This window comes from Deltaproteobacteria bacterium (genome assembly GCA_020848745.1).
Lineage (GTDB): Bacteria > Desulfobacterota > Binatia > UTPRO1 > UTPRO1 > UTPRO1.
This window is the reverse complement of sequence record JADLHM010000098.1, coordinates 173,015-230,685: the sequence shown is the minus strand read 5'-3', so window position 1 is coordinate 230,685 and position 57,671 is coordinate 173,015. Positions and strand designations below refer to the sequence as shown.

Here is a 57,671-nt window from a genome sequence, read left to right as displayed (position 1 = left end):
GGCGCAGCAGGGGCGCGGCGCCGAAGCGCGCGCGCACGCGGCGGAGGCGGTTCGCCTGCGACCCGACCTCACCGCGCTCGCGCGGCAGGCGGGTCTCTCCGAAGCGCGCTGAAGCCGCGGCGCCGGTTCAGACCGTCGGCACGCGGCGCAGCACCCACGCGCCCGCGAGCAGCATGGCGAGGAGCGCGCCGATCGCCGCCCTGTAGGCGAGCGCGCCGGTGTCCTCGAGCGCGTACACGACGACGCCCCAGACGAGCGGTCCGGTGATGGCGGCGAACCGGCCGACCATGCCGTACACGCCGTAGAGCTCGCCGAGCGCGTCGGGCGGCGAGAGCCGGAACATGAGGACGCGATCGGCGGCCCAGGTGGCGCCGAGCGCCGTGCCGGTGATCGGCCCGACGAGCCAGAGCGCGCCCTTGCCGGGCGCCCCGAGCGCGACCGAGAGCCCGACGGCCCAGCACGCGAGCGCCCCATGGAGCGCGCGTTTGGCCCCGACGCGGTCGATGAGCGGACCCGCGCCGAACGCACCGACGATCGCGAAGACCGTCGAGAGCGCGAGGAGGCGCGTCACCTCGGCGCTCGCGAAGCCGCCGACCTTGGTCACGTAGACGGCCATGAAGAGGATCACCGTGTTGACGGCATCGGTGTAGAGGAAGTGCGCGGCGAGGAACCGGCCGAGCGCGGGCATCCGCGGCACGCGCCGGAGCGTCGCCGCGACCCGCACGAACGTCTCGCCCGCGAGCCCGCGGCGCCAGAGGGGTCCTCCGGGTCCGTCCGGCACCATCAGGAGACACGGCAGCGCGAAGGCGAGGAAGATGGCGGCCGTCGTCGGGAACGCCGCCGCCTTCCCCCAGTGCTCCGCGACCGGCGACACGCTGTAGAGGCTGAAGATCGAACCGCCGTACCCGAGCGCGATGCCGAAGCCCGAGGCGCGACCGCGGTTCGTTTCGTCGGACACGTTGGCGAGGAGCGCATCGTAGAAGACGAGCGCCGCCTGGTAGAAGAAGGTCGCGATCGCGAAGAGGCCGAGCACGAGCCACGCCGGCTTTCCGAAGCCCATGAGCGCCGTCGCGCCGACGCAGAGGAGCGTCGTCGCAGCGAGAAACGGAATGCGGCGGCCCGAGCAGTCCGAGAGCGCGCCGAGCAGCGGCGCCGCGAGCGCCACCAGCACCATCGCGCCGCTGTAGGCGACGCTCACGTCGAGGTCGCGGCCGCCGAGATCCTCGACGATCAGGAGGGGCACGTAGCGCGAGACGACGTTCAGCGAGAAGGTCGTGTTCGCGAGATCGTAGAGCGCCCAGGCGAAGAGGGCGCCGAAGCGGTTCGGCCCCGCGCCCGCACCAGCCGCGCCATCGCGGGGCGCGGCGGTCATCCGACGCCGCCCGCCCGCGCCCCGGGCGCCGTCACCGGACGGCGCCCGCCAGCACCTCGAGCGCCACGGCGCGGAACTGCCCCCAGCGCCGCCACGTCCCGGCGAGATTCCGGAGCTCGCGCGCGGCGCGCTCGAGGCCGACGACGTCGCGCTCGTCCCAGCCGCTGATCTTCTCGTCGGGGTCGTTCACCTTGAGCGTGCCGCCGATCTCGCGGAGCAGGAACATGTACGAGCGGAAGGGCGCCTTCCCCGCGACGGCGCTGTGGTCGATCACCGCGACGAGCCGCTCGATCTCGACGTCGAGGTTGCTCTCCTCGTGGACCTCGCGCAGCAGCGCGTGCTCGACGTCCTCGCCCTCCTTGATGCCGCCGGTCGGCAGGCGGAACGTGCCGGGCGGGTAGAAGGCTTTCGTCTGGAGGAGGATGCCGCCGCTCGGCCGACGGATCGCCATCGCGACCTCGCTCCGCCGGCCGCCGCCGCCGCGCAGCGGCGCGAAGTCGCCGCTCGCGAGCACCGCCTCGACGTGCGGGAACTTGCCGTACCGCTTCCGGAGCCAGCCGAGGTCGTGCCGCGAGCTCATGCCGGGCGCGCCACCCGCGCGACCGCGTCGGCGACGAGGCCCGCGAGCGCGTCGGCGTCGCGGTCGCCCATGCCGGGAATCTTGCACCCGGCCGCCGCAGCGTGGCCGCCGCCGCCGAAGGTCTCCGCGACGCGCGAGAGATCCACCTGCGAGGCGGGCGAGCGGCGGAAGCTCACGCCCGCGCTCTTCGTGTCGTAGAGCGCGACCACGGCGTTCGGCGTCGCCTTCCCCCACTGGTCGCCGATCTCGCTCGGATAGCCGACGCACCAGGCGGCGATCACCGTGACGTCGCCGACGCGGCGCTCGCGGCGCGTCTTCCCGGCGAGCGCGTGCGTCGCCGCGACCTCGGCCGTCACCCGCGCCTCCGCCTCGCGCATGCGCGGGGTCGGGCTCACCTCGGCGTCGATCGCGAGGAGCTCCTCGTAGGCGGTCGCGTCATGCATCGCGCCGACGGTGAGCGCGAGCTCGCGCGATCCCGCGAGCGCGTGGATCCAGCGGTCGTTGTCGTCGGCGAGCGCCACGAGCTTCTCGAGGCCGAGGAACGCGGCCGCGTGCTCGCCGCGCCTGCTCGGGGTCCCGCCTTCCGCCGCGAGTCGGCCCTTCAAGTGCTCGTAGACCAGCCGCGAGGCCGCATACGTGTCCTCAACCACCATCGTCGCGAACGGCACGTCGATCGCGCCGCGCTTCAAGCGCTCGATCGCGGTGCGGTGATGGTCGATCCAGCGGATGCGGGTTCCCGCGGCGGCGAGCGTCCGGAGATGCGCGTCGGTCGCCGTCTGGTTCCAGCTGATGTCGGTGATCCAGAGCTCGTGCGTCCGGCCGGCGGGCGGCACGGGCACGCCCTGGATCGCCTCGTTGATCTCGGGGTTGTTGGCGAAGACCGGCACGATCTCGCTGCCGGCGTGGAAGCGCGCGACCGCGACGGCGGACGTCACGCCGTCGAGGCAGTGCGGTCCGTGGCTCACGACGTGGACGAGATCGGGCTGTGAAGTCGGCACGGGCGGGACGTCTAGCACCGGGCCCCAGCGAGGTACAGGTCGAGACGCTCGAACCGAACGTTCCCTTCCGTTCACGTGCCCGACGACATCTTCGCGGCGAAGCCGCCGAAGCGACTTTCGTTCAGAAACCGGCACACTCCGCCGATCCAGACCGTGCCCCTCACCGTCGCCGTCCGCGTCGCGCTCGTCTCAGTCCGACTTGCCCGTCAGCTGCGATCCGTCCGGCTTGATGATCGGCGCGCTGAACGACGCTTCCCAGCACGGGCCGCTCGGGCGGACCAGCTGTACCCGCACCGGCGGCGTGATGGCGAGGAGGTTCGGCATGGCGAGCAAGCCGCCCTTGCCCTTCACCGCGATCTTCGCCTTGCCGGGGGTGGCGCTCGATTTGAGCTGCATCTTCTCGATGCCGTTCGGCGTCCGCGCCTTGTTCTTGTAGGCGAAGGACGTCGGCTTCCCCGACCAGCAGGGCTTGCCGTCGCACGTGCCGCCGGGCGGGACCGCGGCGCTCGAGACGAGGCCACCGAAGTCGTAGATGCACATCTGGTAGCCGTTCGGGCCCGTCGGGTTGCCGAGCTCCGTCATGCTGGTCGCGGCGCCGCTGCCCCACGTCCACGACAATTGGTCTTTGGCGTCGTCGGCAGCGTTCTTGAGCTGCAGCTTCCCCTTCGCCGGCGCGGTCGACAGCTTGCAGCCGCCGACCGGGGCGGCTGCGCATCCCGGCGGCGACACGCTCAGCGTGAACGAGCCTGCCAAGCTGGCGAAGCCGTCGACGACCACGAAGTACGTCGTACCGGCCTCCACGTACGTCTCCACGGTGGACGCCTGCCCACACGGTGACGAGTCGTCGTTGCACGCGACCTGGGGACCCGTCTCGCAGAGCCCAGAGCGCACGTAGAGCACGGTGTCGTAGCCGCTGCCGCAGAGGCTCAGGCGCGCGAGCCCCGACACGGCCGGCGTCCATTGGAAGACTTGCTCAGGCGCCGCGCTGCCGCCGCAGGTTGCGTTCATCTGACTCGATCCGCTCGTCGTTCCCGGGAAGGTGCCGCCGGCCGCCGGAATGACGGTGGCCGCACTGCACGGCGTGCAACTGCCGGGCGGGACGTGCGTGCAGACCGCCGCGTCGTTGCAGACGTCGCTGGTGCACGGATCGCCGTCCGACGCGCAGGCCTGGCCGGCCTCGGCGACGCAATTCGCGGCGCAGCAGTCGCCGTTGACGTTGTTGCCGTCGTCACAATGCTCGCCCGGCGCGAGCACGCCGTCGCCGCACACGCCGGGAGCGGCCCCGAAGCACGCGGCACCCTCGGCGCCCGTGCGGAGCACCGGCGCCACCACGCTCCCGAAGCCCATCTCGACCGTCTGGACGAGGTGGCAGTAGCTCATCGTCTCGCCGACCGAGGGCGTAACCGGTCCGGCGTAGCAGCCGGGCTCGGTGTTGTAGCAGTGATCGAGCGGCGGCATGTAGCAGTGCGTATGCTGCGAGCCGAGGTTGTGGCCGGTCTCATGGGCGACGACGTTCACGTCCCATAGGTAGCCGACGGTCGGGAACGCCGCGTAGTAGCCGTCGAGGTTGCTGACGGCATAGCCGAAGCCCTCGTCGCAGAGCACGCTGCCGGGTCCGAGGTACGCGATGCCGCCGCCGCCGCCGAGGTTCGCGAGGAGGTGCGCCAGGTCGCGTGGGACGCCCACGCGGTTGGCCTGGTTCCAGGTGCGGTACGCGTTCAGCTGCGCGGAGGAGTCGACGCCGCCGAAGGGATCGGGTGCCGTCCAGATCACCAGCTGATCGATCAGCATCGCGACGTTCACGTCGCGCCGGTAGATTGCCGATACGGCGCCGACGACGCCGGCCGCGTATGCCGCCGCGGTCGTCGAGCTCGACCCGAACTCGTTCACGTAGAGGTCGTTCCCGACGTCGACGAGGATCTGCCCGGCGAGCGTCGGACCAGGCGGCAGAGCGGCGATCGGCGGGGCCGCCGCCGCACGGGCGCCGCCCGAGACGTCGAGCATTCCCGCCGGCGCGAGATGGTTCTTGCACACGTCACGCGCCGCTCCGGGAAGCGTCGTCGCCGGATCGACGAGCCGGTGCGCGCCGTCGACGGGGGCGATCATACTGACGACGCGTTGGCCGGCGCGCACGGTCGCCGCCACGCGCGCCCCGCCGGTGATGCTGAGCACCAGGGTTCGTGACGGGTCCGTGGCATCCGTGCCCTCGTACACGACGACGTCGGGACGGCCGATCGGCTGCTCGCGCACGCCGTCGAACTCGACGATGCGGGCGTCCGCGGTGAAGACCTCGACCGGCGCCACGTCGAAGGACGCGGTCACGCCACCGACGAGCGGGACGCCGGTCACCACGACCGCACGCGGCCGGCTCGCGAGGTCGCGGGCCACGGCTCCGTCGACACGCACCGCGCCGGGGTCACGAACCCTGGCACCGGCATCGACCGAGAAGAGCCGCTCGGCGCGTGCCGAGCCGGCCGTCAGTAGCAAGAGTACTATCGCCGCGACCCGAAAAGCCATTGCATGGTCCTCTCTCGAGAAGATCGAATGGCGTTAATTCAAGCGGAAGGACGGCGTCAACGATTTTGTGTAGCCGATTTTGTGTAGCCGCGCCGCGCACTCCCGTCTGTGCCGCTTCGAGACACGTCGGCACCCGACGCGGCTGAACAGCGCCCGGGGCAGTGATCGCCGTCCCGACCGCTTGGACGCGCCCGGACGCTGCGCTACGTCGAACGCTCCAGAGCAATGAAGGGGGCGCCATGAAGCTCAAGACCAAAGTGGCTCTCGTCACGGGTGCCGGCTCCGGGCTCGGCCGGGAGATCGCGCTCGCCTTCGCGCGCGAGGGCGCGGCCGTCGGCGTCAACGACATCCGGCCCGAGTACGCCGAGGCGGTCGTCCGCGAAATCGAGGCGCTCGGCGGCGAGGCGGCCGCCCTCCCCTGCGACGTCGCCGACAGCCGCGCCGTGCACAAGATGTTCGCCGCCCACATGGGGGCCTTCCAGAACCTCGACGTGCTCGTGAACAACGCCGGTACCGCCTTCATGGAAGAGCACGTGAAGCGCAACAGCGAGAAGATGCTCGAGCAGGTGCTGACGACCGGCAAGAGCGCCATGTCGCTCGAGGCGACGAAGACCATGGAGGACGGTCACTGGCGCCGCACCCTCGCGATCCACCTCGACGGCACGTTCTACTGCACCCGCGAGGCCCTCAAGATCATGGAGGTCAACCGCCGCGGCTGCATCATCAACATGGCGTCGATCGCGGGGCTGACGGGCATCGCGGGGGCGCCCGACTACTCCGCCGCCAAGGCGGGCATCCTCGGCTTCACGAAGTCGGTCGCGCGCGAGGTGATCGGCGCCGGCGTGCGCGTGAACGCGATCGCGCCCGGCTACGTCGAGACGCCGCTCCTCGACGTCATGACGCCGGCGATGCGGCAGATGGTCGTGGCCCAGACGCCGGCCGGTCGGCTCGGCACGCCCGCCGAGATCGCCGCGACCGCCGTGTTCCTCGCCTCCGATGACGCCAGCTACTTCGTCGGCCAGGCGCTCTCGCCGAACGGCGGCATCTTCATGTAGTCCGCTGCGGGCGCGGCGGGCCGGTGAAGAGCGGCGCCGGCGCCGGGAGCGCGAACGGTCACGCGCCCAGAGGGTCGATCGGCAGGATGGGCGCCGTCGCGCGCTCGACGAGCGCCGCCGCCGCGAGGCAGCGGTCGTCGCGATAGCGCGTCGCGATCAGCTGCACGGCCTGCGGCAGCCCCTCGGCAACGCCGACCGGTACGACCGCAGCGGGGAGGCCGAGGAGATTGCACGTCGTCACGAGCCGCATGCCGCGCATGATCGCCGCCATCGCATCCGCGGCGAGATCGGAGTCGGGCGCGAAGGGCAGCACGCAGGCCACCGGGCCGAGCACGACGTCGAAACGGTCGAGGAAGAGCGCCCACTCGCGCGCCACCCGCGTCCGACGCGCCAGGCCCTCCATGTAGCCCGCGAGGTCCACCTCGGGGAACCCGGCGATCAGGTGCTCGATCACCGTGAGCGCGTCGGGCGCGAGAAGCGTCCGCGCGAACGGCAGCACCATCGTCCGGGTCTCCGCCGAGAGGAGCGTTCCCCAGAGCTCGTGCGCCTCGCCGAGCGCGGGCGGCTCGACCGTCTCGACCGGGCACCCCGCGGCGGCGAGGATATCGGCCGCGCGGGCGACGCCGGCGGCGATCGCCGGGTCGCAGCCGAGCCCGCCGGGATCGGTCGTGCCGGCGACGCGCAGCGGCCCCGCAGCGGGGCGCGGCGCCGGCGCCGTCACCGACCAGGGATCGCGCGGATCGGCGCCGGCGAGCACCTCGAAGGCGAGCGCGACGTCGGCGACAGTGCGCGCCATCGGACCGTCGGTCATCATCAGACGGAACGCGAGCGGCACCTCGATCGGCACCGTCGTGTCGTAGTGCGGAACGCGCCCCAGCGTCGGACGGAGCGCGACCGTGCCGCAGCACTGCGACGGCCACCGCACCGAGCCGCCGATGTCGTTGCCGATCCCGAGCGGGCTCATGCCGGTCGCGAGCGCCGCCGCCTCGCCGCCGCTCGAGCCGCCCGGCGTGCGGCGCGGGCTCCAGGGATTGCGCGTCGTCCCGTGGAGCGAGCTCGCGGTGTGCCAGCGGAGCCCGAGGTCCGGCATGTTGGTGCGCGCGAAGGGAATCGCGCCCGCGGAGCGCAGACGCGCGACGAGCGGCGCGTCCCCGGCCGGCCGGTCCTCGGCGAAGACCGGCATCCCCGCCGTCGTCGCCGACCCCGCGACGTCGACGTTCACCTTGACCGTGACGGGCACGCCGTGGAGCGGACCGAGCGCGTCGCCGCGCGCGACCGCCGCGTCGGCCGCGTCGGCGGCTGCGAGCGCCTCGTCGGCGCGCACCTCGGTGATCGCGTTCACGACCGGATTCACCGCCGCGACGCGCGCGAGGTGCGCCGCGACCACCTCCCGGCTCGACACCGCGCTCGACCGGATCAGCGCGGCGAGCTCGCCGGCGCCGCGCCGCCACAAGGGGACCGTCATGGAGCGCTGCCGTACTGAAGCGGGCGGGACGCGTCAACATGACCCGCCGTTCGTTTTGACAAGGCCTGCGCACGCGGGCTACCGGGTAAGCGCGTTGCGGCAGCGCCTGCGATGAGCTCCTCCTCCACGCACTCGCACGTCCTCCTCGTCGACGACGACGCCGACGTCCTCGACGCGCTCGGCACGCTGCTCGAGCTCCACGGCATCGTGGTCGATCGCGCGCCGTCGGCCGGCGCGGCGCTCGACACGCTCGCGCACGGGCCGCGGCCGTGTCTCGCGCTCCTCGACATCCGGATGCCCGGCATGAGCGGCTGGGACCTCTGGCGCCGGATGCAACGCGACCCCGCCACCGACGGCATCCCGGTCGTGCTCGTCTCGGGTGAGGACGTCGACCGCCAGGCGGCGCGCGCGGAGGGCGTGCTCGACGTGCTCCGGAAGCCGATCGACGCGCACCAGGTGCTCGACCTCGTCGCGCGGGTCCGCGGCTGACCTCGCGCCGGCGCGACGGCCCGGACGCGGAGCGGCGCGACGTCAGGCGACGACGCGCGGCGGTAGCGACCCGGCGCCCATGCGCTCGCGTACGGCGCGCCGCGCGAGCACCGTGCGGACGCCGTCGACGATCTGGCGCGGCGTGAAGGGCTTCGGCACGTGGAGATCGGCGCGCATCTCGCCGCGCGGCGCGCCGCCGTTGCGCGCCAGCGCGCTCACCTGCACGACCGCGATCGTGGCGTGCTTCGGATCGCGCCGGAGCCACCGCATCACGGCGTCGCAATGCCCGGGAGCGGCGAGGTCGAGCACGACGGCCGCCGGCGTCTCGCGCGCCATGACGAGCGCGGCCTGCCGGAGGTCGCTCACCACCGCCGGGCGGAGCCCGACGCCGACGAGCGAACGTCCGATCAAGGCGGCGATGTCGAGCCGATCCGCGATCACGAGCACGCTCGCGGGCACGAGGCCCTGGAACAGCAAGGACGACGCCGACGCCGGGCGGCGCGCCGGCGGCGCGCGGAGACCGGAGCGCGATCGCGTGGCGGCTCCGCTACTTGCGACCGCGATGCCATGCCTCCTGACCGCGATCTTCCGTCGGCATCCGCCCGCCCCTGGCACCATGCAGCCCCGCACGACGGCGGGACGCGTCGTGCACCGGCGCGGCGAGGAAGCCGTTGACTCGCGACCCGCATCCGGCGCTGTATGGCGTAGAGCCGAGGAGGAGGGTCATGGACGTCACCCGCGCGATCGTCGTCGCCGGCATCGCGGCCGGATGCCTCGGGCATGCCGGCACGGCCGCCGCCCTCACGACCTTGACGGTCGACAAATGCCTCGCGAGCCAGATCAAGATCGTGGGCAAGGGCACGGCCGCCCTCGTGGACTGCTACGCGAAGGGGGCGTCGACGGACCTCCCCGCCGCCGCGACGTGCCTCGGGAAGGCGATGTCCAAGATCGACCCGGCGCTCGACAAGATCGAGACGAAGCTCGCCTGCATCGTGGAGGGCTCCGGCGCGACGCGCGCGAGCGACGCGGCGGCCTTCGCGGCGGAGGTCGACGGCGCCGTCGGCCACGCCGAAAAATGCGACGCCGCGAAGACGAAGCTCGTCGGCAAATACGTCGCCGCCGTCACGGGCTGCTACGCGAAGGCCTCCGGCAAGACCGGCAGCGTCGATCCCGCCTGCCTCGGCAAGGCGATCACCAAGCTCGGCGACGGCATCGCCAAGGCGGAGGAGCGTACCGACTGCACCCACCCCGGTCAGGCGGCGTTCCTCCTGAACGCGGCCGGGGCGTTCGCCGAGGCGCAGACCTGCGCGTTCGATCCCTCCAACCCGCAATGTGCGACCTGCGGCAACGGCTTCAGCGATCCCGGCGAAGCGTGCGACGCGTCGGCGTCCGCGGCGCTGTGGAATCAGTGCGGCGCCGATTTCGGCTGCGTCGCCTGCAACTGCGCCTGCCCGACGACGGTGGTGTTCTCGCCCGACCCGACCGCGCCGGGGACGATCCTCGACCGCGGCTGGACCGGCATCGCGCACCGCGCGCCGGTCGTCGGCAACGGCGACGTGACGATGCAGCTCGCCTGCACCGCGACGAGCCGCCCCTGCGGCGTCTGCCCCGTCTCGGGGCCGGTGCCGAACCCGCAGGCGGGGAGCGGCCAGCTCGACAACCGGCGCTGCACGACCGATGCCTCGAAGCCGTGCGCGGCGGACGCCGTCTGCGCCGCCCGCACCTGCCTCGGCGGGACCAACGACGGCGCCGCGTGCGCCGGCGACTCGGCGTGTCCCGGGGGCGCGTGTCCGGTGGCGGGCACCTGCGACTTCTACTTCGGCTCCGCGCAGCCGCTCGCCGCGGGCGGCGTCGCAACCTGCGTGCTGCACCAGTTCGCCGGCGCCGTAACCGGTACGGTGAACGTCGAGAGCGGCGAGGCCAGCACGACCGCACTCCTCACGTCGCGCGTCTACGCCGGCATCGCGATCGACCATCCCTGTCCGCGCTGCACCGACGCGGGCGGCATCAACGACGGCGCGCGCGGCGGCACCTGCGACGGCGGCGCCCGGGTCGGCTTGCCGTGCGACGCCAACGGCACCGTGCCCGGCCGTCCCGACTTCGGGCGCACGAGCCTCGACTGCCCGCCCATCCCCGGCGCGCTCCTCACCACCCTCCCGATCGACCTCAGCAACGCGACCGACACGGTCGTGAAGACGCTCACGGTGGACAGCCCGAACTGCTCGGGCGCACTCGGCGGCAGGTGCCTCTGCGACACCTGCAACAACGCCGGCGCCGAGCCGTGCGCGGCGAACACCGACTGCCCACCGAGCGGCGGCAACCCCGGCGTCTGCGGCGGGCGCCGCTGTCTCGGGGGCCCCAACGACGGCGCGCCGTGCGCCGGCAACAGCGCCTGTCCCGCCAGCATCTGTTCACGGCTCGGTGAGCCGACCAAGCCGAGCTCCTGCATCGAGGACTACACGCCGGACGGTATGGCGACCTGCCTCGACGAGAACGGCGACGGCCAAGGCAAGTGCGCCGAAGGCCCGATCGATCAGACCTGCTCGCTCGGGTCGGGGCACGCGCAGCGTGTTTGCTTGATGGACGCCGACTGCGGCGGCGGAGCCGGGAGCTGCGAGTCGGCCGTGCGGCGCTGCTTCCTTACCGGCGGCGGCACCTTCCAGGGCTCGGGTTACGAAGGCACCGACACGCTCGTCGCCGCCGGCATGGCAGACCTGCCGGTCCGCGACGCGTCGGCCCCGACCATCGCCTCGGTCTTCTGCGTCGGACCGACCAGCTCGGCCGCGGTCAACAACGTGGTCGGCCTGCCGGGTCCGGGCCGCCTGACCATCCAGGGCCACGCGGCGGCGCATCCGTAGCACGCGCGCCCGTCCCGCAGCACCCCGCGTGCGCGAGCGGAGGCGATGTGCAAGATGTCGCCGCCATGACGCCCGTCCGGTGGGTCGCGGTCGCGCTGCTCGCGGCGTTGGCGCACGGCTCAGGCCACGCCGCCTCGCCGACGCCGGCCGCCTTGCCCGCCATCGCGTTCTTCCCGCAAGGCAGCGTGAAGCAGGTGCGCCAGGCGACCGCCCGCTTCCCGCGGCCGATGGTCGCGCTCGGCGACCCGCGTGCGCCGCTCGCGCCCTTCGCGGTCGCGTGTCCCGCGCCGGGAACCGGCCGCTGGATCGATAGCCGCACCTGGTCCTACGACTTCGCGGCCGACCTCCTCGCCGGACTCCGCTGCAGCTTCACGCTGGTGCCGGGCGTGCGGGCGCTCGACGGCACGACGCTCGCGTCCGGCACGGTCTTCCGGTTCGACACCGGCGGCCCCTCGATCCGCGACGCCGCGCCGTACGAAGGCTCGCGGTCGATCGAGGAAGACCAGGCGTTCATCCTGGCGCTCGACGCCGAGGTCGATCCCGCGTCGATCGCGGGCCACGTCGGCTTCGAGGTCGCCGGCCTGCCGGAGCGGATCGCCGCGCGCGTCGTCACCGGCGCCGAGCGCGACGCGATCGTGAAGGCCCAGCCGACCTACCGCCGCGGGCCGCACGTCGTGGTGCGCGCCGCGCAGGCGTTCCCGAACGGCGCGAAGATCGCGCTCGTCTGGGGACCGGGCGTCGCGACCACGACCGGCGTCGCGACCACGGTCGCGCAGCGCCTCGCCTTCCAGACGCGCGACGCGTTCACCGTGACGTTCAGCTGCTTGCGCGAGAAGCGCGGCGCCGCCTGCAACCCGGTCGGCGACATGCGGCTCGAGTTCTCCGCGCCGGTGACGCGCCTCGCGGCCGAGGGCATCGCGCTCCTCGCGGCCGACGGCACACCACGCCCGCACGCCGAGGTCGACGAGGACGTATCGCTCGTGAACGCCATCGCGTTCCCGGGCCCCTTCCCCGAGAACACGGCCTTCCGCGTCGAGCTGCCCGCGGGCATCGCCGACGAGAGCGGCCGCACGCCGGTGAACGCCGCCCGTTTTCCCCTCGCCGTCGGGACCGGAGAGCTGCCGCCGCTCGCGAAGTTCAATGCCCGCTTCGGGATCGTCGAGTCGAAGGCCGGCGCGACGCTGCCGGTGACGCTCCGCAACCTCGAGCCCGAGGCGCGCGCCCGCGTGTACGCCCCGGGCGTCACCGGAAGCGTCATGCGGATCGCGCCCGGGCGCGAGGTCGACGTCCTGCCGTGGCTCCGCCGCGTCGGCACCGCGAAGCGCGAGGTCTCCGTGTTCGGCCCGCCGCCGAAGCCCGCGCCGGCGCGGAAGGGAGCTTCCGCACCGCCGCCCGCGGCGCCGGCGCCCGCGCCCGGCGCGGTCAAGACGTTCACCCTCCCGAAGCCGAACGGCGAGCGCGCGTTCGAGGTCGTCGGCATCCCGTTCGAGCGCCCCGGCCTCTACGTGGTCGAGCTCGAGAGCGCCCGGCTCGGCGCCTCGCTCCTCGCGAAGCCGCGGCCGATGTACGTGCCGACGGTCGCGCTCGTCACCAACCTCTCCGTCCACTTCAAGTGGGGCGCCGAGCAGTCGGTCGTGTGGGTGACGACGCTCGACGCGGCGAAGCCGGTCGCCGGCGCGGCGGTGACGCTCCGCGACTGCCGCGGCGGGCTCGTGCGGGAAGGCACGACCGACGCCGACGGCCTGGCGCGCCTCGCCGACGTGCCGGCGCCGCGCGCGCTCCCGACCTGCTACGCGAGCGGGCTCCCCGACGCCGATCCGTTCGACGGGTCGCAGACGACGGCGCTCCGCGAGCTCGACGACGGCCTCCTCGTGACCGCGCGGAGCGGCGACGACGCGAGCTTCGTGCACTCGAGCTGGGACGACGGCATCGAGCCGTGGCGCTACGATCTTCCCGACGTCGACGAGGCCGGGGGCGTGGCCGCACACACGATCCTCGACCGCCCCCTCTTCCGGGCCGGCGAGGTGGTGCACCTGAAGCACGTCTTCCGCACCAAGCGCCTGCGCGGCTTCGGCGCCGCCGCGGCGGCGGACCTCCCGACGACCCTCTCGATCGTCCACGTCGGCAGCGACGAGCACTTCGAGCAGCCGCTCGCCCTCGACGCGAGCGGCGTCGGCGAGAGCACGTGGACGATCCCGCGCGAGGCCAAGCTCGGCTACTACGAGGTGCACCTCCTGAGCGCGGCGATGGCGCAGGCGCGCAGCGCGAGCGAGGCGGGCGAAGGCGAGGGCGAGGAGTACGACAGCTCCTTCGCCAACGGCGGCGACTGGATCGCGGCGAGCTTCCGCGTCGAGGAGTTCCGCGTCCCCTTGATGAAGGGCGTGCTGCAGCCGCCGGCGGGGACGCTCGTCGCCGCGACGAGCGTCCCCGTCGACCTGGCCGTGCGGTACCTGGCGGGCGGGGCCGCCGCCGGGCTCCCGGTCGTCGTGCGCGCCCAGGTCTCGCCCCTCACGCCCGAGACGCCGGAGGACCTCGAGGGCTTCACGCTCGCGAACGGCCCGGTCGAGGAAGGCGTCGTCCATCGTGGCGACGAGGAGCCGGTCGAGGACGACGGCGGCGCCCCGAAGATCCACCAGCGGCTCGCGCTCACCCTCGACGACGCGGGCACGGGCCGCGCGACGATCACCGACCTCGCGCCCGCGACGACGCCCGTGCGCCTCCGCACCGAGCTCGAGTTCCGCGACCCGACCGGCCAGGTGCAGACCGTGTCGTCGACGATGCCGGTCTGGCCGGCGACCCGCCTGGTCGCGATCGCACCCGACGAGTGGGCCGGGGCGCGCGACACGGTAGGCACGCGCGTCGCCGTCGTCGATCCACGGGGAGCGCCCGTGGCGGGCGCGCCGGTCCGGGTCGACGCGTTCTCGCGGAAGCTCTTCTCGCACCGGACGCGCGTCGTCGGCGGCTTCTACGCCTACGACAGCGTGCGCGAGACGAAGCGGCTCGGCACCGTCTGCCGCGGCACGACCGACGCGCACGGGCTCCTCCACTGCGAGGGGCCGGCCGGCGTCACCGGCAACGTCGTGCTGGAGGCGTCGACCACCGACGAGTCCGGCCGGCGCTCGGCGGCGCACCACGACGTCTGGGTGGCCGGCAAGGAAGGACGCTGGTGGTTCGGCGGCAGCGACAGCGACCGCATGGACGTGCTGCCGGAGCGGCGCCGCTACGAGCCCGGCGAGACGGCGCGCCTCCAGGTGCGCATGCCGTTTCGCGCCGCGACCGCGCTCGTCACGATCGAGCGCGAGGGCGTCGCCGACGCGCGCGTGGTCGCGCTCGCGGGCACGGATCCGGTGATCGAGGTGCCGATCCGCCCCGAGTGGGCGCCGAACGTCTTCGTGTCGGTCCTGGCGCTCCGCGGCCGCGCCGACGACGTCCAGCCGACCGCGCTCGTCGATCTCGGGCGTCCGACCTTCAAGCTCGGCATCGCCGAGCTCGCCGTCGGCTGGAAAGCGCACGAGCTGAAGGTCCGCGTCGCCGCCGACCATCCGGTCCATCGCGTGCGCGAGACCGCGCAAGTGAAGATCGCCGTGCGCGCCGCCGACGGCACCGCGCTCGCGCCCGGCAGCGAGGTCGCGCTCGCGGCGGTCGACGCCGGCCTCCTCGAGCTCGCGCCGAACGAGAGCTGGAAGCTCCTCGACGCCATGATGGGGCGGCGTTCCTACGGCGTCACGACCGCGACCGCGCAGATGCAGGTCGTCGGCAAGCGCCACTACGGGCTGAAGGCGCTGCCGGCCGGCGGCGGCGGCGGTCGGAGCGCGACGCGCGAGCTCTTCGACACGCTGCTCCTCTGGAAGGCGCGCGTGCCGCTCGACGCGCGCGGCCGCGCCACGGTCGACGTGCCGCTCAACGACTCGCTCACGAGCTTCCGCATCGTCGCGGTCGCCGCGAGCGGCCTCGACCGCTTCGGCACCGGCGGCACGTCGATCCGCGCCACCCAGGACGTCATGATCCTGCCGGGACTCGCCCCGCTCGTGCGCGAGGGCGACCGCTTCCGCGCGGCCTTCACCGTGCGCAACACGACCAGCCACGCCGCGGACCTGACGGTGGCGGGCACGGTGGAGGCCGGGGGCTCGCGGGCGGATCGCGCCGTGCCGTCCCTCGCGCCGCAGACGGTCCGTTTGCCGGCGGACGCCTCGGCGATCGTCGGCTGGGACATGACCGCGCCGGCCGACGTCACGCAGCTGACGTACACCGTCACCGCGACGGCCGCCGGCGCGCCCGCCGACGAGGTGCGCGTCGCGCAACAGGTCCGGCCGGCCGTGCCGGTGCGGACGCTCCAGGCGGCGCTCCTCCAGCTCGACGCGGACGGCGCGCGCCAGCCGGTCGCGCGTCCCGCCGACGCGCTTCCCGAGCGCGGCGAGGTGCGGGTGGCGCTCGCGCCGAGCCTCGCCGCCGGGCTCGACGGCGTGCGCGACGCCATGCGCCGCTACCCGTATCGCTGCCTCGAGCAGCGCGTGTCGCGCGCGATCGCGCTCCACGACGACGCCCTCTGGCACGAGATCGCGACGGCCCTGCCCTCGTATGCCGACGCGCACGGCCTCCTCAAGTACTTCCCGACGAGCGCGGAAGGCAGCGAGGTGCTGACCGCGTACGTGCTCTCGCTCGCGACCGCCGCCGGTCGCGAGCTCCCCGGGCGCGTACGCGCCGACATGGAAGAGGGGCTGCGCCGCTTCGTGAGCGGCGCCCTGGCGACCACGCCGCCGCTCGCGACCGCGGACCTGGCGCTCCGCAAGATCACGGCGCTCGAGGCGCTCTCGCGGGTCGGCGCCGTCGAGCCCGCCCTCATGAGCACGATCACCGTCGAGCCCGGCCTCTGGCCGACCTCGGCCTTGATCGACTGGTGGAGCCTGATGCACCGGATCGCGAAGAAGCCCGATCCGGCGCACGTCGCCGACGTCGAGCACGAGCTCCGCGCCCGCCTGCGGGTCACCGGCACGAGCCTCACGTTCTCGACCGAGGACGGCGACCGCCTCTTCTGGCTGATGAGCGACGCCGACGTGAACGCGGTCCGGCTCGTGCTGACGCTCCTCGAGCACGGCGCATGGCGCGAGGACCTGCCGCGGCTCGCGCGCGGCGCGCTCGGCCGCCAGCGGCGCGGCGCGTGGTCGACCACGGTCGCCAACGCCTGGGGCACGCTCGCGGTCGAGAAGTTCGCGGCGGCCTTCGAGACGACGCCGGTCGCCGGCACGACCCGCGCCACGCTCGCCGACACGGAGCGCGCCCTCGACTGGGCGGCGGCGCCGGCGGGCGCGATCCTCGCGCTCTCCTGGCCGAGCGGAGGCGAGGGCGAGCTCGCCCTCGCGCACGCCGGCGGCGGCCGGCCCTGGGCGACGATCCAGGCGCGCGCCGCGGTTCCGCTCACGCAGCCGATCGCCGCCGGCTACCGGATCACGAAGACCGTGACACCCGTCGAGAGCGCGGCGCGCCCGCCCGGCGGGACCAGCCGCGACGACGTGCTCCGCGTGCGCCTCGAAATCGACGCCGAGCGCGACATGACGTGGGTCGTCGTCGACGACCCGATCCCGGCGGGCGCGACGCACCTCGGGACCGGGCTCGGCGGCGACTCGGCCGTGCTCGCGAGCGGCGAGCAGGAAAACCCGGGAGCGCGCCCCGTCTTCGTCGAGCGCGCGTTCGACGGCTTCCGCGCCTACTACGACTTCGTGCCGAAGGGACGCTTCACCGTCGAGTACACGATGCGGCTGAGCCAGGCAGGCCGCTTCGCGCTGCCGCCGACGCGCGTCGAGGCGCTCTACGCGCCCGACGTGTTCGGCGAGATCCCGAACGCGCCGATCGAGGTCGCGCCGTGAGGCGCGCGCGGCGGATCGTCCCCGTGAGACGTGCGCGCGCCGCGGCCGCGCTCGGCGCGGCGATGCTCACCGTCGCGGGCGCCGCTTGGCTCGCGGTCGCGACGACCCCGGTTCCCTCGTTCGACGCCGTCCGCGCGCGCCACCGCCCCTCCGACGTCCCCCTCCTCGATCGGCGCGGCGCGGTCCTCCACGAGCTTCGCACCGACGCGGGCGAGCGCCGCCTCGCCTGGACCGCGCTCGCCGACGTGTCGCCCGCCCTCGTCCCGGCCGTGCTCGCCGCCGAGGACCGGCGCTTTCGGGACCACCACGGCATCGACGTACGGGCGCTCGCCGGCGCGGCGCTCGGGCGTTTCGCCGGTCGCGCGACGCGCGGCGCGAGCACGATCACGATGCAGCTCGCGGCGCTCCTCGATCCCGCGCTCGCGCCGCCCCGCGGCGGGCGCACGTTCACGCAGAAGCTCCGCCAGATGCGAGCGGCGCTCGCGATCGAGCGGCACTGGTCGAAGAACGAGATCCTCGAGGCGTACCTGAACCGCGTCGGCTTCCGCGGCGAGCTCCGTGGCGTCGGCGCCGCGGCGGCGTTCCTCTTCGGCAAAGCCCCCCACGGACTCGCCACGGCGGAGTCGCTGGTGCTGGCGGCTACGTTGCGGGGCCCCAACGCGGGGCGCGACACGGTCGTGCGGCGCGCCGCGCGCCTCGCGGCCGCGAGCGCCACGGAGGTCGACGACGATGCGCTCTCGGCCGCGGCCGATCGAGTCGCGACCGCGACGCTCCGGAGCACGCGCGCCGATCTCGCGCCGCACCTCGCGCACCGCCTGCTCGCCGAGCGCACCGCGCTGCTCGCGACGACGCTCGACGCCGCTACCCAACGCGTCGCGCGCGACGCCCTCGTCCGCGCGCTCACGGGCCTCCGCGGACGCAACGTCGAGGACGGCGCGGTGCTCGTCGCCGACAACGCGAGCGGCGACGTGCTCGCATGGGTCGGCGGCAGCGGCATGCTCTCCCGTGCCCGCTTCGTCGACGTCGTCCGCGCCCGCCGGCAACCCGGCTCGACGCTCAAGCCCTTCCTCTACGGGCTCGCGTTCGAGCGCCGCCTGCTGACGCCGGCGTCGCTGGTCGAGGACACGCCGCTCGCGCTGGCGGTGCCGGGCGGGCTCTACCGACCGCGCGATTACGACGACCGCTTCCGCGGGCTCGTCAGCGCGCGCACCGCGCTCGCGTCGTCGCTGAACGTCCCGGCGGTGCGAACGCTCGGGCTCGTCGGCGGCGACGCCTTCGTGGCGCTGCTCCACGACCTCGGCTTCGCCGGCGTGACCGAGGAGGGCGCGTTCTACGGTCCGGCGCTCGCCCTCGGCGGTGCCGACGTGACGCTCTTCGAGCTCGTCGGTGCCTACCGCGCGCTCGCGAACGGCGGCGTCTGGTCGCCGCTCCGTGTGTCGGCCGACGACGCGCCGACCGGCGCGCATCGGGACGGCGCGCCCGCCGCGCCGCGCCGCGTGCTCTCGGCCGCCGCGGCTTTTCAGGTGGGCGACGTCCTCGCCGACCGCGAGGGCCGCAGCGCCACCTTCGGCCTCGAGAGCGCGCTCGCCACCCGCTTCTTCACCGCCGTGAAGACCGGCACCAGCAAGGAGATGCGCGACAACTGGTGCCTCGGATGGTCCGAGCGCTACACGGTCGGCGCCTGGGTCGGCAACGCGTCGGGCGCCCCCATGCACGACGTGAGCGGCGTCATGGGCGCCGCGCCCGTCTGGCTCGAGGTGATGAGCTGGCTCCACCGCGCGACCCCGAGCGTCGCACCCGCACCGCCCCCCGGCCTCGTCGCCGCGGAGGTCGCGTTCCCGAACGGCGTCGAGCCGGCGCGCCGCGAGTGGCTCGCGTCCGGCACGGAGCCGGGCGCGCGCGCGCTCACCCTCGGCGCGGCGCGCATCGTGGCGCCGGTCGACGGCACCATCGTCGCGCTCGACCCCGACATCCCCGCCGACCGGCAGCGCGTCCCGCTCGAAGCGGCGGGCGGCGCCGACGGGCTCCGCTGGCGCGTCGACGATGCCGACCTCGGGTCCGCCGCCGCTTTGGCCCTCTGGCAGCCGACGCCCGGGACGCACGTCGTGGCGCTCGTCGACGCGGCGCGCGGGACGCGCGCGAGCGCGACGGTGGAGGTGCGCGGGGCCCGACACCGGTAGCGCTTGTGGCCGTGCCGCCGCCCGTGCTCTCATCGCCGCGATGTCGACGAGCCCGATCCTGAGCCCGACGCGCCTCGGGCCGCTCACCCTCCGCAACCGCATCGTGAAGTGCGCGACCTACGAGACCTGCGCCGAGGGCGGGCTCGTCACCGACGCGCTCGTCGAGTGGCACCGCGAGGTGGCGGCGGGCGGGGTCGCGATGACGACGCTCGCGTACTGCGCGGTCGCCGCCGACGGCCGCACCTTCAAGGATCAGATCGTGATGCGCCCGGAGGCGGCGGCGGGCCTCGCCCGCTTCGCGGCTGCGATGCACGCCGAGGGCGCGAAGGCGGCGCTCCAGCTCGGCCACGCCGGATGGTTCGCCGACCCGAAGGCGACCGGCACGCGGCCGCTCGGACCGTCGCGGACCTTCAGTCTGCACGCGCAGACGTTCGCGCGGGCGCTCACGGCCGCCGACCTCGATCGCCTCGAGCGCGACTTCGCGGCGGCGGCGCGGCTCGCCGTCGAGGCCGGCTTCGACGCGCTCGAGGTGCACGTCGGGCACGGCTACCTCCTCAGCCAGTTCCTCTCGCCCTACAACAACCGCCGCCGCGACGAATGGGGCGGCAGCCTCGAGAATCGCGCCCGCTTTCCGCGCCGCATCGTGCGCGCCGTGCGGGAAGCGGCGGGACGCGACGTCGCGATCTGGGCGAAGCTCAACATGGAGGACGGCTTCGCGAACGGACTCTCGCTCGACGACGGGCTCGAGGTGGCGCGCATGCTGGAAGCCGACGGCGCGCTCGACGCCCTCCAGCTCACCGGCGGCCACACCACGAAGACGCCGATGTTCCTGATGCGCGGCGACTCGCCCATCGACGCGCTCTTCGCGCGCGAGCGCAATCCGTTCCGGCGCGTCGCGCTCCGCTTCGGCGCCAAGCTCGTCATGCGGAACTACCGCTTCGAGGAGGCGTTCTTCGCGCCGCTCGCCCGCCGCTTCCGCGCCGCCGTCCGCATGCCGCTCATGCTGCTCGGCGGCGTGAACCAGCAGGCGACGATGGAGGCCGCCCTCGGCGAGGGCTTCGATCTCCTCGCGCTCGGCCGCGCCCTCATCCGCCAACCCGATCTGGTGCGCCGCATCGAGGCCGGCGACTTCGACGGCACGCTCTGCACGCACTGCAACCAGTGCGTCGCGTACGTCGGCCACGCGCCCACGACCTGTCCGTTGCGTTGAGAATCCCGCGGCGGAGCGATCCGGGAGCGGCCTCCCGGACCGTGGCCCGCCACTCGAAAACGTGCCATCACTTCGGCGATGTCGCCGCTCGACGAAGTCGAACGCCTGGCCACGACCGGAGGCCTCGACTTCCTCGTCTGCGGCGGCCACGCCGTGAACGCCTACCAAGTGATCCGCAAGACCGGCGACCTCGACCTGATCGTCCGGGAACGCGACGCGGTCGAGTGGCGGACCCGACTCGTCGCGCTCGGCTACGCCGTCTTCCACGAGGACGCCGCGTTCGTCCAGCTGAGCCCGCCGACGCCATCCGGGTGGCCGATCGACCTGCTCATCGTCGACGACGGCACGCTCGACGCCATGAAGGGAGCCGCGCGGGCCGTCGTCTTCGGCACCATCACTTGCCTCGTCCCCTCGGTCGAGCATCTGATCGCGATGAAGCTCCACGCGCTCCGCTTCTCGGGTGAGGCGCGCATGCTCAAAGACGCCGTGGACATCGTCGAGCTCGCTGCGGCGAACGGGATCGACCTGCTCGGCGCGGCGTTCCGGGGGCTCTGCGATCGCTTCGGCGACGCGCGCATCCACGAAAGGATCCTCGATCTTGCCGGGAAGCGCTGAACGACCGCCGGAGGCGCTGCGCTTCCCGGTGCCGTCCACCCCCTTGCGGCCGCATCCGACGCCAACGCTCGGCATGATCCTCGCCGCGAGCGAAGCGATGTTGCCCGTCTGGAACGCCGATCCGCGCCGCGAAGCGAATCGCCTGGCGCGGAAATGCCGGGTTCGCTTCGTGCTCGGATAGCAATATCGTACGGATAGCCGAGCTGCACCTTCCGGATGGGGGCGGCCCGACGCTTTCCGATACTTTTTCCTTGACGATGCGGTCCCGAGCGTCGTAGCCCGCAGGTCATTCGTGCCGTCGGGGCGCGCGCCGCAGGGCGGCGCGCGCCAAGCCATTCCACTTTCTCCCCCTTCTGAGGAGGATACGCCATGAAGAGTTTCGTGAAGCTCGCGGCCGCCGCGACGATCACCGTCGCGCTGGCCCCGGCCATCGCCCGCGCGCAGACCTTCGCGCTCGACCCGCCGTCCAACACGCTCACGCTGACGGGCACCGCCGCGAACACGCTCCTCACGCCCGCCGTCCCGCCGGCGCCGGGGCCGCTGCCGCCGCCAGTCGTCGGGCTCACGCCCGCCGACCTCGGGCTGATGGCCGGCGACGTCGTCGACGCGATCTCGTTCGGTGACGACGGACCCATGGGTCCGAGCACCCTCTACTTCACCGTGACCCGGGGCTCGATGAGCGCCGCCGGACCGTTGACCCCGAACGTGAACTCCGAGGTCGTCGGCGTTCCGATCGGCATCCAGCCCGAGGCGTCGAGCGACATCTTCGCCGTGCTCGACCCGGCAACGGGCGCCTTCCCGCCCTTCCACACGCAGGTGCTGGACGGCAACGGCGGGCCGCCGCTCGCGCCGCTCACCGGCTACACGGGCCTCGGCCTCGGGCTCTCCGAGCTGAATCCGGCCCCACCCGTCGTCTTCAACGACCAGATCGCGGACTTCGACTGGGGCGCCCCGGGCCGCGGACGCGTCTTCTGCGTGCAATTCTCCCTCGCCCCGGGCTCGCCGACCCTGACGCCCGGCACCAATACCCTCCGCCCCTTGGGCGGCGAGCCGGGTGACATCTTCATCGCCTGCCCCGGACCACCCCCGTTCTTCGGGATGGCCATACCCGCGGCGTTCAGCGGGCTCGTGAGCGGTGGCCCGGGATGCGCGCCCCCCGCCTGCGACGACGTCGACGCGCTCGCGAGCACCGTCGTTTCGCTCGCCCCCGGCTCCCCATCGCTGCTCGCGATCCCGGCGGGCCCGGAAGACGTCCTGAATCTCTTCACGGGTCCGCCGCTCACCGTCGCCATCCCTGGTTTCGCCCTCGGCCTCGCGCCGGGCGACGACGTGAAGGGCCTCGAGCTCGTCACCAACCCGTGCCCGGTTCCGCCGATGGGTGACGTTCCTGACGGTGACGGCGTCGCGCCGTGCGACAACTGTCCCGGCGTCTTCAACCCCGGTCAGGAGGACAGCGACGGCGACCTCGTCGGCGACGCCTGCGATCCGTGCACCGACCTCGACGGCGACGGCTTCGGCAACGCCGGGTTCCCCGCCAACCTCTGCCCGGTGGATCTCTGCCCGTTCGCTCCCGGGCCGAACATCGACACCGACGGCGACGGCCCCGCCGACGAGTGCGACACCTGCCCGCTGGTGCCGAATCCGGGGCAGGCCGACGGCGACTTCGACGGCGACGGCGACGTCTGCGACAACTGCCCCGTCGACTTCGACCCGACGCAGGCCGACGGCGACCTCGACCTCGTCGGCGACGTCTGCGACATCTGCACGGGCGGCGTCGGCATGACGAAGGCGCAGCTGAAGCTCGGGAAGCTGCTCGCGCCCGCCGGCGACGATCAGCTCCAGATGCAGGGCAACCTGAGCTTTCCGCCACCCCTCCCGCTGCCGATCCCGCCGCTCAGCGTGCAGGTCGACGGCATGCGGGTCCAGATCGTCGACCTCGGCGCCGGCAGCGCGGTGATCTTCGACCACTACATTCCGCCCGGCCTCGTGCCGAACATCTGCGGGCCGAAGGACGGCTGGAAGACCAACGGCACGTTCACCAGCATGAAGTTCGCGACCAAGCTCGACGCAGTGCCGCCGGGCTGCGTCGGCGGCTCGGCGCTCGGCATCGGCCAGGCGCAGGCGCAGGACAAGACCGCCAAGTCGAAGGGCGCCTCCTTCAAGGTGAAGGGCAAGAACGGCACCTACGCCCCGGCGGTGGGCCCGTTCCGCATGACGGTCGTGCTCGGCGGGCCGGTGCATCAGGCCGCCGGTCAATGCGCCCAGCACACCTTCCCGGCCCCGAACTGCGTCACCAAGCCGGGCGGCAGTCAGATCAAGTGCAAGTGACCATGCGACCCGGGCGCTGAGCGCGTCCGGGTCGGAAGGCAACCCCGCGGGGATCGGGACTCCGGTCTCGGTCCCCGCGGTTTTTTTGGCGCGGACATCCGGAATGGCTTGAATGGCCATTTCGGCTGTAATAGCCAGGTCGTGATGCCTACGAACGCCATGCGGGACGAGCGCGGACGCGCCGTCGAGACGATCACTGCCACCGCGGCCAAGAATGCCTTCGGCAAGGTGCTCGACACCGCCCTCGCGCGCGGCGTCGTCGCCATCACCAAGCGCGAGAAGGTGCGCGCCGTCGTGCTTTCCGTGGAGGCCTACGACGCGCTCCGCCGGAGCTCGGCGCGCCTCCTGACCGACCTCGAGTCCGAGTTCGACGCGCTCGTGACCGCGATGCAGGCGCCCGCGGCGCGTGCGGCCGGCGACGCGCTCTTCGCGGCGCGGTCTCCCGCCCTCGGCCGCGCCGCGCGCAAGGCGGCCGTGAAGCCCGCGCGCCGCAAGCGTGCCTGACTCGCAGCCCGCGGCCGCGCCCGACCCGCAGCTGCGTACCGCCGGTGGCTGACCTGCCCCCGCGGATCCTCGTCCTCGCCGGCACGAACGGCGCCGGCAAGAGCAGCGTCGGCGGCGCGTTCCTGCGTCAGTCAGGCGGCGCGTACTTCAATCCCGACGAGGTCGCCGGCAGCATGCGGCGCGCCGACCCGAGCCTCGACGTCGCGACGGCGAACGGGCGCGCCTGGGGAACGGGACGGCGCCTCCTCGAGGACGCGATCCGCGGGCGCCGGGATTTCGCGCTCGAGACGACGCTCGGCGGGCGCACCATCGCGGGCCTGCTCGCCGCGGCGGCGGAGGCCGGCTTCGCGGTGCGGGTCTGGTACGCGGGGCTCGCGACGCCGGAGCTGCACCTCGCCCGCATCGCGGCGCGCGTCCGCGGCGGCGGCCACGACATCCCCGAGGACGACGTCCGGCGCCGCTTCGACGAGAGCCGGCGGAACCTCGTGCTGCTGCTGCCGCGCCTCGACGAGCTCGCAGTCTGGGACAACAGCGCCGAGGCCGACCCGGCGCTCGGCGCGACGCCGCGGCCGCTCCTCGTGCTGCACGTACGCCAGGGTCGCATCGTCGGACCGCCGATCCTCGCGCGCACGCCCGCGTGGGCGCGCCCGATCGTCGCGGCGGCGCGGAAGATCTCGCGGTAGAAGGCTGGCCATGCGATGCCCTTCGCCCCAAAGCGCGACTCTTCCGACCCCAAGCCGTGGGCGGCGGGTTGGAAAGCCGTCGGAACGACGACCGAGCGTGTGCCAGGCGTCAGGGGATCCGCGTCGTCACGAGTCCAGCGCGGCGTGCCATTCCGCTCTGACGTCGATCGGCCGTGACGAAGCGGTCACTCGCCGATACGGCCGCTGCCGACACGTGTAAGAGATCAAGAGAGCGACAGCCGAGGCGTGGTGTGTGTCGATCAGCCAGCTCGACGGCCCTCGCCAAGGCCAGGGGCCAATCGACCGCGACGCGATACAGGACGCCTGCCTCGAGATCGTCCCTCACACGCGCGAGCGATGCGACGACCTGCCCGCGAGTCGCTTCTCGGCGAAACACTCGGAGCTGGAGGGCATTGGTCAGCTCGAGTTCGTGGAGCTGAGAGAAAGGGATCGGTTCGCCGGTCCGTCGGGTGAGACGTGCGACGCGTTCCGACCTCGCTTCAGGAACGTACAGCGCAGCCAGGACACCGGTGTCGAGCCACAACATCAGCGATCGGAGCGAGCGTCGATCACGATCTCGCTCGTCGGCTTGCCACCGGGACCGCGGCCCCAGATCGTGCGTGCCCGCGCGACGAAATCCGGGAGCTTTCCCACCGGCCCAGGCGCGGCAGGTACGAGCCGCGCGACCACACGATTCCGCCTGGTGATCTCGACGACCTCTCCACGGCTCACGGCCCGAAGAATCTTTGGAAGGTTATGTTGGGCCTCCCGTATGCTCGCAGTCCGCATGTGCGTCGTTGTGACGCACGTTGGGATCCGTCGCAACCATTCTGTCAGTGGCGTCGAGCGCCTTCACGAGCGCGGGGTGGAGGGCGGCTGGCCACCACCTCACTCCAATGCTCATTCTGCCGCCGTCGCACCTCGGCGCCCGCAATGAATCCTGGCGCCTCGGTCACCTTCCGTGACGCCGGAGGTGGTGCGGTAGAGGGGTCACGAGGAACGTGCCCCGAGGCCCTCACACTTGGTTGGCTTTGTACGGAGCGTCGCGAAGGGGAGTCAGCGAGGCGACTGAGTAGCGGCTGAGCGGGGCGGACCCCCCGATCGCGGTGCGGGCGCGAACTCCGCGACGTCAACGCCGGCGCGCCACCGCGACCGCTTCGCGTGTCTTTCCACCCGACCCGTTTCATGATACGCCCCTGGCCATGAAGCATGCGCGGAAGGCGCCGCGCGGTTCCCGGAAGATCCCGCCAACGCGCTTGCAACGGCACCGGGCCGAGATGCGCCGTCGAGGATTTAAGCTCGTGCAGCTCTGGGTGCCCGACCCGAACGCGCCGGGGTTCCGCAATGCAGTCCGCAGAACGAGGCAATTTCTCGAGCAACATGCCGATCGGGAGTGGGATGCCTACGCCCAACGGATACTGGACGAAGCGCCCGGCTGGACCGACGCGTGAAGCGCGGCGACATCGTCACGGTGGCCACAGGAAAGCCCCGCCCAGCAGTCGTCGTCCAGTCCGATCATCTGCTGCCGTATCCGATGGTCATCATCGTGCCGTTCACGTCGGAGACCGATGCGCGCCCACCACCGTTTACGCGGATCAGGGTCGATCCGTCACCGGTGAACCGCCTGCGGAACGTCTCGCAGATCATGGTGGATCGCATCATCGGCGTCCCGGCCGCCGGGCTTCGTCCGACCGGTGGACGGCTCGAAGACAACCAGATGACCGAGCTCACGCGGTTGTTGGCGCTGTGGCTTGGGATCGCGTGAGGTGACGAGCCGCGCGGGTGACGAGCGAGACGACGATCCCGACGACGACAGCCGGCCGAATCCGCACGGTGGTGGCACCCCCAAGGTCGGTAGGAAGTATCAGCGCCCAATTGACGTAACCAAGCGAGTTTATCGGACACCGGCTCTTCCCTCGCACTTGCCCTATCCTCCTCCCTGACGACGGGGCGGATTAGCGGAAATGCTAGCCCTCGGAGCCTCGCCCGCCGTCCGTGGACCGGCTACTCGAGCGGGGCGTCGAAGCCGAGCTGCACCCGCGACGCGATGCCACCGCCGACGAGCGTGACCTCGTCGTCGCCGATGAGGGCGACGGCCCGGCCGCCGATCTCGTCGCCTTCGGCGAGCGCGAGCGAGCGGTCGCCGACGCGGAACGTGGCGCGGCGTGTCCCGTCGAGGGCGACGATGGCTTCGAGGCGCGCGTGCATCGGCGCCGGCATCGGCCGCACGACGGGCGGCGCGGGCTGCTCCGACGCGGCCGCCGGCTCCGGCGGCGCGGCGTAGGGCGCGGGACCGAGCGCGGGCGCCGCGGCGGCCGCGAGCGCGAGCTCGTCGACGGGCGCGGGCGCCGGAGCGGCGGCCGCACCGGTCGTGGACGCCGCGGCCGACGCGGGCTGCGCGTCGAGGCGTGGCGCCGCGGATCGCGTGCTCCGCCAGAGCATCCCCGCCCCGACTCCGACCGCGAGCGCCACGGCGAGCGCGCCGAGCGCCGCCGTCCGCCGCAGCCAGCGAGCGTCCGTCCCGATCTCGAGGCGAAGGCGGGCGTCGAGAAGCCAATCGGGGCGCGCCGATTCGTAGGTCGCGATGCGCGCGTCGAACGCGGCGGCGCGCGCAGCGACCACCGCCGCCGCGTCCTCGGGCTCGGCGTCGAGGTCGATCATCTCCCCGACGCTCGCGGCGACGTCGGTCCAGCGCCGGCTCCCGAACGACTCCGCGCGACCCGTACCGCGGGCGACGAGCGGCGGCGCGGGCACGCGCGAGCCGAGCCGCAGGGTCGGCAGGGTGGCCGGTGCATCGGCCGCGGTCGAGCCGCCGTCGGCCTTCGGCTGCCAGCGCACGCCGCGCTCCTCGGCGAACGCGAGAATCGTCTTGAAGGCGAGCCGGCTCGGCCGCGTCGTGCCGCGCTCCCAGCTCGAGATCGTCGACGTCGACCACCCGGCCGCGCGTGCGAACTCGGTCTGCGTCATGTCGAGCGCCTGCCGCAGCGAGCGAATCACCTTCCCGGGCGACGTCTCCACGAGACCCCGGGGCCAGCAACGCGCGTGCCTTTCGAAATGCGCAGCGGAGCCGCGCGTCAGGCCCGCGCAAACGTCATTCGATCGTCACCAGCGTCGGCCGCGTGACGCGGCGCCGTAGCGTGCGACGTGCCGTGCGATCTTCGCGTCAGTCGGCGTCCGTCGGCTTCGGATCTCCGAGCGTCCGCCGCTTCACGCTCCGCACGGCCGCGACGTAGCCGTCGATCACCTCCTGCTGGATCAGGTGCAGCGGGAACGGGTGCCCGCCCTTGTCGCGCAGGTGGTACTCGGTCGTGATCCGCGCCCGCGTGCCGTCCGGCGAAGCGTCGACGTGGTACTCGGCGGCGTTGTCGGTGAAGGGCGCTTCGAGCGTCCGGAAGCTGATCGTCTTCCGGTCGCGGTCGATCGTCCACTCGATGCGCGCGCGGTTCGGGCGGCCCATCACCTTGTTGGTGATGTCGACGACCTTCTTGATGCCGCCGACGCTCGACACCGGCTGCACGTCCACCACGCCCTCGATGAACTGGTCGTGGTTCTCGACGTCGATGAAGGCCTTGTAGAGCTGGTCGCCCGGCGCGTTCACGAGCGAAACGAAGTGCATCTCGACCGAGCCGTCGGGCTGCGGCGTGATCGTCTTTTCGAGGAGGAAGTCCTCGCCCTGCGCCCAGTCGAAGTCGCTCCGGGCGCACGCACCGAAGAGCAGCAACGCCATGAGAACACCCCATCGCACCGGCATCATCGACGACCTCCTTTCGAAGCTCGCGAGAACAGCCAAGAGGCGCGGGCAGCCGCGCGGGACAGTCGGGCTTCTAACGCCCGATCGAAGCCGCGATCAAGGGCTCCGCGAGCGCCGCCTCGGCCGGGTCGGCGGCGGCGTCCGCCGGGGCGGGTCCGCGGAGCGCGAGCGCCGCGAGGAGCGCGCGCGCGGCCGCCTCGCCGCTCGCGATGCAGTCCGGGATCCCAACGCCCTCATAGGCGTTGCCGGCGAGCGCGACGGAGCCGAGCGCGGCCGCCCGCTCGGCGATGCGGCCGACGAGAGCGGGATGGCCGACGGTGTAGATCGGAGTCGCCCGCGCGATCCGGCGGACCCGGACGAGCGCCGGGGCCGCCGTCACGCCGAGGAGCGCGGCGAGATCGGCGCGGGCGGCGGCGACGAGGTCGTCGTCGCCGAGCTCGGGCGCCGTGAGCACGCTCCGCACGAGCACGGCGCCGGCGGGCGCCCGCTCGGGCCATTTCTCGCTCGCCCACGTGCACGCCGCGGTCGGCCGCGGGTCGCCGACGGCGCGCACGAAACCGGTGCCGTCGAGCGCGTGCGGTACCTCGCCGCGATGCCACGCGAGCGTCACGACGTCGAGGCGCTTGTGCGCGATCGACGCGAGGTCGGCGGCGAGGTCGGGCGCGAACGGCTCGAGGAGCGGCGGCAGCGCCCAGGCCGGCGCCGCCAGCACCACGCCGTCGCAGTCGACGATGCCCTTCGCGGTCGTCAGGCGGAACCCGCGGCCGTGGCGCGCGATCGTCCGCACGCTCGCGCCGAGCTCGACGCCGAGCCCGCGCGCGGCGGCATCGGTGAGCGACCCCATGCCGCGCCGGAGCGCGACGACCGGCGGGAGGACCTGCTCCCCGGCGCGCGCGCGGCGGCGGCGGGCGCGCATCGCCTGCCGCATGCCGCGCACGACGCTCCCGTGCGCCCGCTCGAGCGCGCACAGGCGCGGCAGACACGCCGCCATCGACAGCCGCCGGGTGTCCGCGCCGTACACGCCGCCGAGCAGCGGATCGAGCACCGCCTCGGTGAGCGACCGGCCGAAGCGGCGCACGGCGAAGTCGGCGATGCTCTCGTCGCCGTCGCCGCACCGGGGCGGCACGAACGGCTCGCACGCCGCGCGCAGCTTGCCGCGCAACGAGAGCAGCGGGCTCCGCAGGAACGCCCACACCGCCGCCGGGTCGAACGGGCCGAGGATCGGCGGAATCGGCACGAGGGCGTCGCCGCACGCGACGTAGGTGCGGCGGGCTCCCTGACCGCAGACGATCTCGGCGCCGAGGCCGAGCGCGCGGACCGCCGCCAGCCCCGCGGGCTTGGTCGTCATGAGGCAATCGGCGCCGTGCTCGAGGAGGAAGCCCTCGGGGAGGCGCTCGGTCTCGACGAGCCCGCCGACCCGGAGCGACGCCTCGAGCACGACCACGTCCGCGCCGGGCGCGGCGTGCCGCAGCACGCGCGCCGCCGTGAGCCCCGCGATGCCGGCCCCGACGACCGCCACGCGGCGGACGTCGCTCATGCGACCTGCGTGCGGCGCGGCTCGTACGCGCACGCCGGCTCGTCCGCGAACATGTCGCCGGTCATCGCGTAGGCGCGGGCGCGCGAGCCGCCGCACACACGCCGGAACTCGCAGATCCCGCACTTTCCGCCGAGCGCGTCGGGATCGCGGAGCGCCACGAACGTCGGGTGGCGACGATAGACGTCGGCGAGCGACTCCGTACGCACGGAGCCGCACCGGAACGGCAGGAAGCCGCTCGGATAGATCTCGCCGCGATGCGAGACGAAGACGATCCCCTGGCCGTCGTTCACGCCGCGTGGCGCGCGTCCGATGCCGTCGTCGATCCCGAGGATCTCGCGCCGCTTCACCTGGTGCTGGAGCAGCACGCGCCGGAAGTGCGGCGCGGCGGTGGTCTTCACGTCGAAGGGCGCCGTGCGCGCGATCGCCACCAGCCGCTCGAGCACCGCCTCGGCGGCGTCGGGCTCGAGGACGGCGAGCGCCTCGCCGCGTCCGGTCGGCACAAGGAAGAACACACCCCAGAGGTTGATGCTGAGCTCCGCGATCCGATCGGCGATCTCCTCGAGCTCGCCGACGTTCAGGTCGGTGACGCTCGTGTTCACCTGCGTCGTCAGGCCGACCGCGTGCGCGTCGCGCAGGATGTCGAGCGTGCGCGCGAAGCTCCCCGTGACGCCCCGGAAGCCGTCGTGGGTCGCGGCGCGCGCGCCGTCGAGGCTCACCGCGAGCCGGGCGAGCCCAGCGTCCGCGAGGCGGGCGAGCAGATCCTTCGTGACGAGCGACGTCGCGCTCGGCGTGAGCGCCACCCGGAGGCCGATCGTCGAGCCGTGCCGCACGAGGTCGACGAGGTCGGGCCGCTTCGCGGGATCGCCGCCGGTCAGCACCACAAGCGGGCACCCCATCGCGCGCACCTCGTCGAGGAGCCGGACGCCTTCGGCGAAGGTCAGCTCCTCGGCGTCGCGCGCGGGCCGGGCGTCGGCGCGGCAGTGCTTACAGACGAGATCGCATGCCTGCGTGGTTTCCCAGAATACGATAAACGGCGCGTCGTCGAACACGGCCCGACCTTACCTTGACGAGCAGGACGCATGCCACCCCATCGAATCGCGCGCATGGCTCCCGGGCTCCCATTTCCGGGAGGAACCGAAGAAGGCTTTTCGCACCCGCGCGAAGGCGCCGGGCGGCTCAAGCGTCGTGCGCCGCCAGGAGCTCCATGCGGAGGCGGGTTCGGTCGCTCGTGCAGCGCCGCGCGGCGGCTTCGAGCAGCTTATGGTGGTGCCCCGTGGTCTCGCGTTTCACGGTCTCGTGGAAGTCCGGGAAGCGCGCGATCGGAGAAGCCCGGAGGAGCGTCGTGTAGATCGCGTCGATCTCGCTCCCTTCGAGCGCGAGCGCGAGCGCGAACGCCTCCTCCTCGTCGGCGGTCGCCGCCGCGGCACCGCTCTCGTCGAGCAGTCGCTCCACCGCGGCGACGTCGAAGTCGAACCCGCTCGCCTGCGGCCGGTGCTCCGGCGGCTCGGCCGCGATCAGTTCGCGCCAGGTCGCGAGCTTGCGCGCGTGATCGCGCTCCTCCCCCGCCATCGTCGACCAGAGCCGCGCCAGGTCCGCGTCGCCCGCAAAGCGCCGCGCCAGGGTCTCGTAGAAGTCGGCCGCCTTACGCTCGAGGCCGACGCACCGTCCCAAGAGTTCGAGCATGTCCATGACGATTCCTTCGCCTCGTGAGAGTGCAAACGACGCGCCAGACTCTACCACCGCCACACGGCGCGCGGCGACCTCGCCGTCGAGCCCGCGGTCACGATCCCGACGCCGCGGGCGCCGGCGTCTTTCGCGCCCGCACCCGTTCGGCCACCGCGGCGAGCCGTGATCGCAACTCGCGCTCGCTCACGTCGGCCCGGAAGCCGAGCACGAACTCGTCGCCGATCAGAAAGGCGGGCACGACGAGCGTCCGCACCCCACGGCGCGCCGTGAGCGCGCGCAGGCGCTCGCGCGCCTCCGGCTCGCGGAGGACGTCGTGGAACTCGATGCGCAGCGTCGGCTGCTCGCGGCGGAGCTCGGCGAGAAAACGCTCGGCATCGGCACAACGCGAGCACCCGGCACGCGCGAAGACGACGATGTCGGGCGCCTCGTCCTCCGCCGCGACGACCAGGCCGAGCGCGACGACGCACGCGACGAGCGACGCGGCCGCGGCAATCCGCAGCGCGCGGCCACGGTGCGCCGTCCCCATGGGCTCAGCCCGCACCCGGCGCCCGCAGCGGGAACCCGCGCGGCCCCCAGAATGCCTCGTCGGTGAGACACGCCTCCTCGACGGTCAGGGCCGGTCGTTCGACGAAGGGCGTCCGGCGGATCGGACAATCGGCGAGATCGCAGGCGGAGCACAAACGCCGCCGGCACGGGTCGGTGTGGAAGACGATCTCGCCTTCGATGGCTCCCGCGTCGATCACCCGCCGCTCGAAGGCATCGCTCGCTTCGTGCGCCTGCTCCACGGTCCAGTGCTCCGGAACGATCAGGTGCGCGTCGACGTGGACGAAGCGCCCGGCCCGGATGGCGCGCAGCCGGTGCACGCGGATGATGCCGTCGGCGCGCTCGGCGTCGAACGCCGCGACGAGTCGCTCGAGAAGCCCCGTGTCCTCCTCGTCGAGCAGGCCGCCGGCAGCGTGCCGGACGAGGCCGAAACCGGTGCGGGCGAGATTGGCGCCGAGCACGAGCGCGACGGCGGGATCGAGCCAGGTGACGCCGGTCACGCGGACGAGCACGAGCCCGGCGACCACGCCGAGACTCGTCCAGAAGTCCGAGAGCACGTGCTGGCCGTCGGCGATCAGCACGAGGGACCGCACCCGTCGGCCCGTCGACACGAGATACCAACCGAGCCCCGCGTTGGCGACGCCGGCCGCGAAGGTGAGCACCGCGCCGACCTCGACGGCGGCGACGCGCGGCCCCCGCAGGAGATCCTCCAGCGCGTACCAGACGATGGCGATCGCGGCGAAGGCGATCAGCCCGCCTTCGAAGGCGGCGCTGACGTACTCCATCTTGCCGTGTCCGTAGGGATGCTCGCGGTCGGCCGGCCGCCCCGCGAACACGAGGCTCCCGAGCGCAAACACCGACGCGACGACGTTCACGATCGACTCGAGCGCGTCGGACAGAACGGCCGCCGAGCCCGTGAGGAGATAGGCCGTGTACTTGGTCGCGAGCAGCGCCGAGCCCACCACCAGCGACACGACGCCGGCGCGGAGCCGCACGCGCGCCTCGGGATCGGCGGTCGACGATGGGGCCGTCATCGCCGACGAGCCGTAGCGGAGACGCGCGCGCCTCCGCAAGACGCGGACGCGCCACGCGCGCGCCAGGCTCAGAACGTCAGCGTCGCCTCCAGGTAGCCGTAGTCGATGTCGTCGCGGCCCGGGAACCCGGCCTGAACGACGGAGCCGCCGAACGTGTGCCCGTAGTAGGCCGCGAGTTCGACGATCGGGAGCGGCTTCCAGCTCACGCTCGTCTCGGCGACGTAGCCGATCTGGTGATGGCCACCGGCCCCGGTGCCGCCGTACCCGAAGAAGTCCTGCTTGGTGGCGCCCCCGCCGAAGTAGAGGAGATCGTCGTGCTCGGTGGCCTGGAGCCAGTGGAAGTCGGTGCGCACGAAGACCGTCGCGAGCGGCTTCAGGAGGAGCTGGGCGAACGCGTCCTGGTTGTTCATCAGGTTGTAGAACGGCGTGAGGGCGTACGGACGCGGCGTCGGAATCAGCTGGAAGAACGTGTGGTGGCTGTCGTCGGTCGGGTCGCCGTCGCCCGAGCTCCTGAAGAAGCCGGCCCGCACCCAGGGCGCGGACCACGCGTCGGTCCATTGATAGCCGCCCTCGGCGGCCACGGCCCACGCGGCGTGCGACTGCGACTGCCAGTCGCCGGCCTGGCCCACCACCCAGAGGAGCGCGTCCGCCTTGCCGGGGCCGATCTTCTCGACGTGCAGCACGTTCGCGCCGAGCGTGTGGATGTCGAGGTCGCGACGGTCGCCCTGGCGCTCCGCGAGCGGCCGCGCGTCGAGCACGACCACGTCGCCGTTCGAGGGACGGCCGTCGTGGTAGTAGATCCAGAACGCGCGCGCCTCGCTCCCCGGAAAGCCGGGATGGTCCTTCACGGTCGCCGACACACCGGCGAGGTTCACGTCCATGCCGCGGCCGGCGCTGATCTCGAAGCCGCCCGACGTCGGCCAGAGCGCGAAGCCGGTGAGGTTCAGCGCGTCGGTATCGCCGGCGAGACGGATGCCGTCGAAGCTCCGGCCGACGTGGGTGAAGTCGAAAGGACCGATCAGGCGCTCGGCGACGCGCTGGGTCTTCACCCACTGCATGTTCGCGTCGGGGGCGACGGTCTCGCTGCCGTCGAGGTAGCGCATCCGGCCACCCTGCACCGTGAGCTTCCAGTCGCCGATCTTCGGCGCCGCCTGGATCCAACCCTGCCGAAGCCAGCCCTGCTCCTGGAAGTGCTGCCGGGTGTTCGCGAAGTAGACGCTGCCGACGCCGGTCGCGCCCGCCGGCACGTTCACGAGCTCGGTGTGCTGGTACTGGAAGAACGCCGACAGCGGCCCGCGCGCCACGCCGATGCCGAGCTGGGTGCGGTTGCCGAGGAAATTGTACTCGTTGTTGTCGTTCGGCTCGTTCGCCTGGAACCAGTTCGCGAACTCGCCGCGCATCCGGTTGTTCGCGGAGAGCGTCCACTTGGTGCCCCAGGGCCCTTCGGTCGAGAGATCCGGCTTCTCGAAGCCGCGCGCGAGCGGCGGCACGCTCGTGAAGAGCAGCACCGCGCCGGTCACGGCGGCGAGCCGACCCAGCGGCGTGCGCGGGCTCACCGGAAGTCCTCGATCGACGCGTCGAGGCCGAGGAGCTCCTTGGTGACCTCGCCCGCGCCGTTCAGCATCACGATCTTGTTGTCGTGCATGATGTCGCCCGAGATCGGGTTCCGGGAATACTTGATGCCGAGCAGCATGGAGAGCATGCGAGTATCTTCCTCCGAGCCGACGAGGAACGTCCAGTTCGGTCTGGTGTGGTTGGTCTGGCGGCGATACGACGCGAGCCGTTCGGGCGTATCGCGTGTCGGATCGAACGAGACGATGACGAAGTCCGCCGGGATCTTCTCGCGGTCGAACTTCTCCTGGATCTCGGTGAGCTTCGCCATGGTGCGCGGGCACGTCGCCTGGCAGGAGGTGAAGACCATCGTGAGGACGACGGGCTTGCCTTTCCAGCGGTCGAGCCGCACGGTCTCGCCGGCGTCGCTCCGCCAGGTGAGCGGCGCCTGGTAGAGGCTGCCCGACGCGGCGGCCGTGCCTGCCGCGAGCACGAGCGCGGCGAGCGCGCCCCATCCCGTACGCCGCGAGCGTTCCATCAGCTCCTCCCTTCGTGTGCGGCCGGCGCGCGATCGTACGCGCAGCGGAAGCCGACGTTCCCGAGCGCGAAGGTGGCGCCGAGGCTGCTCCGCATCGCGTAGCGCATGAAGGCGGCGTAGTCCTCGCGCCGCGCCGCGCCGGTCACGCCGTTGCCGCAGAAGAAGTTCCGCGATGTGTCGCCGTCGGCGCGGTTGTCGGCGGTGATGAACGAGGCGTTGAAGTCGCTCGTCCACTCCCAGACCAGGCCGTGCAGGTTCTCGATGCCGAAGAAGTTCGGCGCGTCGCCGACGGGCGCCAGGCCGAGGTCGCCGCGGCTCGGCCGCGCGTACCACCCGAGGATGCGCTCGGCGAACGCGCGGTCCTTGGCCGCGTTCGGCTCCGTCTGGCTCGCCGCGGCGACGTACTCCCATTCGAGGGTCGTCGGCAGCCGTCCGTCCCGCGCGCGGCAGTAGGCCTCGGCCGCGAACCACGACACGTGGGTCACCGGATACGCCTCCTGTCCGGCGCGCGGCCGGTCGCCGTCCCAGTTCTGCAGGTACTGCGGGTCGGCGTAGAGCGCGGGGACGGCGCCGCGGCGCCACTCGGGACGCGCCGCCACGAAGGCGGCATAGCGCGCCCGCGTCACCGGCCGCCGGTCGAGCCAGTACTCGCCGACCCGAAAGGTCGCCTGCCCCTTGTCGAGCCCGAAGAGCGGCGCGAAGTCGCCCGCGGGAATGCGGGCGACTTCGGCGCCGCCGGCGAGCACGGCGCCGGTCGCCGCCACGAGGAGGAGCAGCGCCGGCGCCCATGGCGGAGCGAAGGTCACGGAATCGCCGCCGCCGCCTTTCCGGTGACCTTCGCGCGCGCCTTCGCGACCTCCTCGGTCGTGAACGGCGGGGCGCCGCTGTTCCCCCAGTTGCTGGTGACGAAGGTCAGGACCGCCGCGATGTCGGCGTCCGAGAGCCCGGCGACCGGCGTCATCACGCCGTTGTAGTCCGTGCCGTTCACCGTGATCTTCCCGGTCTTGCCGTTCAGGATGATGTCGACGAGCTCGCTCCGGTCGGCGGCGGTGGCCCGCGCCATCATGTAGTCCGACTTCGCGAGGGGCGGGAACACGGCCTCGAGCCCCTGGCCCTCGGCCTGGTGGCACATGGCGCAGCTCTTCGCGAAGATGTCCCGGCCGTCGGCGGCCGCCGCCTCGGACGGCGGCGTCTTCGCCGCGAGCGGCAGCGGGTGCTTCTGCCGGAGCGCCGACGCGACCGACTCGTCGCCGAGGTAGACCTCGTCGAGCTCCTTGCCGGAGTAGATCGACGTCACCTGCTGGCCTTCGGCCTTCAACATCGCGAGAGCGCCCTTGTTGAAGGCGCGGAGCAGGCTGTGGTCGACCAGGAGGTAGGTGCCGTTGGTGTCGAGCTCGAACTCCACGATCGCCGATCCGCCGGCGGGAACGAGCGTCGTCTGCACGTCGGTCTGCGACTTCTGGCCGCCCTCGACGTAGACGGTGTCGAAGATCTCGCCGATCACGTGGAACGACGACACGAGGTTCGGCCCGCCGTTGCCGACGAAGAGCCGGACGCGGTCGCCGACCTTGGCCTGGAGCGCATTGTCGCCCACCATCGAGAGGGCGGAGCCGTTGAAGACGACGTAGCTCGGGTGCTCGTCGATCGCGCGCTGCATCGAGAACGCCTGGTGGCCTTTCACGCCGAAGGGCTCGTCCGTGTAGAAATCGCCCTGCACGACGTAGAACTCGTGGTCGACCGGCGGAAGCGGCTTCTCCGACTGCACGTAGATCAAGCCGTACATGCCGTTCGCGACGTGCATGCCGACCGGCGCGGTCGCGCAGTGGTAGACGTAGAGCCCCGGATTCAGCGCCTTGAACGTGAAGCGCGACTTGTGGCCCGGCGCGGTGAAGGTGCTCGCCGCGCCGCCGCCGGGACCGCTGACCGCGTGCAGGTCGATGTTGTGCGGCAGCTTGTTGTCGGGATGGTTCGCGAGGTGGAGCTCGACGGTGTCGCCGACGCGGACGCGGATGAAGCCGCCCGGCACCGTCCCGCCGAAGGTCCAGAACGTGTACTCCACGCCGTCGGTGATCAGCGCGGGCTTCTCGATGACCTCGATCTCGACGACGACCCTGGCGGGCGTCGTCCGCGTGATCGGCGGCGGCACGTTCGGCGGCGAGGTCACGATCGCCTTCTCGACGGGGAGCTCGGTATCCGCGGCCGCCGTCGCCGCGAAGGCCCAGAGTGCGAGTGCCAGACTGCGCAGGATGGTTTTCATGAGCGAACGGTAACGCATGGTCTCTCCTCTCAGTATGAGCTGCATCACAGTCGGCGCCCTCATCGCACCGCTTCCGCCACGGCCCGCGCGAGGGCGCCGGTGAGCGCCTCCGGACGGGCCAGGACCGCGTAGTTGCCCTTCCCGAACAGCGCGGGCAGGTGCGCGCGCGCGGCCGCGTCGACCGCGAGCGCGAACACGCGCACCGCGCGCCGCTCCGCCTCCCGTACCGCTTGCCGCACGTCGGCGACCCCGTAGCGACCTTCGTACCGATCGTAGTCCGTCGGCTTGCCGTCGCTGACCAGCAGGACCAGGCGCCGCCGGGCCGGCGTCTCTGCGAGCACGCGGGTGGCGTGCCGGAGCGCCGGGCCGATGCGCGTGTAGCCGGCCGGCTCGACCGACGCGAGCCGGCGGGCGCCCTCGGTCCACGGCTCGGCGAAGCCCTTGATAGTCGCGAACCGGCAGTCGTGGCGCGTGTGGCTCACGAACGCCGCCACGGCGACCGTGACCGAGGTCGTCGCGAGCGCCTCGCCGACGACGAGCACCGCGTCGCGCGCCACGTCGAGCACGCGCCGCCCCTCGACCCAGGCGTCGGTCGAGAGGCTCGCGTCGAGCAGGATCAGAATCGCGACGTCGTGATCGTGGCGGCGGCGGGCGCAGTACAGGCGGTCGGGCGGCGCGTGGCCGCTCGCCAGGTCGGCGTGGCGCCGCACCAGAGCGTCGATGTCGATGTCGGGACCGTCGGGTTGGCGGCCCTTCCAGCGCCGCGACGCCTCGATGCGGGCGAACGCGGCGCGGAGCGCGCGCACCTGGGCGCGATGCCGGGTCGTGGTGGCGCGCCACCAGCGCGCGGCGTCCGCCGCCGGCCGGCGTTCCTCGAGCCGCGTCGCGCGCAGGCTGCACCACCCCCGGCGATAGCGGCGGTGGCGCGCGTCCCATTCGTCGTACGCGAGCGCGCCGACGGCCGGCGGCGCGCCCTCGAGGTCGCCCGCCCCGCTCTCGAACGCGAGGTCGGACCGATAGAGCGACCGGGTACGCTCGCCCCCACGCACCACCTCGCGGAGATCGAGCTCGTCGAGCGCCCCGGCGTGATCGGCGAGCTCGTCCTCGGCATCCGCGCGCCGCCGGCCGCCGCGATACTCCTCGGCGGTGTGGACCTTCTCGAAGGAGTGGACGGCGGGGTTCTCCGCCGCCGCGTCGTCGCCGAGATCGATCGTGCGCGTCGTCGCCGGCGGCCGCGGCCGCTCGCGCTCGGTCCCCGAAGCGGACGGAAGGTCGCCCGGCCGGCGCGCCGCGGGCGCCACCGCGTCGTCGGCGCGGGACGGCAACCCGCCCCACGTGACGACGGGCGCGAGCCGGCCGCCGCCGAGCCCGAGCTCCGCGAGCGCTCGCGCCGCCGCCGCGCGCGCGTCCGGCGTCGCGGGATCCGCCGCCGCGGCGCCCTCGGCCCACGCGAGCGTCTGCGCCGGGACGCGCGCGCCGAGCTCGGACGCCGCGCGACCGAGCAGGAGCTGGGCCAGGGTCTCGAGCGCCGCGTCCGCCGGGGCGAGCCTCGCCACGGCGGGACGCGACGCCAGGATCGCGGGCGCGAGCGCCGCCGCGAGGTCCGGCAGGCCGGGGAGCGCCCGCGCCGCGGCGGCGCGGATCGCGGGCACGGCGAGGAGCGCCTGCAGATCGGCGGCCGCGGCGTCCGTCCCCGCGGGCAGCCGCAGGCCGAGGCGGAGCGCGGTCGCCGCGTGCGCGACCCGCAGTTGGTAGAGTCGCACGTTGTCGGCGACGGTCGCCGCGATCCCGATCGCCGCGGGCACCGTGATGCGGCGCTCGCGCGGCGCGACGTCGTCCTCGGCCGCGCCGACGTCGACGTCGGTCCCCGCGAGGGCGCAGGCGAGGAGCCTGAGGCGCGGCCCGAGCGGCGCGAAGGTCGCCGCGTGCGGCGGCGGGCGCCGGGACCGCCGGGTCGCGTTCCGGAGCGCCCGGTGCACGCGGCCGAAGATGCGTTCCTCGAGCCCCATCACTACTCAGAAGGTGAGGTCCGCGAGGTCCTGGAGCGCGGTCGCGGTCGCCGGATCGTCGGTGAGCGGCTGCACGACGGCGACGTTGCACGCGAGCCGCGGCGCGAGCCCGCGGCGGATGAGCGTCCCCGCGCCGACGAGGAGCCTGGTGGACGCCGTCTCCGCGAGCCCGAGCTCGTCGAGCGCGCGGATCCTGCCGGCGAGCGCCACGAGCCGCCGGGCCGTCGCGATCTCGACGCCCGACTCGGCGCAAACGATCTCCGCCTCGATCTCGGGCGCGGGATAGCCGAAGGCGAGCGAGACGAAGCGCTGCCGCGTCGACGGCTTCAGCTCCTTCAGCGCGCGGCGGTACCCCGGGTTGTAGCTCACGACCATCATGAACTCGGGCGGCGCCTCGAGGGTCGCGTCGATGCGGTCCACGTAGAGCGCGCGGCGGTGGTCGGACAGCGAGTGCAGGACGACGATCACGTCCTCGCGCGCCTCGGCGATCTCGTCGAGATAGAGGATCGCGCCGGTGCGGACGGCGCGCGTCACCGGCCCGTCCTGCCAGACCGTATCGCCGCCGCGGACGAGCCAGCGGCCGAGGAGGTCGGTCGCGGTCGTCTCGTCGTTGCACGCGACCGTGACGAGCGGACGACCGACGCCCGCGGCCATGGCCTCCACGAAGCGCGACTTCCCGCAGCCCGTCGGCCCCTTGAGCAGCAACGGCAGACGGCTCTCGTAGGCGTAGTGGAAGACCTGCGCCTCGCCGGCGATCGGCCGGTAGTAGGGCGGCCGCGCGCCCGTCGGCGCGCCCGGCGCCGGCTTCGGCATGGCGGTCACGACGTCACCACCCGCACGTGCACCTCCTCCTCGATCTCCAGCTCGGCGCCGACGAGCGTGTCGACGGGCAATCCGTACGACACGAAGTTCCAGATGAACATCGCGATCCCGCCCGTGAAGAGGGCGGCCGCGAGGATCAGCCCGTAGAAGTGGACCTCGATCTCCTGCTGCACGGTCACGAAGTCCATTCCGATCCGACGCTCCAGGTAGACCTGCGTGACGCCGGCGACCGCGAACGCGAGCGTCATGGCGACCATTCCGACGTTGCTCGCCCCGAAGGCGATCATCGCGCTCGGCGCCTGGTAGCACTTGCGGCCCGTCATGAGGGGCATCGCATAGCTGATGATGCCGAGCACGATCATCGCGTAGGCGCCCCAGAACGCGAGGTGCCCGTGCATCGCGGTAATCAGCGTGCCGTGCGTGTACATGTTCACCTGCGGCAGCGTGTGCGCGAAGCCGAGGAAGCCGGCACCGACGAAGGACATGATCGCGCAGCCGACGGTCCACAGCATCGCCACCGAGTTCGGATGGCGCCGCCCGCCCCGGCGCGCCATCGCGACGGCGTAGATCGCCATACCGAGGAACGCGAGCGGCTCGAGCGCGCCGAAGACGCCGCCGATCCACAGCCAATACCGCGGCGTGCCGATGAAGTAGTAGTGGTGGCCGGTGCCGAGGATCCCCGTGAGGAACGCGAACCCGACGATCACGTAGAGCCACTTCTCGACGATCTCGCGGTCGACGCCCGTCAGCTTCAGCAGCAGGTACGACAGGATGCCGCCGAGGATCAGCTCCCAGACGCCTTCCACCCAGAGGTGCACGACCCACCAGCGCCAGTAGGAGTCCTCGGTCTGGTTGGTCGTGTCGATCAGGCCAGGCAGGTAGAGCAGCGCCGCCGACAGCAGCCCGAAGAACAGCACGAGCGAGGTCGTCGTGAAGCGCCGGCCGTACCAGACCGTCGCGCCGATGTTGGCGATGAAGAGCAGCACGTCGACGACGACCAGATAGTCGAGCGGGCGCGGGATCTCGAGGAACTTCCGGCCCTCGAACCAGCCGACGTGGAAGCCCGCGATCGCAGTCACGCCGACCGCGACGAGCGCCCCGAGCTGCACGTAGGCGAGCGTCGGCCACATGAGCTCGCGGTCCGCCTCCTCCGGGATGATGAAGTACGCCGCGCCCATGAAGCCGCAGAGGAGCCAGACGACCAGGAGGTTGTTGTGGGTCGCACGCGCGACGTGGAACGGGATGACCGCGTGCAGCACGTCGAAGCCGGCGTGCGCGAACGCCATGATGAACCCGTAGACGATCTGCAGACCGAGCAGCAGCATGCAGGTGGCGAAGAACCAGTAGGCGACCTTCTGCGAGGCGTACTTCACGGCGTCCCTCCAGTCTTGAGGTGCGAAAGGAATGCGACGAGCTCGTCGACCTGCCCCGGCGTGAGCGGCAGCTTCGGCATGCGGGCGTCCGCCTTCACGGCGCGCGGGTCGGTCAGCCAGTCGTGGAGATACGCGGCGTCGCGCCGCGCGCCGATGCCGTCGAGCGCCGGCCCGACCGTGCCGCCCTGCCCGCCGAGCACATGGCAGGCGACGCAGAGCTGGTTGAAGATCTGCGGCCGATCGACGCTGGTCGCGACCGCGCCGTCCTTCCCGGACTCGGGCACCGCGATCGGCATCAACGTCGGTTTCGGCGGGAAGCCGTTCAGGTCGACCCGGCCGCTCCACGTGAGGAAGGCGAGCAGGTCTTCGATCTCGCCGTCGTCGAAATGGTAGTTCTGCATGCGGCGCTGCCCCGGATACATCGCCTCCGGATCGCGCAGCATGGCGCGGATGAAGTCGGGGCCGCGCCGTTCGTAGACCTTGGTGAGCTCCGGCGCGTAGTAGGCTCCCTCGCCGAAGATGGTGTGGCACCCCATGCAGTTGTGGGCCTCCCAGAGCACCTTGCCGCGCGCGACCTCGGGGGTGATCGCGTCGGAGTGCGTCTGCGCGGGGATCCGGCCGAACGTATCGACCGTGAGGCCGACGAAGGCGAGCGAGCACACGGCGGTGCCCACCAGAAAGAACGCGCGAGCAGCGGATTTCGAAAGCATCGACACCTCCCTCAGAGATTCGGAATCGCGGCCGCGACGGCGAGCAGCATCGCGTCCTCTTTGGCGACGTGGGCGCGGAGCAGGTCGATCAACGACTCCGCGGCGGCCACCCGCTGCGCGACGCTGCCGTGGTCGACGGCCTCGGCGAGCGCGCGCGTGCGGGCACGGACAGCGGCGTGCTCGTCGAGGACGAGCGCGATCGTCCCCGGCGTCACGTCCGCGGACGCGGCGAGCTTCGGAAACAGCGTCTGCTCCTCGACCGTGAAATGCCCGTCGAGCTCGGCCTCGAGACGGGTCACGAACCGGGCGAGCGGCGCCGTGAGGGCCGCGAGCTCCCGCGCGGTCGCGTCGAGGCACGCGAGCAGCTCGTCGTGCTGCCGCAACAACAAAGCGATGGTCTCTTCCATGCGCGGACCATCGGTCGCCGCGCCGCCGCGTTGTATGACTCGCCTCATACAGGTTAGAGAACGGGCCGGATGGAGGAGCTCCCCGGCTTCCGGACCCTGCCGCCGAGCGAGCGGGCGCTCGTGAAGGCCGCGGCGCGCGAGGTCGCGCTCCCGAAGGGCGCGATCGCCTTCTCCCAGGACCAGCCGTCGACCCACGTGTGGGCCGTGCGCGAGGGGCTCGTCCACATCGTGAAGGCCGGGCCGAGCGGCCGCGAGATCGTGCTCGAGGTGATCCCGCCGGGCGAGTTCTTCGGCGCCGTCGTCGCGCTCGAGGATCGCCCCTACCCCGCCTCGGCGATCGCCGTCGAGCCGAGCACGGCCTGGCGCGTACCCGCGAAGCTCGTCCGCGAGATCTGCCAGCGCCACCCGACGCTGCGCTCGGCGATCCTGGCGCTCGCGACGACACGGCTCCGCAGCGCCCACGAGCGCCTGCAGTCGGTCGCGCTCGAGCCCGTCGAGCAGCGGCTCGCGCGCGTGCTCCTCGCGCTCACGACGAAGATCGGCCACACGGAAGACGGCGTGACGGTGCTCCCGGTCACGCGCCAGGAGCTCGCCGACATGGTCGGCACGACCGTCGAGACGGCGATCCGCATCACCAGCAAGTGGCACAAGGCCGGCGTCGTACGCTCGGCGCGGCACGCCCTCGCCCTCGCCGACGTCGGCATGTTGCGCGAACTCGCCGCGGGCGAGGACTGAAGGAGCCGCCGCCGGCTCCGCGTACGTCACCGCGTGCCTCATACGAGCGCCGGGTCGTATCCGGCGCGCGCGAGCGCGCGCCGCGTGGCGTCGAGCACGCGCACGTCGTCGACCGGAGCGTGCACCGGCACCTCGGGCGCGTCGCGGAGCGCGGCGGCGAGCGCCTCGCCCGCATCGCCGACGAGCGCCTCGCACACCGCGTAGACGCCGCGCGGCTCTTCCTCGAGCACGTTGTGGGCGGCGATGACGTGGCGGATCGCCGCGATGATCGCGGGCGTCGGACGCGGCACGAGGAGCGCGGCGAGCGCCCCGTGGTCGCTCCGCAGCCGCGCGGCCTCGGGAAGCGGCTCCCCGCCGCGCCGGCGCTGCGCCGCCGGCAGGAGGATCTTCTCCTCCATGCCGATGTGACGGAGGAGCCCGCGCCGGAAGCGATCGTACGCGACCGGGTCCAGCGCGTCCGGATGCCGGACCGTGCGGGCGAGCAGCGCGTCGAGCCGCTCGTGGTCGGCGACCAGATACGCCGCGACCGGACCGAGCGCGTGGGCCGGCATCGGCGCCGCGCGCGGCGCGCGGCCGAGGAGCCGCGGTCCGAGGAAGGCGAGCCAGGCGCCCGCGCCGACGATCCAGAGCGCGGCGGCCCACGCCAGGTGATCGAAGTAGCCTTCCGAGAAGTCGGCGCCGACGCGCGCGAGCATCGCGAGCACCATGCAGAGGCCGAGCGCCACGACCGCCGGCGGCCGGCCGAGCGCTAGGCGCTCGAGGTCGAGGTGGTTCAGCGAGACGTGGGTCGCGACCCCGAATCCCATGAGCGAGAAGCCGCCGATGAACAGCACGTGCAGCATCGCAATGCGGAGGTCGGGCGCGAGCGCCGCACCGACGAGGCCGACCGGCATGAGCCACACCGCGAGCCAGACGAGGCGGCGGTGCAGGCCAGGCTTCTTCGGGAGACGCGCGGCGCCGCCGCCGAGCACGAGGCCGCCGACGACGACGGCGGCGCGGCAGAGCGGACCGAGCCGCACCCAGCCGGCCGCTTCCACCACCATCGAGGCGCAGAGCGCGGCGCCGAGGAGCGCGTAGGCCGCGAGCTTCGCGCGCTCGCGCGGCGAGCTCCCGAGATCCGCCGGCGGCGGCTCACCGGCCATCAGCGGCAGCACCAGACTCCCGACCCCGACCGCGAGGCAGAGGAAGACGCCCTGCTCGACGAAGAGGCGTCCGAGCGCGAGCACCACGGGCGAGGTTCCCGGACGCGTCGCGAGCGCGATGAGCAGCGCGCCCGCGAGCCCGTGCGCGACCGCGATCGGCACGAGCACGAACGACGCCGGTGGCCGGCGGGCCGCGCCGTGACCGAGGAAGCGGCGCACCGCGAACTGCAGCAGCACGAGGAAGAGCGCCGCGTAGGCGAGCTGGGCCAGCGCCCAGCGGCCCGCGAGCGCCGCCGCCGTCACGATGACGAGCGCGGCGAGCGCGCAGGCCATCTCCAACGCCGCGGGGGGCGCCGACTGCGTCCGCCGCGGCACCGCCGTCATCAGGAAACCGACGGCGAGCGCCATCATGAAGGCCTGGGTCATGACCTGGCCGTGAAGGAAGCCGGAGTAGGTCGTGGTGATACCGGTCGCGTAGAAGAGCCAGTGCCCGACGCCGATCGCGCCGAGAACGACGGCGACCGGGAAGAAGAGACGGAACGGCTCGCGCCGCCAGGCGACCGGCGCCGGCGGCGCGGAAAGGACGGGCATCATCGGCGGTCCACCGCACTGCATGCCCGCCGACCTTGCAGCCGCCGTACCACCCCGAAGATGAGAAGCGCATCATTGTGGCGGCGCGAGGCCGGACCGGCGCGCTTCCCAAGTTTGGGAAGCGGCCCGCGCCCGGATTCCGGGGCGAGAGACTGGGGCGCTCGCCGACGATGGGAAAGCGCCTCGGCTCCGGCCGCGCGCGGGCGGGCGTTCCGGGCACGCGCCTTGCTCCTCTCCGAGCGGGCGAATCCCCGCCGTTGAACAAGGAGCGATCCATGGCTGATTTCCTTTCCGCGTATTCGATCCAGAACTGGCTCGAGTCCTGCCCGCAGGGCTACCTCGAAGGAACCGTCTACGGTCACAAACCGGGCGAACAGGAAATCGAGTTGCTCAAGAGCAACCCGGTCCTGCACGAGGACGCCATCCGCACGACGGTGCAGCTGGTCGTGGGTGAGCGCTGCGCGCTCGCCGCCTCCTCGGGCCTCATCAACAGCGCGCCCGACGAGGCGAGCAAGCGCTTCCTCGCGACCCAGACCCTCGACGAGGCTCGCCACGTCGAGATCTTCACGCAGCGCCTCTACGACCTCGGCGTCCGCAAAGACGACCTCGAGTCGACCCTCACGCGGTACGCGAACCCGAACCTCGTGAAGTTCGCGGGCGTGCTCCTCGAGAAGGTCGACAAGAAGGACTTCATCGCCGGCGTCGTCGGCCAGAACATCGTCCTCGAGGGCATGGCCTTCAGCGTCTTCGAGATGATGCACGCGATGAACGAGGAGATGAACCCGAAGTTCGCGCACACGCTCTCCGGCACGATCGCCGACGAGCGGCGCCACGTGGGCTTCGGCGAGAACCGCATCGGCTCGCTCATCAAGGATAGTCCGGAACGCCGCCCGGACATCGAGAAGATGCAGAAGGACATGTCGTACTTCATGCTCGCGACGTTCGCCGACGCCTTCCGCAACACGCAGGCCGTCGCGGAGCTCGAGCGCATCGGTCAGGAGCGCAGCCACGCGCGCTTCCAGGGCGCCGACCTCGGCGCGATGACACCCGAGGAGATGGAGGATCTCCTGGCGGCCACGGTCCTGAAGGAGTTCAAGACCCGCCTCGGCCGCATCGGCCTCGAGTACCAGACGCCCGCGCACCCGTGAGCGACGTCCACGACCTCGATCCCCAGAGCTTCTACGAGGAGGTGCACTCCTTCGAGTTCTGGTTCCAGGCGGTCGAGGGCTATCTGTCCGGTACGACCTGGGGACACCGGCCCGAAACGGTCGATGCGCCCATGGCGGCGGAGGACCGTGATCGCCTGATCACGGTCCTCTGCAACTACTGCGTCGGCGAGTCGGCGGCACTCGAAGGCGCGAGCGGGCTCATCGTGATCGCGCCCAATCGGCTCGCCAAGGTGTTCCTCGCGACCCAGGTGGCCGACGAGGGCCGCCACCTCGAGGTCTTCTACCATCGCATGCGCGAGCTCGGCGTCGCCGATCCCGAGGCCGAGGTCGACCGGCGCGCCGGCCGGAGCCTCCAGACGTTCCGCCGGCGCCTCCTCGAACTCGTCGCGGGCAAGGACTGGGAAGCCGCGATCTTCGCGCAGAACGTCATCCTCGAGTCGCTCGAGTTCGCCGTCTTCCAGGACCACGCGCGCGAGGCCGACCCGGTGACCGCCGAGATCCTGCGCGGGGTCGTGAAGGACGAGCGCCGCCACATGGGCTTCGGCGAGAACGAGCTCGGGCGGCGCGTCGCCGCGTCGCCGCACATCCGCGCCCGCATCGGCCGGATCAAGCAGGAGCTCGATCACCTCGTACTCGAGTCGCTCGAGGAGACCGTGCGGACGCTCGGCATGCCGCGCGACGAGAACGAGCGCCTCGGCCGGATCTATCTCGAGTCGGTCGAGCGCCTGGGGTTCGGATCATGAGCCACGGCCTCGAAGACGGCCGCGCCGCCGGGATCGACGGCGACGAAGGCGAGCCGGCCGCGGGCAGCCCCGCCGCCAACGATCCGAAGGGCGAGCGCCAGCGCTTCGTCCTCGACGACAGCGGCTTCGACGAGGTCCCGAAGAAGTACCGGCGCTTCTACCGCAAGTGGAAGGGCGCCGGCGACCGGCTCGCGCCGAACGAGGTCATCTGCCCCGTCTGCAAGGTCGTGATCCGCTCGAGCCGCACGCTCCTCCCGGGCGACCGCGTGTACTGCATGCCCTGCATGTCGCGTCTCGTGGTCGCGCGGAACGAGGCGACGGGCGACCTCGAGGCGCTCGTCGCGTACTGACGGCGCGGCATCGTCATCCGTCGTCGACCACCACCAACCCGACGCCGTCGTCGCCGGGCACCAGCTTCCAGCGGCGGTCGTGCAGCGCCGCGACCGAAGGCCGGTGCGCGATCGAGAGGAGCGTCGCGTGCGGCAGGTACGCGCGCAGGATGCCGTAGACCTTCGCCTCCATCGCCTCGTCGAGCGCCGAGGTCGCCTCGTCGAGGAAGAGCCAGTCCGGCGTCTTCACGAGCACGCGCACGAGCGAGAGCCGCTGCTGCTCGGCGACCGAGAGCCGCACGTGCCACTGGGCCTGGTCGTCGAGCGCCGTCGCGAGGAAGCCGAGATCCATCACCCGCAGCGCCTCGCGCAGGACCTCGTCGGAGTAGTGCACCTCGAGATCGGGATAGGTGAGAGCGACGCGCAGACTCCCGACCGGGAAATAGGGCTGGGGCGGCACGAAGTGCAGCCGCGCCTCGCGCGGGATCTCGATCCGCCCGGCGCCGAACGGCCAGAGGCCGGCGAGGGCGCGAAAGAGCGTCGTCTTGCCGCTGCCGGTCGGACCGAGGAGCGTGATCGACTCGCCTTGCCGGATCGAGCCGACCGCGCGGACGAGCGGCTGACCGTCGGGCCTGTTGAGGACGACATCGTGAAAGCGAAGCGTCGGGTCGTCGCGACGCTCGACCTCCAGGCGCTTCGCGTGTGCGAGCTCGCGCGAGGTCGTCGTCATGACGTCGGCGAACGACGTGAGACGCTGGATGCTCGCCCGCCACTGCGCGATCTCCTGATACGCGTTCACGAACCAGTTGAGCGCCCCCGACACCTGGCCGTACGCGAACCCGACCTGCGTGATCTTGCCGAGCGTGAGATGGCCCCCGAAATACGCGGGCGCCGCGAGCAGCATCGGCACGACGCCGTTCATCTGCCCGAGCCCGAGCGTCAGCAGCGAGAGGTTCCGCTGCGCGCGGATGAGCTGCCACCAGTTCTCGACGATGCTGCCGAAGCGCTGCAGCAGGCGGCGGCGCTCGATCACCTCGCCGCGGCTGAACGCGACCGACTCCACGTGATCACGGAAGCGCACCAGGCCGTAGCGGAAGTCGGCCTCGTAGCGCAGCTTGTCGAAGTTGATCGGCACGAGCTTCCGGCCGACGACGTGGGTGATCCACATCGCGAAGGCGGCGGAGCCGATCGCCACCCACATCAGGAAGCCCGGCACGCAGACGTCGCCCGTCGGCAGGGCGATCGGCCAGCCGCGCGACAAGCCCCACAGCATGCCGCCGAACGACGCCAGCGCCGCCAGGCTCGACAGCAGCGACAGCGAGAGCCCGAGCGCGCTCGCGACGTAGGCGCGGATGTCCTCGGCGATGCGCTGGTCGGGGTTGTCCATCGCCGCGCCGTGGAGCTCGAGCTGCCAGAACGCCTCGGGCGTCATCCAGCGCCGCAGGTACTCGGCCGTCATCTTGCGGCGCCAGCGCACCTCGAGGATCTGGCGCACGTAGATGCGGAAGGTCCCGGCCAGGATCGTCCCGAGCATCGCCGCCGCCTGGAGGCCGAGCGCGCCGAGGAACGCCTTGACGTCGCGATCCTGGAGGACGTCGAACACGGCGGCCTGCGTGCGCGCGACCAGGACCGCGCTGTAGACGGTGGCGAGCTCGAGGGCGATCGCCAGGAGCAGCAGCGCCGCGCCGGCGCGCGCCGCCCGCGTGCGCCAGTAAATCATCCCGAGCCGCCACACGTCGCGGAAGAAGGACGGAGGTGCCAGGGCGTCGGTGCTCGGCGGCGTCACGGGGAGTTGGACCCGCGCGCCTCATAGCGCGGTTCCTTCGCGGCGGCCACACCGACGGGCCGCGGTCCGGTGAGGACGGGCGCCCGTCAGATCACGCGCAGCGGCCGCGTCCCGCCACGCATTCGCCGCGCGATGCCTTCGGCCTGCGCGCGAGACAACGCCACGAACGCGGCGCCGTTGATCGTCACCAGATACTCTTGTCCGTTGCGCTCGATGCTGACGCGGCCGGGTCGCTCGGCGACGCGATCGTCTTCCCGGCGGCCGGGCTCGCCGTCTTGTGGATCGATGGGGGGCATGGACGAACGCAATAGCCGGCCCCCCTCGGCGCCGTCGTCACCCATGTGGTGACGAGCCCGTTGGCGGCAGAGCCGGCACGCGGATACGGTGGCGGCCCGTGCATCGGCGTGGGTCACCGGCGGAGCGCCTCCTCGTCGCATTGATCCGTCCGACCAAGTACGACGACGACGGCTATCCGGTGCGTCATCTCCGGGGCGTCCTCCCCAGCAACAGCCTTGCGTGCCTGCACGCCCTGACGCTCGACGCCGCGCGCCGGCGGGCGCTCGGCACGACACGCATCGACGCGCTACTGTGCGACGAGTCCGTGCAGAAGGTGCCGTGGCGCCGCTTCGCGCGCGCGGCGCGGCGGCGCGGCGCGCGGACGTTGATCGCGCTCGTCGGCGTCCAAACGAGCCAGTTCCCGCGCGCCGTCGATCTCGCCCTCCGCTTCCGCCAGCGGGGATGCGCGGTCCTGCTCGGCGGCTTTCACGTATCGGGCTCGTTCGCCATGCTCCCCGAGCTTCCCGCCGATCTCCGCGCGCTCCGAGCGGCCGGCGTGACGCTCGTCGCCGGGGAGATCGAGACCGCCTGGGACGCGATCCTGCGCGACGCCGCGACGGGCCGCCTCGCGGCGTCCTACGACACGCTCGCCGCCCGCCCGGCGCTGGCGAGCGCCCCCGTCCCGCGCCTCGACCGCCGCCTGCTCCGCCGCTTCGTCCACCGCGGCCTCGGGACCCTCGAGACGAGCCGCGGCTGCCCGTTCGCCTGCTCGTTCTGCACCGTCATCAACGTCCAGGGACGCACCATGCGCGCCCGCGATCCCGAGATGATCGGTGACGCCCTCCTCGAGAACTTCCGTACGCTCGGCACGACCGACTACTTCTTCACCGACGACGACTTCGCCCGGAACCCGCGCTGGCACGAGGTCCTCGACGTGCTGTGCCGGGTGCGGCGGAAGCACGGCATCCCGCTCCGCTTCCTGATGCAGGCCGATCTCGCGGCGCATCGCCTGCCGGGCTTCGTCGAAGGGGTTCGGCAGGCGGGATGCTTCCAGGTCTTCCTCGGCATGGAGAGCCTCGACTCCGAGAATCTCGCGGACGCGGGCAAACGGCAGAATCGGACCGGCGACTACGCCGCGGTGGTCGAACGCTGGCGCCGCGCGGGCATCCTCACCCACGTCGGGTACATCGTCGGCTTCCCGCACGACACGGCGGACCGTGTCCGCGCCGCCGTGATCAGGCTCCGCGAAGACATCCGGCCCGACCTCGCGTCGTTCTTCATGTGGACGCCGCTCCCGGGCTCACGCGACCACCGCGACCTCGTCGCGCGCGGCACGCCGCTCGACGCCGACTGGAATCGCTACGACACGTTTCACGCCGTCCTCGATCACCCGCGGATGACGCGGGCCGAATGGCAGGCCGCCTATGCCGACGCCTGGCGGCTCTTCTACGCGCCGACCGCCATGCAGCGGCGCCTCGCGGATGTCGCTCCGGACCTGCGGATCACGCTCCTGCAGCTCTGGCTGTGGTACCGGAGCGCGATCGAGCTCGAAGGCGCGCACCCGATGATCACGGGCCTCGGGCGCCTGACGCCGCGGCGCGACCGGCGCCGCGGGTGCGTGATCGAAGGCCGCGCCGCGCACGCGGCGCGCCGCTTCCGGGAGGTGGGCGTCGCGCTCGCCGGCACCGGCCGTTTGCTCGGTGAGCTGCACGCGCTCTGGACGGCCGCCGAGCAGCGCCGCGGCTCGTCGTCGTGGCCGCGGTTCCTGCGCGCGATGCTCTGTCAGACGCGGGGCGGCGGCCGGCCGATCGCGCAGGCGACGGCACCGACGATCGCGAACGCGACGCAGGCATAGGCGAAGGCGTCGCCGGCGCGCTCGTACACCGTCTCGACGGCGAGCGGCACGATGCCGCCCGCGAGCGTCGTCGCCGCATCGGTATCCGCCCGTGCGACGACGCGCCCGAACGGATCGATCAGCGCCGACACCCCGGTCGTCGTGGCGCGCACCACCCAGGTGCGGTTCTCGACCGCGCGCAGCGCGACCATCGCGAGGTGCTGCTCGCGGCCGGCGCCGGTCCCGAGCCAGGCGTCGTTCGAGAGGTTCAACAACAGGCGGGCGCCGTGCGCCATGCGGGCGCGGACGATCTCCGGAAAGATCGCCTCGAAGCAGATGACGATCGCCACCGGCCCGAAGGAGGTCACGATCGGCTCCTGCCGCTCCCCGGCCGTGAAGTATCGCACCCGCTCGAAGCGGCGGCGCAGGAACTGGATGGTGCGCAGCGGGAAGTACTCGGCGAACGGCAGGAGATGCGTCTTGTCGTACCGACCCGCGATGCGGCCGTCCGCGGTCACGTGAAACGCCGCGTTGAAGTACCGCGCCGCACCGCCCTCGCCGTCGCGGAATGGACCGCCCACCACGAGCTCGGCTCCCGTCTCCCGCAGCATGCGCCCGATGGTGGCTCGGTAGCCGCGGTCCTCCGCGAGAAAGACGGTGAGCGCGCTCTCCGGCCAGACCAACAGGGACGGCCGCGCCGCCGCGGCGGCGGCGCGCGACAACGCCACGTAGCGCTCGAGCCCCGCACCGTAGTCCTCGTCGGTCCATTGCGCCCCGACCGGATTGTTCCCCTGGACGACGACGAGCGGCACCGCCGCGCCGGGAAGCGCGGTCGCGAGCCGTCCGGCGCCGTAGGCCCAGGCAGCCAGGAGAACGCCGAGCGCGGCCCCGAGGCCGGCGAAACGCCCGCGCCCGCCACCGGCCAGCGCCTCCGCGATCGCCGCGTTCGCGAGCACGGCGACGAACGACAAGAGATACACGCCGCCGAGGTCGGCCGCCTGGCGCAGCGCCGGCGAGGGCCCGAGGGCGTAGCCGAAGAGGAGCCAGGGATCGCCCGTCAGCAATCGGGCCCGCGCGAGCTCCCACGCGACCCACAGCGCCGCGAGCGCGAGCACGCGCGCGGCGCCGGCCGTGCGCGAGCCGATCCACGCCGCGCACGCCGCGAAGCCGGCGCCGTACGACCCCGCGAAGACGACCGACGCGGCGAGCGCGAAGCCGACGCCGAACCACAGCGGCTGCTGGTAGTAGTACGCGAGCGCGCCGGGCACCCAATGGCCGACCCCCCAGATCGCCGCGGTCCCGAAGAGGAGCCCGAGCCATCCCGCGCGCAGCGGGGCGACGTCGCGGAGCGCCAGCAGGAACGGCACGAGCGCCACCGCCGCGACGGGCAGCATGCTCCACGGCGGCAACGCCAGCGCGTACAGGCCCGCGGCGAGCAACACGAGCGCGATCCGGCGCGGCAGTGCTCTCCTCCTACCGCAAGCCGTACTTGTTGATCTTGTCGATGAGGCCGCGCCGCGAGATCCCGAGCGCCTCCGCGGTGCGCCCCTGGTGCCCGCCGTGACGCTCCAGGATCTCGCGGATGTGCCGCGCCTCGGCGCGCTCGAGCGCGGCGCGCAGCGTGCTTTCCTCCCCGGAAGCGAGCGGATCGAGGGCCGCGTAGCGCGGCGACAAGAGATCCGGCGTGATGCACGCGTCGCGGTCGGCGAGCGCGTAGGCGCGCTCGATCTCGTTCTGCAGCTCGCGCACGTTGCCGGGAAAATCGTGCGCCGCGAGGCGCGCCAGCGTCTCCGGCGTGAAGCCCGTGACGCCGCGCCCGTAGGCCGCGTTCAGCCGGTCCAGCACGTGCACGGCGATGAGCGGAATGTCCTCCTTCCGCTCGCGGAGCGGCGGCGTCGCGATCGTGAAGACACCGAGGCGGTAGTAGAGATCCCGCCGGAAGCCGCCGGCTTCGGCCTCGCGCTCGAGGTCGCGATGCGTCGCCGCGATGACGCGCACGTCGACGGGGATCGGTTTCGCGTCGCCGACGCGGCGGACCTCGCGCTGATCGAGCACGCGCAGGAGGCGGATCTGGAGCTCCGCCGGGCAGTCGCCGATCTCGTCGAGGAAGAGCGTCCCGCCCTGCGCCGTCTCGAAGAGTCCCTTCCTGTCCTCGAGCGCGCCGGTGAACGCGCCGCGCTTGTGGCCGAACAGCTCGCTCGACAACAGGTCCGGCGCGATGGCGCCGCAGTTCTCGGTCACGAACGCCCGGTCGCGTCGCAGCCCGTTGTAGTGGATGGCGCGCGCCACCAGCTCCTTGCCGGTGCCCGTCTCGCCGGTGACGAGCACGGTCGCGTCCGTCAGCACCGCGCGCTCGACGAGGTCGAGCATGCGCCGCAACGCCGGACTCGTTCCGACCAGATCCGCGAAGCGGTACTTGCCGCGCGCCTCGCGCTGCAGCCCGGCGTTCTCGACGCGGAGGCGCTCGTTGGCGGCCGTGAGCTCGGCCTGCATGCGCAGGTTCGCGACCGTGAGGTCGTGCAGATCGGCGGCCTGACGCACCGTCGCGACCAGCTCGTCTCGGTTCCAGGGCTTGGTGAGGTAGCGGTAGACGCGGCCTTCGTTGACGGCGGCGATCAAGGCCTCGATGTCCGAGTAGCCCGTCAGGATGATGCGGACCAGGTGGGGATGCGTCCCGTTCGTCCGCCGCAACACCTCGGTGCCCGTCATGCCGGGCATGCGCTGATCGACGACGGCGACGGCCATGTCGGGGTGCTCGGCGAGCAGGGCGAGCGCCGCTTCGCCGTCGGTCGCGACGTGGACCTCGAACTCCTGCCCGAGCGTGATGCGGATGAGGCCGACGCTCGCCGGCTCGTCGTCGACGACGAGCACCCGAGGCTGAGTCATCGCGCTCGCGATCTCACGCGGCCGCAAAGGCCGGACGCAGGTGGCATGAGAGGTCGATAGGTAGTGGATGGGTGCCGGAAAGGAAAGGCGCCGCGTCAGGCCGCGTGCGGCCTCGCCTGATGACGCGGCAGGCGGACGGTCATCGTGGTGCCGCGGCCCGGCTCGCTCTCGACCGCGATGTGTCCGCCGTGGCTGCGCACCGCGCCGTAGGCAATGCTGAGACCGAGCCCGGTGCCGCGCCCGATCGCTTTCGTGGTGAAGAACGGGTCGAAGATCTTGCCCCGCACCGCGGACGGGATCCCGACGCCGTTGTCGGCGATCACGACTTTCACCCAGGCGCCCTCGTCGCTGATGGCGACCGTGATGACGCCGTCCCGATGCCCTTCGACCGCGTCGACCGCGTTGGCGAGGAGGTTCATCCACACCTGATTCAACTGGCCGGCGTGCGCCTCGATGGGGGCCACGACGCCGTAGCGCCGCTCGATGCGGACGTTCGCGATGCGCTCCGCGAGGAGCCGCAGCGTCGCCTCGAGATCCGCGGCCAGGTCCGTCGACGAGCGTTCGCCTTGCTCCGCGCGCACGAACACGCGCAAGTCCTCGACGATCCGCTTGATGCGCTCGGAGCCCTCGGCGCAATAGCGCAGGAGCTCGGGCGTCGCTTGGAGGAGATAGTCGAGCTGGGAGGCCGCGGAGAGCGCCTCGAGCGACTCGCGCACGGCGGGGTCGGCGATCGGCGCGGCCCGATAGCGCTGGATCACCTCGACGAACGTCGCCAGGTAGCGGCTCAGGTTGCCGAGACTCCCGTGGACGAAGCTCGCCGGGTTGTTGAGCTCGTGAGCGACGCCGGCGACGAGCTGGCCGAGCGAGGCCATCTTCTCGGAGTGGACGAGCTGCGCCTGGGTGTCCTGGAGCTCGCGGTACGCCGTTTTCAAATCCACGTTGGAGCGCCGGACTTCCTCGGTGCGGGCGCGAACCTTCTCGTCGAGCTCGCGGTTCAGGGCGCCGAGCGCGCGGAAGGACAGCGCGTTCTGGATCGCGATCGCCGCTTGGTTCGCCAGGGTCCGCAACAGGCGGACATCGCGCGCTCCGAGCGGCCGCCCGGAGCGCTTCGCTCCGAGCGCCAGGAAGCCGAGGGGGCGCTCGCCGAGCACGAGCGGCAGGACCGCCGCGGCGTCGAAGCTGCCGAGGACCGCGCGCACCCCGGCGCCGAACGCCGGAGCATCAGCGCCGAGCGGCGGGTCGATCGGCGACTCCGTGACCGCCGCCCGCGCCGCCGCGGCAAGGTCCGCCGGCGGGGCCGGCACGATCCGCAGCGCCCCGTCGGCGCCGCGCGACCACGCTCTCCCCTCCTCCGCGACCGCGAGCGTCGTCGACTCGAGCTGCATCGCTTCGGTCACCACCTGCGTGACGCGCGCCACGATCTCGTCGAGGTCGAGCACGCTGGTGAGCGCCTCGCTGAGCTCGGCGACGGTCCGGGCGCCGTCGAGGCGGCTCCGGAAGAAGGCGCGGTCGACGACCCGCTGCACGCCGCGCCTGAGGGGATCGAGCAGGAAGGCGAGACCGAGCACGAACAGCGCGCCGACCACGCCGGCCGGCGCCACCTGCGCCGGAACGCTGAGCGCGAGCGCGTACCCGGCGAGCACGATCACGGTGAGCAGGCCGTAGACGAAGCTCTGCCGGACCACCCGGTCGACGTCGAACAAGTCGTGCTTCGCGATCGCGTAGGCGACACTCACGTAGAACGCGAACGACGGCACGAGGCCGAACTGGATCGGAAGGTCGCGGCCCGCCGACGCGTTGTTCAGGAAGATCAGGAACACCGCCGCCGTCCCGAAGACGACCCCTGGAAGGACGGCGAGGATCCGTCCACGAATCGCCGGGTCACGGCTCCGGACGTACCCGACGACCATGGCGGCCACGAAGAAGAGGATGCTCGCCGACGTGTAGACGTAGGCGGCGCGGAACGCGGCGAGCGTCGGCGGATCCGCGTAGAAGCCGCGGAGCCCGAGCACGACGAGCACGGCGCTCAGAACGTACGGAGTCGCCGTCCAGAGCCACGCCGGCGCGGGGAGGCGGCGCTCGACCGGGAACACGAGCGCGAGATGCACGTAGGTCGCGGGGAACACGCATTCCGCGGCGAGCCCGACGGCCGTGAGCCACGGGTGGTCGGAGCTCGCCTGGTGATACAGGACCGCCGCCGCCGGATAGATGCTCCCGACGAGCGCCTGGAGCAGGTAGACCCGCGCCTGGCGGGTACGCGGCTGGAGGAAGGCGACCACGAGCCCGATCGCGAGGTAGCTCCACGCGAACGCGAGCAGGATGCCCCAGGTCTCGAGGTACGCGTACCAGCCGAAGCGATGCGCGGCGACGCGCACGGTCCGGGCGCCGTCCTCGCCGTCCTCGCCCGCGAGCGTGTACTCGATCGGCGTTCCGGGCGGATGCGCGGCGACGCGCTCGTAGACCTCGGCGCCCGACCGCACCCGCTCGCCGTCGACCGCCGTGACGCGCGCGTGGAAGATCCCGGCGCGGTCCGGGGGCCAGTCGATCCCGCTCACGGTCGGTACGACCGCGTTCTGCATGACGAAGAAGCCGGGAAACGTCCGGCCGACCCAGGTCACGCTGCGGATGGTCGCAAACGCGAGGATGGGCACGCCGATCGCGAGCGCGACGAGCGGCAGCAAGTAGGCGATCGGACCCGGCCTGTGCATCGGTCTCTGGTAAGCAAGTTCCGGCCCGTCTCGGCAAGACCCAGCCGTTCACCGGACCTGGCCGGCCGCACGCACCGCATTGTGCAATGCGAGCGCGCGCGCCGCGCCCGGCTGCGCAATCGCGTGCACATCGCTCGGGCCACACCCCCGATCCCGCGCGCGCCGACGCGCTTTCCCGGCGGGCACGGAGGTTGCTCGACACCCGGCGTGGCCGTACCCCATCCGACGCCGAGCGCGACGCTCACCGCCGAACGCGATGCGCGCGAGAGCTTCGCCGACCTCGTCGGCGCAGCGGCACTCGCGCCCGCTGCGTGGCCCGCGCTCCTCGCACGGGTGGCGACGTACATGGACGCCGCGGGCGCGGCCGTCGTCCTGCCTGCGCGATCGGCGGCAGGCCGCCCGGCGGACGGCTCGCCGACGGTCTGGCGGGCGGGCGCGGGATGGACCGTCAGAGCCGCCGCGCTCTCCGGGCTCGGGCGCCGGTTGGCGCGGTCCGCGCGGGAGGACGCATTCGCCATCACGTCCGATGATCCGGG

Annotated in this window: 50 protein-coding genes (2 of these 50 running past the window's edge); 20 read left to right on the top strand and 30 right to left on the bottom strand. The window is 72.7% G+C overall.

Annotated elements, in window-relative coordinates; translation table 11 throughout:
* On the top strand, nt 1–112 hold the 3' portion of the coding sequence (locus IT293_14910) for a tetratricopeptide repeat protein (protein MCC6765946.1). 1,745 nt of this gene lie to the left of the window's left edge; only the last 112 of its 1,857 coding nucleotides appear in the window; its start codon lies off the left edge, out of view; its stop codon occupies nt 110–112.
* Nucleotides 113–127: 15 nt separating this feature from the next.
* Here IT293_14910 and IT293_14905 read toward each other — a convergent pair whose 3' ends face one another.
* The 4 genes from IT293_14905 to IT293_14890 form a co-directional block, all read right to left on the bottom strand.
* Nucleotides 128–1,372, bottom strand: coding sequence for an MFS transporter (locus IT293_14905; protein MCC6765945.1), 1,245 nt, complete (start codon nt 1,370–1,372; stop codon nt 128–130).
* Between the two features lie 31 nt (nt 1,373–1,403).
* A complete protein-coding gene (locus tag IT293_14900; GenBank protein MCC6765944.1) occupies nt 1,404–1,952 on the bottom strand; it encodes an NUDIX hydrolase in 549 nt (182 codons plus the stop codon).
* Nucleotides 1,949–2,950 carry a hypothetical protein gene (locus IT293_14895; GenBank protein MCC6765943.1) on the bottom strand — a complete coding sequence of 334 codons (1,002 nt, stop codon included), beginning with the start codon at nt 2,948–2,950 and terminating at the stop codon, nt 1,949–1,951. The genes IT293_14900 and IT293_14895 overlap by 4 nt, the downstream gene beginning before the upstream one ends.
* Nucleotides 2,951–3,139: 189 nt before the next feature.
* Nucleotides 3,140–4,408 (bottom strand): hypothetical protein, encoded by a 1,269-nt coding sequence (locus IT293_14890; GenBank protein MCC6765942.1) that lies wholly within the window; start codon nt 4,406–4,408, stop codon nt 3,140–3,142.
* Between the two features lie 1,298 nt (nt 4,409–5,706).
* On the opposite strand from IT293_14890, the gene IT293_14885 reads away from it, so the two are divergent.
* A complete protein-coding gene (locus IT293_14885; GenBank protein ID MCC6765941.1) occupies nt 5,707–6,522 on the top strand; it encodes an SDR family oxidoreductase in 816 nt (271 codons plus the stop codon).
* A gap of 58 nt (nt 6,523–6,580) precedes the next feature.
* Here the strand turns inward: IT293_14885 and IT293_14880 are convergent, their stop codons facing one another.
* Nucleotides 6,581–7,987 (bottom strand): hypothetical protein, encoded by a 1,407-nt coding sequence (locus tag IT293_14880; GenBank protein ID MCC6765940.1) that lies wholly within the window; start codon nt 7,985–7,987, stop codon nt 6,581–6,583.
* Between the two features lie 111 nt (nt 7,988–8,098).
* On the opposite strand from IT293_14880, the gene IT293_14875 reads away from it, so the two are divergent.
* The gene (locus tag IT293_14875) at nt 8,099–8,476 is read left to right on the top strand and encodes a response regulator (GenBank protein ID MCC6765939.1); all 378 of its coding nucleotides are present in this window, start codon (nt 8,099–8,101) and stop codon (nt 8,474–8,476) included.
* 42 nt (nt 8,477–8,518) lie between these two features.
* On the opposite strand, the gene IT293_14870 is transcribed toward IT293_14875, so the two are convergent.
* On the bottom strand, nt 8,519–8,953 hold the full coding sequence (locus tag IT293_14870) for a hypothetical protein (protein ID MCC6765938.1): 435 nt from the start codon (nt 8,951–8,953) through the stop codon (nt 8,519–8,521).
* 248 nt (nt 8,954–9,201) lie between these two features.
* Here IT293_14870 and IT293_14865 point away from each other — a divergent pair, with 248 nt between their 5' ends.
* The 9 genes from IT293_14865 to IT293_14825 all read left to right on the top strand — a co-directional run bounded on the left by IT293_14865 (nt 9,202) and on the right by IT293_14825 (nt 24,718).
* Nucleotides 9,202–11,334 carry a hypothetical protein gene (locus IT293_14865; GenBank protein MCC6765937.1) on the top strand — a complete coding sequence of 711 codons (2,133 nt, stop codon included), beginning with the start codon at nt 9,202–9,204 and terminating at the stop codon, nt 11,332–11,334.
* A gap of 65 nt (nt 11,335–11,399) precedes the next feature.
* Nucleotides 11,400–17,198, top strand: a complete 5,799-nt coding sequence (locus IT293_14860) for an alpha-2-macroglobulin (GenBank protein MCC6765936.1) — start codon at nt 11,400–11,402, stop codon at nt 17,196–17,198.
* A gap of 23 nt (nt 17,199–17,221) precedes the next feature.
* Nucleotides 17,222–19,378, top strand: coding sequence for a penicillin-binding protein 1C (pbpC, locus tag IT293_14855; GenBank protein MCC6765935.1), 2,157 nt, complete (start codon nt 17,222–17,224; stop codon nt 19,376–19,378).
* A 40-nt stretch (nt 19,379–19,418) separates the two neighbouring features.
* Entirely contained in the window at nt 19,419–20,588 is a 1,170-nt protein-coding gene (locus IT293_14850; protein MCC6765934.1) for an NADH:flavin oxidoreductase, read from the top strand.
* A gap of 78 nt (nt 20,589–20,666) precedes the next feature.
* A complete protein-coding gene (locus IT293_14845; protein MCC6765933.1) occupies nt 20,667–21,203 on the top strand; it encodes a hypothetical protein in 537 nt (178 codons plus the stop codon).
* The gene (locus IT293_14840; GenBank protein MCC6765932.1) at nt 21,187–21,384 is read left to right on the top strand and encodes a hypothetical protein; all 198 of its coding nucleotides are present in this window, start codon (nt 21,187–21,189) and stop codon (nt 21,382–21,384) included. Before IT293_14845 ends, IT293_14840 begins: the two co-directional genes overlap by 17 nt.
* 452 nt (nt 21,385–21,836) lie before the next feature.
* On the top strand, nt 21,837–23,531 hold the full coding sequence (locus tag IT293_14835) for a thrombospondin type 3 repeat-containing protein (GenBank protein MCC6765931.1): 1,695 nt from the start codon (nt 21,837–21,839) through the stop codon (nt 23,529–23,531).
* 141 nt (nt 23,532–23,672) lie between these two features.
* Complete coding sequence (locus tag IT293_14830) at nt 23,673–24,035, top strand: type II toxin-antitoxin system Phd/YefM family antitoxin (protein ID MCC6765930.1); 363 nt, start codon at nt 23,673–23,675, stop codon at nt 24,033–24,035.
* A 44-nt stretch (nt 24,036–24,079) separates the two neighbouring features.
* Nucleotides 24,080–24,718, top strand: a complete 639-nt coding sequence (locus IT293_14825) for a zeta toxin family protein (GenBank protein MCC6765929.1) — start codon at nt 24,080–24,082, stop codon at nt 24,716–24,718.
* Between the two features lie 109 nt (nt 24,719–24,827).
* Here IT293_14825 and IT293_14820 read toward each other — a convergent pair whose 3' ends face one another.
* Nucleotides 24,828–25,265: a type II toxin-antitoxin system VapC family toxin gene (locus IT293_14820; protein ID MCC6765928.1), complete on the bottom strand. Its 438-nt coding sequence runs from the start codon at nt 25,263–25,265 to the stop codon at nt 24,828–24,830.
* Nucleotides 25,265–25,507 (bottom strand): type II toxin-antitoxin system prevent-host-death family antitoxin, encoded by a 243-nt coding sequence (locus tag IT293_14815; protein ID MCC6765927.1) that lies wholly within the window; start codon nt 25,505–25,507, stop codon nt 25,265–25,267. The genes IT293_14820 and IT293_14815 overlap by 1 nt, the downstream gene beginning before the upstream one ends.
* A 413-nt stretch (nt 25,508–25,920) precedes the next feature.
* Here IT293_14815 and IT293_14810 point away from each other — a divergent pair, with 413 nt between their 5' ends.
* Together IT293_14810 and IT293_14805 are read left to right on the top strand one after the other, a co-directional pair.
* Complete coding sequence (locus tag IT293_14810; GenBank protein ID MCC6765926.1) at nt 25,921–26,169, top strand: DUF3018 family protein; 249 nt, start codon at nt 25,921–25,923, stop codon at nt 26,167–26,169.
* Nucleotides 26,166–26,483, top strand: a complete 318-nt coding sequence (locus IT293_14805) for a type II toxin-antitoxin system PemK/MazF family toxin (GenBank protein ID MCC6765925.1) — start codon at nt 26,166–26,168, stop codon at nt 26,481–26,483. The genes IT293_14810 and IT293_14805 overlap by 4 nt, the downstream gene beginning before the upstream one ends.
* 239 nt (nt 26,484–26,722) lie before the next feature.
* Here IT293_14805 and IT293_14800 read toward each other — a convergent pair whose 3' ends face one another.
* The 16 genes from IT293_14800 to IT293_14725 form a co-directional block, all read right to left on the bottom strand.
* The gene (locus tag IT293_14800) at nt 26,723–27,736 is read right to left on the bottom strand and encodes a helix-turn-helix transcriptional regulator (protein MCC6765924.1); all 1,014 of its coding nucleotides are present in this window, start codon (nt 27,734–27,736) and stop codon (nt 26,723–26,725) included.
* Between the two features lie 145 nt (nt 27,737–27,881).
* A complete protein-coding gene (locus IT293_14795) occupies nt 27,882–28,472 on the bottom strand; it encodes an SRPBCC family protein (protein ID MCC6765923.1) in 591 nt (196 codons plus the stop codon).
* Nucleotides 28,473–28,542: 70 nt separating this feature from the next.
* Nucleotides 28,543–30,006: a protoporphyrinogen oxidase gene (gene hemG, locus IT293_14790; GenBank protein ID MCC6765922.1), complete on the bottom strand. Its 1,464-nt coding sequence runs from the start codon at nt 30,004–30,006 to the stop codon at nt 28,543–28,545.
* A complete protein-coding gene (locus tag IT293_14785) occupies nt 30,003–31,055 on the bottom strand; it encodes a TIGR04053 family radical SAM/SPASM domain-containing protein (GenBank protein ID MCC6765921.1) in 1,053 nt (350 codons plus the stop codon). Before IT293_14785 ends, hemG begins: the two co-directional genes overlap by 4 nt.
* 127 nt (nt 31,056–31,182) lie before the next feature.
* Nucleotides 31,183–31,695, bottom strand: a complete 513-nt coding sequence (locus IT293_14780; protein ID MCC6765920.1) for a hypothetical protein — start codon at nt 31,693–31,695, stop codon at nt 31,183–31,185.
* Nucleotides 31,696–31,786: 91 nt separating this feature from the next.
* A complete protein-coding gene (locus tag IT293_14775; GenBank protein MCC6765919.1) occupies nt 31,787–32,218 on the bottom strand; it encodes a hypothetical protein in 432 nt (143 codons plus the stop codon).
* A 4-nt stretch (nt 32,219–32,222) separates the two neighbouring features.
* Nucleotides 32,223–33,269 carry a cation transporter gene (locus IT293_14770; protein ID MCC6765918.1) on the bottom strand — a complete coding sequence of 349 codons (1,047 nt, stop codon included), beginning with the start codon at nt 33,267–33,269 and terminating at the stop codon, nt 32,223–32,225.
* A gap of 68 nt (nt 33,270–33,337) precedes the next feature.
* Nucleotides 33,338–34,825 carry a hypothetical protein gene (locus IT293_14765; GenBank protein MCC6765917.1) on the bottom strand — a complete coding sequence of 496 codons (1,488 nt, stop codon included), beginning with the start codon at nt 34,823–34,825 and terminating at the stop codon, nt 33,338–33,340.
* Nucleotides 34,822–35,358 carry an SCO family protein gene (locus IT293_14760; GenBank protein ID MCC6765916.1) on the bottom strand — a complete coding sequence of 179 codons (537 nt, stop codon included), beginning with the start codon at nt 35,356–35,358 and terminating at the stop codon, nt 34,822–34,824. Before IT293_14760 ends, IT293_14765 begins: the two co-directional genes overlap by 4 nt.
* On the bottom strand, nt 35,358–36,164 hold the full coding sequence (locus tag IT293_14755) for a formylglycine-generating enzyme family protein (protein ID MCC6765915.1): 807 nt from the start codon (nt 36,162–36,164) through the stop codon (nt 35,358–35,360). The genes IT293_14760 and IT293_14755 overlap by 1 nt, the downstream gene beginning before the upstream one ends.
* A complete protein-coding gene (gene nirK / locus IT293_14750; GenBank protein MCC6765914.1) occupies nt 36,161–37,615 on the bottom strand; it encodes a nitrite reductase, copper-containing in 1,455 nt (484 codons plus the stop codon). Before nirK ends, IT293_14755 begins: the two co-directional genes overlap by 4 nt.
* A 59-nt stretch (nt 37,616–37,674) precedes the next feature.
* The gene (locus tag IT293_14745; protein ID MCC6765913.1) at nt 37,675–39,624 is read right to left on the bottom strand and encodes a VWA domain-containing protein; all 1,950 of its coding nucleotides are present in this window, start codon (nt 39,622–39,624) and stop codon (nt 37,675–37,677) included.
* A gap of 6 nt (nt 39,625–39,630) precedes the next feature.
* Nucleotides 39,631–40,437 (bottom strand): CbbQ/NirQ/NorQ/GpvN family protein, encoded by an 807-nt coding sequence (locus tag IT293_14740; protein MCC6765912.1) that lies wholly within the window; start codon nt 40,435–40,437, stop codon nt 39,631–39,633.
* Nucleotides 40,438–40,442: 5 nt separating this feature from the next.
* On the bottom strand, nt 40,443–41,819 hold the full coding sequence (locus tag IT293_14735) for a cbb3-type cytochrome c oxidase subunit I (protein ID MCC6765911.1): 1,377 nt from the start codon (nt 41,817–41,819) through the stop codon (nt 40,443–40,445).
* The gene (locus tag IT293_14730; protein MCC6765910.1) at nt 41,816–42,529 is read right to left on the bottom strand and encodes a c-type cytochrome; all 714 of its coding nucleotides are present in this window, start codon (nt 42,527–42,529) and stop codon (nt 41,816–41,818) included. Before IT293_14730 ends, IT293_14735 begins: the two co-directional genes overlap by 4 nt.
* Before the next feature lie 11 nt (nt 42,530–42,540).
* Complete coding sequence (locus tag IT293_14725) at nt 42,541–42,936, bottom strand: hemerythrin domain-containing protein (protein MCC6765909.1); 396 nt, start codon at nt 42,934–42,936, stop codon at nt 42,541–42,543.
* Nucleotides 42,937–43,005: 69 nt separating this feature from the next.
* On the opposite strand from IT293_14725, the gene IT293_14720 reads away from it, so the two are divergent.
* Nucleotides 43,006–43,671: a Crp/Fnr family transcriptional regulator gene (locus IT293_14720; GenBank protein ID MCC6765908.1), complete on the top strand. Its 666-nt coding sequence runs from the start codon at nt 43,006–43,008 to the stop codon at nt 43,669–43,671.
* 38 nt (nt 43,672–43,709) lie between these two features.
* Here the strand turns inward: IT293_14720 and IT293_14715 are convergent, their stop codons facing one another.
* Entirely contained in the window at nt 43,710–45,407 is a 1,698-nt protein-coding gene (locus IT293_14715; GenBank protein ID MCC6765907.1) for an NnrS family protein, read from the bottom strand.
* A 272-nt stretch (nt 45,408–45,679) separates the two neighbouring features.
* Here IT293_14715 and IT293_14710 point away from each other — a divergent pair, with 272 nt between their 5' ends.
* The 3 genes from IT293_14710 to IT293_14700 are packed head-to-tail and all read left to right on the top strand — an operon-like array spanning nt 45,680 to nt 47,666.
* Nucleotides 45,680–46,552: a ferritin-like domain-containing protein gene (locus IT293_14710; GenBank protein MCC6765906.1), complete on the top strand. Its 873-nt coding sequence runs from the start codon at nt 45,680–45,682 to the stop codon at nt 46,550–46,552.
* Complete coding sequence (locus IT293_14705; GenBank protein MCC6765905.1) at nt 46,549–47,316, top strand: long-chain fatty aldehyde decarbonylase; 768 nt, start codon at nt 46,549–46,551, stop codon at nt 47,314–47,316. The genes IT293_14710 and IT293_14705 overlap by 4 nt, the downstream gene beginning before the upstream one ends.
* On the top strand, nt 47,313–47,666 hold the full coding sequence (locus IT293_14700) for a hypothetical protein (GenBank protein ID MCC6765904.1): 354 nt from the start codon (nt 47,313–47,315) through the stop codon (nt 47,664–47,666). Before IT293_14705 ends, IT293_14700 begins: the two co-directional genes overlap by 4 nt.
* Before the next feature lie 13 nt (nt 47,667–47,679).
* On the opposite strand, the gene IT293_14695 is transcribed toward IT293_14700, so the two are convergent.
* On the bottom strand, nt 47,680–49,431 hold the full coding sequence (locus tag IT293_14695) for an ABC transporter ATP-binding protein/permease (protein MCC6765903.1): 1,752 nt from the start codon (nt 49,429–49,431) through the stop codon (nt 47,680–47,682).
* A gap of 86 nt (nt 49,432–49,517) precedes the next feature.
* Entirely contained in the window at nt 49,518–49,772 is a 255-nt protein-coding gene (locus IT293_14690) for a hypothetical protein (protein ID MCC6765902.1), read from the bottom strand.
* Nucleotides 49,773–49,825: 53 nt separating this feature from the next.
* On the opposite strand from IT293_14690, the gene IT293_14685 reads away from it, so the two are divergent.
* Nucleotides 49,826–51,562 (top strand): radical SAM protein, encoded by a 1,737-nt coding sequence (locus IT293_14685; protein MCC6765901.1) that lies wholly within the window; start codon nt 49,826–49,828, stop codon nt 51,560–51,562.
* Here IT293_14685 and lnt read toward each other — a convergent pair.
* The 3 genes from lnt to IT293_14670 all read right to left on the bottom strand — a co-directional run bounded on the left by lnt (nt 51,490) and on the right by IT293_14670 (nt 57,135).
* A complete protein-coding gene (gene lnt, locus IT293_14680) occupies nt 51,490–52,983 on the bottom strand; it encodes an apolipoprotein N-acyltransferase (GenBank protein ID MCC6765900.1) in 1,494 nt (497 codons plus the stop codon). The two genes, IT293_14685 and lnt, sit on opposite strands and share 73 nt — an antisense overlap.
* Before the next feature lie 31 nt (nt 52,984–53,014).
* A complete protein-coding gene (locus tag IT293_14675; GenBank protein MCC6765899.1) occupies nt 53,015–54,427 on the bottom strand; it encodes a sigma-54-dependent Fis family transcriptional regulator in 1,413 nt (470 codons plus the stop codon).
* Nucleotides 54,428–54,522: 95 nt separating this feature from the next.
* Nucleotides 54,523–57,135, bottom strand: a complete 2,613-nt coding sequence (locus IT293_14670) for a GAF domain-containing protein (GenBank protein MCC6765898.1) — start codon at nt 57,133–57,135, stop codon at nt 54,523–54,525.
* A 207-nt stretch (nt 57,136–57,342) separates the two neighbouring features.
* On the opposite strand from IT293_14670, the gene IT293_14665 reads away from it, so the two are divergent.
* Nucleotides 57,343–57,671: the start of a helix-turn-helix transcriptional regulator gene (locus tag IT293_14665; GenBank protein ID MCC6765897.1), read on the top strand. It continues 793 nt past the right edge of the window; the window shows 329 of its 1,122 coding nt (coding positions 1–329); its start codon is at nt 57,343–57,345; the stop codon falls past the right edge of the window.

Coding starts and splice junctions, on each gene's coding strand:
- IT293_14725 (MCC6765909.1), bottom strand. CDS start 42,936: ATGGAAGAGACCATCGCTTTGTTGTTGCGGCAGCACGACGAGCTGCTC.
- IT293_14815 (MCC6765927.1), bottom strand. CDS start 25,507: ATGCGGACTGCGAGCATACGGGAGGCCCAACATAACCTTCCAAAGATT.
- IT293_14845 (MCC6765933.1), top strand. CDS start 20,667: ATGTCGCCGCTCGACGAAGTCGAACGCCTGGCCACGACCGGAGGCCTC.
- IT293_14875 (MCC6765939.1), top strand. CDS start 8,099: ATGAGCTCCTCCTCCACGCACTCGCACGTCCTCCTCGTCGACGACGAC.
- IT293_14810 (MCC6765926.1), top strand. CDS start 25,921: ATGAAGCATGCGCGGAAGGCGCCGCGCGGTTCCCGGAAGATCCCGCCA.
- IT293_14745 (MCC6765913.1), bottom strand. CDS start 39,624: ATGGGGCTCGAGGAACGCATCTTCGGCCGCGTGCACCGGGCGCTCCGG.
- IT293_14900 (MCC6765944.1), bottom strand. CDS start 1,952: ATGAGCTCGCGGCACGACCTCGGCTGGCTCCGGAAGCGGTACGGCAAG.
- IT293_14720 (MCC6765908.1), top strand. CDS start 43,006: ATGGAGGAGCTCCCCGGCTTCCGGACCCTGCCGCCGAGCGAGCGGGCG.
- IT293_14820 (MCC6765928.1), bottom strand. CDS start 25,265: ATGTTGTGGCTCGACACCGGTGTCCTGGCTGCGCTGTACGTTCCTGAA.
- nirK (MCC6765914.1), bottom strand. CDS start 37,615: ATGAAAACCATCCTGCGCAGTCTGGCACTCGCACTCTGGGCCTTCGCG.
- IT293_14795 (MCC6765923.1), bottom strand. CDS start 28,472: ATGATGCCGGTGCGATGGGGTGTTCTCATGGCGTTGCTGCTCTTCGGT.
- IT293_14775 (MCC6765919.1), bottom strand. CDS start 32,218: ATGGGGACGGCGCACCGTGGCCGCGCGCTGCGGATTGCCGCGGCCGCG.
- IT293_14675 (MCC6765899.1), bottom strand. CDS start 54,427: ATGACTCAGCCTCGGGTGCTCGTCGTCGACGACGAGCCGGCGAGCGTC.
- IT293_14890 (MCC6765942.1), bottom strand. CDS start 4,408: ATGCCGCCGCTCGATCACTGCTACAACACCGAGCCCGGCTGCTACGCC.
- IT293_14690 (MCC6765902.1), bottom strand. CDS start 49,772: ATGGGTGACGACGGCGCCGAGGGGGGCCGGCTATTGCGTTCGTCCATG.
- IT293_14730 (MCC6765910.1), bottom strand. CDS start 42,529: ATGCTTTCGAAATCCGCTGCTCGCGCGTTCTTTCTGGTGGGCACCGCC.
- hemG (MCC6765922.1), bottom strand. CDS start 30,006: ATGAGCGACGTCCGCCGCGTGGCGGTCGTCGGGGCCGGCATCGCGGGG.
- IT293_14885 (MCC6765941.1), top strand. CDS start 5,707: ATGAAGCTCAAGACCAAAGTGGCTCTCGTCACGGGTGCCGGCTCCGGG.
- IT293_14760 (MCC6765916.1), bottom strand. CDS start 35,358: ATGGAACGCTCGCGGCGTACGGGATGGGGCGCGCTCGCCGCGCTCGTG.
- IT293_14860 (MCC6765936.1), top strand. CDS start 11,400: ATGACGCCCGTCCGGTGGGTCGCGGTCGCGCTGCTCGCGGCGTTGGCG.
- IT293_14740 (MCC6765912.1), bottom strand. CDS start 40,437: ATGCCGAAGCCGGCGCCGGGCGCGCCGACGGGCGCGCGGCCGCCCTAC.
- IT293_14835 (MCC6765931.1), top strand. CDS start 21,837: ATGGGTCCGAGCACCCTCTACTTCACCGTGACCCGGGGCTCGATGAGC.
- IT293_14850 (MCC6765934.1), top strand. CDS start 19,419: ATGTCGACGAGCCCGATCCTGAGCCCGACGCGCCTCGGGCCGCTCACC.
- IT293_14710 (MCC6765906.1), top strand. CDS start 45,680: ATGGCTGATTTCCTTTCCGCGTATTCGATCCAGAACTGGCTCGAGTCC.
- IT293_14780 (MCC6765920.1), bottom strand. CDS start 31,695: ATGGACATGCTCGAACTCTTGGGACGGTGCGTCGGCCTCGAGCGTAAG.
- IT293_14670 (MCC6765898.1), bottom strand. CDS start 57,135: ATGCACAGGCCGGGTCCGATCGCCTACTTGCTGCCGCTCGTCGCGCTC.
- IT293_14770 (MCC6765918.1), bottom strand. CDS start 33,269: ATGACGGCCCCATCGTCGACCGCCGATCCCGAGGCGCGCGTGCGGCTC.
- IT293_14905 (MCC6765945.1), bottom strand. CDS start 1,372: ATGACCGCCGCGCCCCGCGATGGCGCGGCTGGTGCGGGCGCGGGGCCG.
- IT293_14865 (MCC6765937.1), top strand. CDS start 9,202: ATGGACGTCACCCGCGCGATCGTCGTCGCCGGCATCGCGGCCGGATGC.
- IT293_14715 (MCC6765907.1), bottom strand. CDS start 45,407: ATGATGCCCGTCCTTTCCGCGCCGCCGGCGCCGGTCGCCTGGCGGCGC.
- IT293_14700 (MCC6765904.1), top strand. CDS start 47,313: ATGAGCCACGGCCTCGAAGACGGCCGCGCCGCCGGGATCGACGGCGAC.
- IT293_14880 (MCC6765940.1), bottom strand. CDS start 7,987: ATGACGGTCCCCTTGTGGCGGCGCGGCGCCGGCGAGCTCGCCGCGCTG.